The 48,411-nt window shown below is 60.1% G+C and carries 40 protein-coding genes and 8 tRNA genes; 38 read left to right on the top strand and 10 right to left on the bottom strand.

From position 1 onward, the window contains the following. Positions 1-63: 63 nt before the first annotated feature. Positions 64-441 (bottom strand): c-type cytochrome, encoded by a 378-nt coding sequence (locus GNF76_RS26015; RefSeq protein WP_155585930.1) that lies wholly within the window; start codon positions 439-441, stop codon positions 64-66. 235 nt (positions 442-676) lie between these two features. Here GNF76_RS26015 and GNF76_RS26010 point away from each other — a divergent pair, with 235 nt between their 5' ends. Further along, positions 677-910 (top strand): hypothetical protein, encoded by a 234-nt coding sequence (locus GNF76_RS26010; protein ID WP_155585929.1) that lies wholly within the window; start codon positions 677-679, stop codon positions 908-910. A gap of 22 nt (positions 911-932) precedes the next feature. Here the strand turns inward: GNF76_RS26010 and GNF76_RS26005 are convergent, their stop codons facing one another. Continuing rightward, positions 933-1,265: a DUF6124 family protein gene (locus GNF76_RS26005; RefSeq protein ID WP_155585928.1), complete on the bottom strand. Its 333-nt coding sequence runs from the start codon at positions 1,263-1,265 to the stop codon at positions 933-935. Positions 1,266-1,708: 443 nt separating this feature from the next. On the opposite strand from GNF76_RS26005, the gene GNF76_RS26000 reads away from it, so the two are divergent. Further along, positions 1,709-2,665, top strand: coding sequence for an alpha/beta hydrolase (locus tag GNF76_RS26000; RefSeq protein ID WP_155585934.1), 957 nt, complete (start codon positions 1,709-1,711; stop codon positions 2,663-2,665). Between the two features lie 189 nt (positions 2,666-2,854). Here the strand turns inward: GNF76_RS26000 and GNF76_RS25995 are convergent, their stop codons facing one another. From GNF76_RS25995 to GNF76_RS25985, 3 genes are all read right to left on the bottom strand, one after another. Next, complete coding sequence (locus GNF76_RS25995; RefSeq protein ID WP_155585927.1) at positions 2,855-3,013, bottom strand: DUF2986 domain-containing protein; 159 nt, start codon at positions 3,011-3,013, stop codon at positions 2,855-2,857. Between the two features lie 37 nt (positions 3,014-3,050). Next, positions 3,051-3,260 carry a hypothetical protein gene (locus GNF76_RS25990; RefSeq protein WP_155585926.1) on the bottom strand — a complete coding sequence of 70 codons (210 nt, stop codon included), beginning with the start codon at positions 3,258-3,260 and terminating at the stop codon, positions 3,051-3,053. A gap of 411 nt (positions 3,261-3,671) precedes the next feature. Next, positions 3,672-4,868, bottom strand: coding sequence for an amino acid aminotransferase (locus tag GNF76_RS25985; RefSeq protein ID WP_155585925.1), 1,197 nt, complete (start codon positions 4,866-4,868; stop codon positions 3,672-3,674). Between the two features lie 346 nt (positions 4,869-5,214). Between GNF76_RS25985 and uvrB the strand changes: the two genes are divergently transcribed. Further along, complete coding sequence (gene uvrB, locus GNF76_RS25980; protein WP_155585924.1) at positions 5,215-7,230, top strand: excinuclease ABC subunit UvrB; 2,016 nt, start codon at positions 5,215-5,217, stop codon at positions 7,228-7,230. Positions 7,231-7,331: 101 nt separating this feature from the next. Here the strand turns inward: uvrB and GNF76_RS25975 are convergent, their stop codons facing one another. Together GNF76_RS25975 and GNF76_RS25970 are read right to left on the bottom strand one after the other, a co-directional pair. Beyond that, positions 7,332-8,882, bottom strand: a complete 1,551-nt coding sequence (locus GNF76_RS25975; RefSeq protein ID WP_155585923.1) for an MDR family MFS transporter — start codon at positions 8,880-8,882, stop codon at positions 7,332-7,334. Then, positions 8,872-9,918, bottom strand: coding sequence for an HlyD family secretion protein (locus GNF76_RS25970; RefSeq protein WP_155585922.1), 1,047 nt, complete (start codon positions 9,916-9,918; stop codon positions 8,872-8,874). Before GNF76_RS25970 ends, GNF76_RS25975 begins: the two co-directional genes overlap by 11 nt. Before the next feature lie 195 nt (positions 9,919-10,113). Between GNF76_RS25970 and gltX the strand changes: the two genes are divergently transcribed. The 11 genes from gltX to GNF76_RS25915 all read left to right on the top strand — a co-directional run bounded on the left by gltX (position 10,114) and on the right by GNF76_RS25915 (position 17,362). After that, the gene (gene gltX / locus GNF76_RS25965) at positions 10,114-11,595 is read left to right on the top strand and encodes a glutamate--tRNA ligase (protein WP_155585921.1); all 1,482 of its coding nucleotides are present in this window, start codon (positions 10,114-10,116) and stop codon (positions 11,593-11,595) included. A 147-nt stretch (positions 11,596-11,742) separates the two neighbouring features. Next, positions 11,743-11,818: transfer RNA gene (locus GNF76_RS25960), tRNA-Ala, on the top strand. Between the two features lie 79 nt (positions 11,819-11,897). Next, positions 11,898-11,973, top strand: a tRNA-Glu gene (locus GNF76_RS25955). A gap of 50 nt (positions 11,974-12,023) precedes the next feature. After that, positions 12,024-12,099: transfer RNA gene (locus GNF76_RS25950), tRNA-Ala, on the top strand. Positions 12,100-12,177: 78 nt separating this feature from the next. Beyond that, positions 12,178-12,253 (top strand) — tRNA-Glu (locus GNF76_RS25945). Between the two features lie 178 nt (positions 12,254-12,431). Beyond that, positions 12,432-12,971: a TetR/AcrR family transcriptional regulator gene (locus tag GNF76_RS25940; protein WP_155585920.1), complete on the top strand. Its 540-nt coding sequence runs from the start codon at positions 12,432-12,434 to the stop codon at positions 12,969-12,971. A 28-nt stretch (positions 12,972-12,999) separates the two neighbouring features. Beyond that, complete coding sequence (locus GNF76_RS25935) at positions 13,000-13,833, top strand: alpha/beta fold hydrolase (protein WP_155585919.1); 834 nt, start codon at positions 13,000-13,002, stop codon at positions 13,831-13,833. 49 nt (positions 13,834-13,882) lie between these two features. Next, positions 13,883-14,314, top strand: coding sequence for an acyl-CoA thioesterase (locus GNF76_RS25930; RefSeq protein WP_155585918.1), 432 nt, complete (start codon positions 13,883-13,885; stop codon positions 14,312-14,314). Positions 14,315-14,381: 67 nt separating this feature from the next. After that, positions 14,382-15,365, top strand: a complete 984-nt coding sequence (locus GNF76_RS25925) for a tRNA dihydrouridine synthase (protein WP_155585917.1) — start codon at positions 14,382-14,384, stop codon at positions 15,363-15,365. Positions 15,366-15,778: 413 nt separating this feature from the next. Then, the gene (locus GNF76_RS25920) at positions 15,779-16,753 is read left to right on the top strand and encodes a hypothetical protein (protein WP_246212005.1); all 975 of its coding nucleotides are present in this window, start codon (positions 15,779-15,781) and stop codon (positions 16,751-16,753) included. A gap of 279 nt (positions 16,754-17,032) precedes the next feature. Beyond that, complete coding sequence (locus GNF76_RS25915; RefSeq protein ID WP_155585916.1) at positions 17,033-17,362, top strand: hypothetical protein; 330 nt, start codon at positions 17,033-17,035, stop codon at positions 17,360-17,362. A gap of 171 nt (positions 17,363-17,533) precedes the next feature. Here GNF76_RS25915 and GNF76_RS25910 read toward each other — a convergent pair whose 3' ends face one another. Next, positions 17,534-20,812 (bottom strand): PAS domain S-box protein, encoded by a 3,279-nt coding sequence (locus GNF76_RS25910; protein WP_155585915.1) that lies wholly within the window; start codon positions 20,810-20,812, stop codon positions 17,534-17,536. A gap of 63 nt (positions 20,813-20,875) precedes the next feature. Further along, complete coding sequence (locus GNF76_RS25905) at positions 20,876-21,766, bottom strand: LysR family transcriptional regulator (RefSeq protein WP_155585914.1); 891 nt, start codon at positions 21,764-21,766, stop codon at positions 20,876-20,878. 146 nt (positions 21,767-21,912) lie between these two features. Here GNF76_RS25905 and leuC point away from each other — a divergent pair, with 146 nt between their 5' ends. The 23 genes from leuC to GNF76_RS25790 all read left to right on the top strand — a co-directional run bounded on the left by leuC (position 21,913) and on the right by GNF76_RS25790 (position 46,782). Further along, positions 21,913-23,331 carry a 3-isopropylmalate dehydratase large subunit gene (gene leuC, locus GNF76_RS25900; protein WP_155585913.1) on the top strand — a complete coding sequence of 473 codons (1,419 nt, stop codon included), beginning with the start codon at positions 21,913-21,915 and terminating at the stop codon, positions 23,329-23,331. 10 nt (positions 23,332-23,341) lie between these two features. Continuing rightward, positions 23,342-23,986, top strand: a complete 645-nt coding sequence (leuD, locus tag GNF76_RS25895) for a 3-isopropylmalate dehydratase small subunit (protein ID WP_155585912.1) — start codon at positions 23,342-23,344, stop codon at positions 23,984-23,986. A gap of 168 nt (positions 23,987-24,154) precedes the next feature. After that, the gene (locus tag GNF76_RS25890; protein ID WP_155585911.1) at positions 24,155-24,919 is read left to right on the top strand and encodes a class I SAM-dependent methyltransferase; all 765 of its coding nucleotides are present in this window, start codon (positions 24,155-24,157) and stop codon (positions 24,917-24,919) included. A gap of 56 nt (positions 24,920-24,975) precedes the next feature. After that, positions 24,976-26,058, top strand: a complete 1,083-nt coding sequence (gene leuB, locus GNF76_RS25885) for a 3-isopropylmalate dehydrogenase (protein ID WP_155585910.1) — start codon at positions 24,976-24,978, stop codon at positions 26,056-26,058. Positions 26,059-26,122: 64 nt separating this feature from the next. Next, on the top strand, positions 26,123-27,235 hold the full coding sequence (gene asd / locus GNF76_RS25880; protein WP_155585909.1) for an aspartate-semialdehyde dehydrogenase: 1,113 nt from the start codon (positions 26,123-26,125) through the stop codon (positions 27,233-27,235). A gap of 251 nt (positions 27,236-27,486) precedes the next feature. Then, positions 27,487-28,497, top strand: coding sequence for an aspartate-semialdehyde dehydrogenase (locus GNF76_RS25875; RefSeq protein ID WP_155585908.1), 1,011 nt, complete (start codon positions 27,487-27,489; stop codon positions 28,495-28,497). Positions 28,498-28,659: 162 nt separating this feature from the next. Continuing rightward, positions 28,660-31,197, top strand: a complete 2,538-nt coding sequence (locus GNF76_RS25870; RefSeq protein ID WP_155585907.1) for a FimV/HubP family polar landmark protein — start codon at positions 28,660-28,662, stop codon at positions 31,195-31,197. 171 nt (positions 31,198-31,368) lie between these two features. Continuing rightward, positions 31,369-32,193: a tRNA pseudouridine(38-40) synthase TruA gene (gene truA / locus GNF76_RS25865; protein WP_155585932.1), complete on the top strand. Its 825-nt coding sequence runs from the start codon at positions 31,369-31,371 to the stop codon at positions 32,191-32,193. 63 nt (positions 32,194-32,256) lie between these two features. Continuing rightward, positions 32,257-32,889, top strand: a complete 633-nt coding sequence (locus GNF76_RS25860) for a phosphoribosylanthranilate isomerase (protein WP_155585906.1) — start codon at positions 32,257-32,259, stop codon at positions 32,887-32,889. A gap of 244 nt (positions 32,890-33,133) precedes the next feature. Further along, a complete protein-coding gene (gene accD / locus GNF76_RS25855) occupies positions 33,134-34,054 on the top strand; it encodes an acetyl-CoA carboxylase, carboxyltransferase subunit beta (protein WP_155585905.1) in 921 nt (306 codons plus the stop codon). Beyond that, the gene (gene folC / locus GNF76_RS25850) at positions 34,051-35,358 is read left to right on the top strand and encodes a bifunctional tetrahydrofolate synthase/dihydrofolate synthase (RefSeq protein ID WP_155585904.1); all 1,308 of its coding nucleotides are present in this window, start codon (positions 34,051-34,053) and stop codon (positions 35,356-35,358) included. Before accD ends, folC begins: the two co-directional genes overlap by 4 nt. Beyond that, entirely contained in the window at positions 35,342-36,001 is a 660-nt protein-coding gene (locus tag GNF76_RS25845; protein WP_155585903.1) for an SPOR domain-containing protein, read from the top strand. The genes folC and GNF76_RS25845 overlap by 17 nt, the downstream gene beginning before the upstream one ends. A 139-nt stretch (positions 36,002-36,140) precedes the next feature. Continuing rightward, complete coding sequence (locus GNF76_RS25840; RefSeq protein WP_169355444.1) at positions 36,141-36,698, top strand: CvpA family protein; 558 nt, start codon at positions 36,141-36,143, stop codon at positions 36,696-36,698. 41 nt (positions 36,699-36,739) lie between these two features. Then, positions 36,740-38,245: an amidophosphoribosyltransferase gene (gene purF / locus GNF76_RS25835; RefSeq protein ID WP_155585902.1), complete on the top strand. Its 1,506-nt coding sequence runs from the start codon at positions 36,740-36,742 to the stop codon at positions 38,243-38,245. A gap of 66 nt (positions 38,246-38,311) precedes the next feature. After that, positions 38,312-39,523, top strand: coding sequence for an O-succinylhomoserine sulfhydrylase (locus GNF76_RS25830; protein ID WP_155585901.1), 1,212 nt, complete (start codon positions 38,312-38,314; stop codon positions 39,521-39,523). Between the two features lie 11 nt (positions 39,524-39,534). Beyond that, positions 39,535-40,299 carry an SDR family oxidoreductase gene (locus GNF76_RS25825; RefSeq protein ID WP_155585900.1) on the top strand — a complete coding sequence of 255 codons (765 nt, stop codon included), beginning with the start codon at positions 39,535-39,537 and terminating at the stop codon, positions 40,297-40,299. 107 nt (positions 40,300-40,406) lie between these two features. After that, positions 40,407-40,482, top strand: a tRNA-Val gene (locus GNF76_RS25820). A 55-nt stretch (positions 40,483-40,537) separates the two neighbouring features. Next, positions 40,538-40,614, top strand: a tRNA-Asp gene (locus tag GNF76_RS25815). A gap of 104 nt (positions 40,615-40,718) precedes the next feature. Next, positions 40,719-40,795 (top strand) — tRNA-Asp (locus GNF76_RS25810). A 412-nt stretch (positions 40,796-41,207) separates the two neighbouring features. Then, complete coding sequence (locus GNF76_RS25805; RefSeq protein ID WP_155585899.1) at positions 41,208-44,039, top strand: xanthine dehydrogenase family protein molybdopterin-binding subunit; 2,832 nt, start codon at positions 41,208-41,210, stop codon at positions 44,037-44,039. After that, positions 44,032-44,571 carry a (2Fe-2S)-binding protein gene (locus tag GNF76_RS25800; protein WP_123403637.1) on the top strand — a complete coding sequence of 180 codons (540 nt, stop codon included), beginning with the start codon at positions 44,032-44,034 and terminating at the stop codon, positions 44,569-44,571. Before GNF76_RS25805 ends, GNF76_RS25800 begins: the two co-directional genes overlap by 8 nt. 2 nt (positions 44,572-44,573) lie before the next feature. After that, positions 44,574-45,809, top strand: coding sequence for a cytochrome c (locus tag GNF76_RS25795; protein WP_155585898.1), 1,236 nt, complete (start codon positions 44,574-44,576; stop codon positions 45,807-45,809). Between the two features lies 1 nt (position 45,810). Next, a complete protein-coding gene (locus GNF76_RS25790) occupies positions 45,811-46,782 on the top strand; it encodes an XdhC family protein (RefSeq protein ID WP_155585897.1) in 972 nt (323 codons plus the stop codon). A 17-nt stretch (positions 46,783-46,799) separates the two neighbouring features. Here GNF76_RS25790 and GNF76_RS25785 read toward each other — a convergent pair whose 3' ends face one another. Then, positions 46,800-48,083 (bottom strand): NAD(P)/FAD-dependent oxidoreductase, encoded by a 1,284-nt coding sequence (locus tag GNF76_RS25785; RefSeq protein ID WP_155585896.1) that lies wholly within the window; start codon positions 48,081-48,083, stop codon positions 46,800-46,802. Between the two features lie 184 nt (positions 48,084-48,267). Here GNF76_RS25785 and GNF76_RS25780 point away from each other — a divergent pair. Next, positions 48,268-48,344 (top strand) — tRNA-Val (locus GNF76_RS25780). Positions 48,345-48,411: the final 67 nt, after the last annotated feature.

Genomic DNA, 48,411 nt, shown 5'->3' with positions numbered 1-48,411 from the left:
AAATCCGCCCCCTTTTTGCGGAAATGGCCTTTAGATCTCTGTGCCTACCTCTCATCTCAAAAATCATCGATTTTTTGAAATCACACCACCCATGTATTGATTCAAATCGCGCAGATCTTTAATGCTCCATGAGTGCGGCGATAGCTTTACACCATTCTCACGCAAGGTTCTTGGAATCAAGTCTCCATTTGGGCGAAGTATTATCGAAGATACAATCACGCCCGGATAATCATTCAATCGTTTTTTGAAAGTGGATGTTGTTAAATCAGGTGCAGGAGGATTGCTTTTATTGGCCAGTGGTCCTGTTGCTTTGAGATCCATTCCGTGGCACATGCTGCATCGCTGTAGATAGAGATTTTTTCCATTAGCATTATCCGCGAAGGATAGTGATGTTTGAGTCAGCGATAAAATTCCTAGCGAAGCGATGAATAATATTTTCATTGTTTTTATCTTCCTTGATGGGATCAGCGTCGATTGGACGCGATTTGGAGCGCGGGAAAGATATCAGCCATCGCGTTGGCACTCACAGTCATTTCTGATGCTCAACTCGTTTTCCCGGCGCATCCCGGTGACCGCTCTTGGCCGAAACCAGCCCTTTAATCCCCACGCTGGTCTACCATGCCACCCCGGCAGTGGTTTCACGCGCTACCGACTTCAATCCCCCAAGGTATCGCACATGAGCATCGACCAAATCAGCCTTCCCAAAGGCGTAGGCCCGCACGCCATCAAGCTCCTCGACGCCATCACCGGTGCTGACACGAAAGAAGACCTGAACCGCGCAGGCGGCAAAGCCGAGGGTTTTGTGTTGGGCCTGGAAAGCGCCAAGGCCATCAAAAGCCAAATCGCCGAGTCGTTGTATGTGGCTTATGACGACGCGGCGAGTCATCGGTTGGGTGAGTTGAAGGGCTAGTCCCGCAGGACCGCGTTGGGCTTTAGCGGCACGGTGTTTCGCGGTCCATCAGTTTGCCGATCAGCAATACGCTCAATTCGCTCAGTTGGTGAATGGCCAGCGCGACGTCGCGGTCTTTGCCGGTCAGTTCGTCGGACAGGTCGAGCAGCAGGGCGCTGATGGAGGAGGTGGTTTCGTAGCTGTTGGCGATCAGGGTTTCGTTGCTGGCGCCGGCGGTGACGCTAAAAAGGGCGGCTGTCTTTGGAGCTGTCTCGGCATCAGTGCCGGGGCCGAGGTAGTGATTAATGGCGCGCTGGGCAGCCTGGTGGAGTTTCAGGTCCGGGGTGTTTGGAGGGTTCGGCGTTACTTTGAACATGGTGTAATTCCTGAATTGGGCCGACCCCCTTTAGCTACTAAACAAAAAGGGTGGCAGCTGTACGCAGGTTAGTAGACCGGGGAATTACACAAAGCCGGCGCACCCGAAGGTGCCCTACGCACAGCCACCATCAAGCACAGACAGGAACGTCTGATAGATGAAGCTCATGCACGAAGTGTAATTGACCCAAGGGCTACTAAACCCGATCACTGAGTTTTCAGCGACCGAGCAACCTTAGAGACCCCTACCCAAGCGCACAAGCCGGCGGATTCTGACGCAAGCGTAGGCAACGGAGCAAGGTGCTACTGTCTTTCAAAGCGCCTGATTTCTTACCCGGGCGAAGCCGTGTTGAATGTTTCTACCCTGCGCAATCACCGCCAAGAAGGAGTTTCGAATTGGGAACCCACAAGCTCTGGCCCGCCAGCGAACGTGAGTTGGCGCAAATGCAGCGCTTCAACCAGAAGCTCGCCTGGTTGCCGCGTTTTCGAATCCGCAATCGCTTCACGCCCCGTATGATCCAGGCGCTGTTGCGCGCCAGTCAAATGGCCGGCGCGGGCAAGTTGCTCAAGCACGGGCTTGAGGCGCAAAGCCGGTGGGTGAGTGTGGGTGGCGTCTCTGTGCCTGTGCGCATTATCCGGCCGAAAGGCAAAGCCAAAGGCGTGGTGCTGGATATCCACGGCGGTGGGTGGGTGATCGGCAATGCGCAGATGGATGATGACCTTAACGCGGGCATGGTGAAGGCGTGCGATGTGGCGGTGGTCTCGGTGGATTATCGGCTTGCGGTCAGCACGCCGGTTGAAGGCCTGATGGAGGACTGTCTGGTGGCCGCCCGCTGGCTGCTGGGGGATGACTGTCAGGAATTTGCCGGTCTGCCGGTGATTGTCGTAGGGGAGTCGGCCGGGGCGCATCTTGGTGCGGCCACGTTGCTGGCGTTGAAGCAGTGGCCCGGGTTGCTTGAGCGGGTGAGCGGGGCGCTGTTGTATTACGGCGTTTACGATTTGACGGGTACGCCGAGCGTACGTGCGGCGGGGCCTGAAACGCTGCTGTTGGACGGGCCCGGGATGGTTGAGGCGTTGCGGTTGCTCACGCCGGGCCTGAGCGACGAGGAACGCCGGCAGCCGCCGTTGTCGCCGCTGTATGGCGACTTTGCCGGTTTACCGCCTGCGCTGATGTTTGTTGGTGAGTTGGACCCGCTGAGGGACGACACGCTCGATTTGGCTGGGCGGTGGGTGAAGTCGGCATCGGTTGAGGTGTTTCTGTTGCCGTCGGCGGCCCATGGGTTTATTCATTTTCCGACGGCGATGGCCAGCAGTGTGCTTGCTTACAGCCGTGAGTGGATCACGGCGCGTATTGAGGCGCGGAGGGTGGGTCAGCGCTCGGAGGAAGTGCTTTCGTCCTGAGTGGCAGCACTTTCAAGGCCTTTGAAAAACAGCCTTACGGCTCTCCGAACCTGTAGCCGCTGCCGAGGCACGAGGCTGCGATGCGTGTCCGCAGGACCGCCGCCTTGGGGCCGCTACGCAGCCCATCGCAGCCTCATTCTTCGGCAGCGGCTACAGGTTCAGTGCGCGCGCTTAATGGGCCTGTTTTTTTCAAAGATCTTGAAAGGGCTGGTCCTGAGTGGGTTCAGCTTCCAGCTTCAGTCGGTCAGCTTTGCTGATGTATTTATCCTTGCTGGCGGGTGCTAATTTGGCGCTGGCCTTTTTGGCGTGGGCCTTTAAGAGCTGCTTGATTTTTTTGCGGCGGTTCATGGTGTCTGCTCAGCGGGTAACTGTTTGAATGGATGGGTCAGCCGCCGAACTGCAGGGTACCCATGGCCAGCTTGGCGATCAGGGCGCCGGCGCCGAGTTGCACCAGCCACAACGCTAAACCGCCGAGGAAGACGCCGAGGGCGACTTGCAGCACGAGGCTTTTCTGGCGCTTGGCTTGAGGGGCGCGAGGGGTGAAGTGGTCCAGCTCGTCGCGGTCGGCACGCAGGTCCAGGTCGTCGTTTCTCATGGGGTTCTCACAGCAAAGGGCAGTTGGGGTTCAGTCTAGGGGCTATGGGCTCAAAGCTCTATCTCCGCGTAGCGGCTGTCGAGCTTTAGCGAGGCTGCGATGCGGGCACCTGGGTGTATCAGCCCTACCGAGGTGATGCTATCGCAGGCAAGCCAGCTCCCACATTTGATCTGTGCAACGTTGAGCATCGCGGTCAGGCCTACAGCATCTCTATCTCCACGTAGCAGCTGTCGAGCTTTAGCGAGGCTGCGATGCGGGCCGCAGGACCGCCCTCGGGGTCTGCTGCGCAGCCCATCGCAGCCTCGTGCCTCGGCAGCGGCTACAGAGATCAGGCTCCTGCGCAATGTTGAGTATCGCGCATGAAAAAGGGGAAGCCATGTTGGCTTCCCCTTTTTTGCAGCGCGCTCAGGCTTACAGCACTTGAACGATCGCCCTGGTCACGGCACCGATGTTCGCCTGGTTCAGCGCGGCCACGCAGATGCGGCCGGTGTCGAGGGCGTAGATGCCAAACTCGTTGCGCAGGCGGGTGACTTGTTCAACGGTCAGGCCGGAGTAGGAGAACATCCCGCGCTGGCGGCCGACGAAGCTGAAGTCGTGGCCCGCAGCGGCCTTGGCCAGTTCGGCCACCATCTGCTCGCGCATGCCGCGAATGCGCAGGCGCATTTCGGCCAGTTCGGCTTCCCACTGGGCGCGCAGCTCAGGGTTGTTCAGCACCGCTGCCACAACCGCTGCGCCGTGGGTCGGCGGGTTGGAGTAGTTGGTGCGGATCACGCGTTTGACCTGGGACAGGATGCGCGCGCTTTCTTCTTTGGAGTCGGTGACGATGGACAGTGCACCGACGCGCTCGCCGTACAGCGAGAACGACTTGGAGAACGAGCTGGACACAAAGAAGGTCAGGCCCGATTCAGCAAACAGGCGCACTGCAGCGGCGTCTTCGTCGATGCCGTCGCCAAAGCCCTGGTAGGCCATGTCGAGGAACGGCACCAGGTTTTTCGCCTTGACCACGTCCAGCACGTGTTTCCAGTCGGCCGGGCTCAGGTCGACGCCGGTCGGGTTGTGGCAGCAGGCGTGCAGCACAACGATGGACTGCGGCGGCAGGGCGTTGAGGTCTTCCAGCAGGCCGGCACGGTTTACGTCGTGGGTGGCGGCGTCGTAGTAGCGATAGTTCTGCACCGGGAAACCGGCCGCTTCGAACAGGGCGCGGTGGTTTTCCCAGCTTGGGTCGCTGATGGCGACGACAGCGTTGGGCAGCAGTTGCTTGAGGAAGTCGGCACCGATTTTCAGGGCGCCGGTACCGCCGACAGCCTGGGCGGTGATGACGCGGCCGGAGCTGATCAGCGGCGAGTCATTGCCAAACAGCAGCTTTTGCACGGCCTGGTCATAGGCGACGATGCCGTCGATCGGCAAGTAGCCACGGGCGGCGTGTTGCGCCACGCGAATGGCTTCCGCTTCGGCAACGGCACGCAAGAGTGGAATTTTCCCCTCCTCGTTGCAGTAAACGCCCACGCCAAGGTTCACCTTGGTGGTCCGGGTATCGGCGTTGAATGCTTCGTTGAGGCCCAGGATTGGATCGCGTGGTGCCATTTCGACAGCGGAGAACAGGCTCATTTTTGCGGCGGCTCTGAGTGGGGAAAGGAGGGACGTGTCACGCTCCAGCCGATTGCACTAGAGCGGTGCACAAACGGGGAGCTAGTATAGAGGCCATCACCGCTCGCGGCGACAGCCGAAATGGCTTTTCGGCCAAGTTTTTCGGTTTATTTCTCGACCGTTAGTCTTATTGCAACATGGATGCCCCATGGCATGTAGGACGTTTGCCTTGAAACCCGTCACATTCGCCACCACTTCTACAGCTATCATGGTTTTTTTCCTGCCACCTGCACTGAGAAGTCGCGGGTCGCGGTCTTTTTCGTCCCCGCCGTTTTTGACCGGCCCGGGGTGACTTCAGAGGTACGTTATGTCGGATTTCCAGTTAGTCACCCGCTTTGAGCCTGCCGGCGATCAACCGGAAGCCATCCGCCTGATGGTCGAAGGCATCGAGGCCGGGCTGGCCCACCAGACGCTGCTCGGGGTGACCGGCTCAGGCAAGACCTTCAGCATTGCCAACGTCATCGCCCAGATCAATCGCCCGACCCTGGTGCTGGCGCCGAACAAGACCCTGGCCGCGCAGTTGTATGGTGAGTTCAAGGCGTTCTTCCCGAACAACGCGGTGGAGTACTTCGTTTCCTACTACGACTACTACCAGCCGGAAGCCTACGTGCCGTCGTCCGACACGTTTATCGAGAAAGACGCGTCGATCAACGACCACATCGAGCAGATGCGCCTGTCAGCGACCAAGGCGTTGCTGGAGCGCAAGGACGCGATCATCGTCACCACGGTGTCGTGCATCTACGGCTTGGGCAGCCCGGAAACCTATTTGAAGATGGTGTTGCACGTCGACCGTGGCGACAAGCTCGACCAGCGCGCCTTGCTGCGTCGCCTGGCCGACTTGCAATACACCCGCAACGACATGGACTTCGCCCGGGCCACCTTCCGTGTGCGCGGTGATGTGATCGACATCTACCCGGCGGAATCCGACCTCGAAGCGATCCGTATCGAATTGTTTGATGATGAAGTCGAAAGCCTGTCGGCCTTCGACCCATTGACCGGCGAAGTGATCCGCAAGCTGCCGCGCTTCACCTTCTACCCGAAAAGCCACTACGTGACCCCGCGGGAAACTCTGTTGGGCGCGATCGACGGCATCAAGGAAGAATTGGCCGAACGCCTGGAATACCTGCGCTCCAACAACAAGCTGGTGGAAGCCCAGCGCCTGGAACAACGTACCCGCTTCGACCTGGAGATGATCCTCGAGCTGGGTTATTGCAACGGTATCGAAAACTACTCGCGCTACCTCTCGGGCCGCGAATCCGGGCAGGCGCCACCGACCCTGTTCGACTACTTGCCGGCCGACGCCTTGCTGGTGATCGACGAGTCCCACGTCAGCGTGCCGCAGGTCGGCGCGATGTATAAGGGTGACCGGTCGCGTAAAGAAACCCTGGTGGAATACGGTTTCCGCCTGCCGTCGGCGCTGGATAACCGACCGATGCGCTTCGACGAGTTCGAAAATATTAGCCCGCAGACGATTTTTGTCTCGGCCACGCCGGGTAATTACGAAGCGGAGCACGCCGGGCGTGTGGTCGAGCAACTGGTACGCCCGACCGGCCTGGTAGACCCGCAAATTGAAATCCGCCCGGCGTTGACCCAGGTGGATGACCTGCTCTCGGAAATCAGCAAACGCGTGGCGCTGGAGGAGCGGGTGCTGGTTACCACGCTGACCAAGCGCATGTCCGAAGACTTGACCGACTACCTGGCCGACCACGGCGTGCGGGTGCGCTATTTGCACTCGGACATCGACACCGTGGAACGGGTAGAAATCATCCGCGACCTGCGCCTCGGCACGTTCGACGTGCTGGTGGGGATCAACCTGCTGCGCGAAGGCCTGGACATGCCGGAAGTGTCGCTGGTGGCGATTCTCGATGCCGACAAGGAAGGCTTCCTGCGCTCCGAACGTTCGTTGATCCAGACCATTGGCCGCGCCGCCCGTAACCTCAATGGCCGGGCGATTCTGTATGCCGACCGGATCACCGGTTCCATGGAGCGGGCGATTGGCGAGACCGAGCGCCGTCGTGACAAGCAGATTGCGTTCAACCTGGCCAATGGCATCACGCCCAAGGGTGTGTTCAAGGACGTCGCCGACATCATGGAAGGCGCCACCGTGCCGGGCTCGCGCAGCAAGAAGCGCAAGGGCATGGCCAAGGCAGCCGAGGAGAACGCCAAGTACGAGAACGAACTGCGCTCGCCGAGTGAGATCACCAAGCGGATTCGTCAGTTGGAAGAGAAGATGTACCAGTTGGCGCGGGATCTTGAGTTTGAGGCGGCGGCGCAGATGCGCGATGAGATTGGCAAGTTGCGTGAGCGGCTGTTGGCTGTTTGATTGGCAGTGACTGTTGGGGCCTCATCGCAGGCAAGCCAGCTCCCACATTGGAATGCGGTCACGTGTGGGAGCTGGCTTGCCTGCGATGGCCGCACCTCGGTCTAATGCGCCTCCCCAGCCTTAACCCCCGCCGGCAACGCCTTGGTCAACAAGATCGCCACCATACTGACCCCCAGCGCCAACCCCACAAAGTGAAACGCATCGTTATACGCCATGATCTGCGCCTGCTGATGCGCAATCTCACTCAGCTTGCCCAACGCCGCCGTCTCATTGCCAAACTTCTCGGTCAACGTCGCCATCCGCTCCGCCACCTGCGGATTGCTCGGCACAATCGCCTCGCGCAGGTAATCAAAGTAGGTCTTGGTTCGCGCATCCAGCAAGGTCGCCAGCAGCGCAATCCCGATCGCGCCGCCCAGGTTGCGCAGGATGTTGAACAGGCTTGAAGCCGACCCCGCGTCCTGCGGCAGGATGTACGCGGTGGCAATCAACGAGATCGTCACCATGATCAACGGTTGCCCCAGGGCGCGGATGATCTGGATCTGGTTGAACTGGCTGCCGGCAAAGTCCGGGTTGAGCACTCCCGAGGAAAAACTCGCCAGGCCAAACAGCCCGAAGCCCAACGTGCACAGCCATTTTGGCGATACGTATTTCATCAGCTTGGGCACCAGCGGAATCAGGAACAGCTGGGGAACGCCCATCCACATGATCACTTCGCCGATCTGCAGGGCGTTGTAGTTCTGGATCTGCGCCAGGTACAGCGGCAACAGGTAGATCGAGCCATACAACCCCACGCCCATCCCCAGGCTGGAGATGCTCGACAGGCCAAAGTTGCGGTTGGCGAGGATGCGCAGGTTGATCAGCGGGTTGGGCTTGGACATCTGCACGATCACAAAGGTGATCAGGCTCAACAGGGCGACGGTGCCCAGGCTGACAATCAGGCTCGACTCCAGCCAGTCCTTGCGATGGCCTTCCTCAAGAAACACCTGCAAACACCCAAGGCCTACGGCCATGGTGACGATGCCGAGGTAGTCGGTGCTTTTCAGCAGTTCCCAGTGGGAGTCTTTTTTCTCCAGGCCATACAGCAACCCGGCGATCATGAGCAGGCCGGGCGGTATGTTGATGTAGAAGATGTATTCCCAGCCCCAGTTTTCGGTGAGCCAGCCGCCGATGGTCGGGCCGATGGAAGGGGCGAAGGTGGCCGTCATGGCGAACATCGCCATGCCCTTGGCGCGGTGATGTTCCGGCAGTTTGATCAGGGTCAGGGTGAAGGCAAGGGGGATCAGCGCGCCGCCGGTAAAGCCCTGAAGGGCGCGGAACACGATCATGCTTTCCAGGCTCCAGGCCATGGAGCACATCAAGGAGGCGACCAGGAACCCCGCCGAGACCCACACCGCCAGCCGCCGTGCCGACAGCAACTGCACCAGCCAGGCGGTGAGGGGGATCATGATGATTTCCGCCACCAGGTACGAGGTGGAAATCCACGAGCCTTCTTCCAGGGTGGCCGACAGCGCGCCCTGGATGTCCTTGAGGGACGAGTTGGTGATCTGGATGTCGAGCACGGCCATGAAGGCGCCGAGCATCACGCTCATCACCGCGATCCAGTCGCGCCGGGTCGGTTCGCCGACAGGGCGCAGCAGTTGATCACCGGCCATCGTTTGGGTCTTTGATGTTCACTTTGACGGTCACCGACATGCCGGGACGGATTTTGCCGTGCAGCGGGTTGTCGGCGGCAAAGGTCAGTTTCACCGGAATCCGTTGTACGACTTTGGTGAAGTTGCCGGTGGCATTGTCTGGCGGTAACAGGCTGAACTGCGCGCCGGAAGCGGCAAACAGGCTGTCGACCCGCGCCTCGATCGGTGTGTCGCCGTAGGCGTCGAAGGTCAGTTCGGCCTTTTGCCCGGCCTGCATGTGGCCGATCTGGGTTTCCTTGAAGTTGGCCTGGATCCAGATGTCCTGGTCCGGGACGATCGATAACAGGTAGGCGCCGGCCTGCACGTATTGGCCATTGCGCGCGGCGCGTTGGCCGATCAGGCCACTGATGGGCGCATGGATTTCGCTGCGGGTCAGGTTCAGCTCGGCCTGGGCCAGGTCGGCGCGGGCGTTGGCGATCTGTGCATCGAGGCGCTTGATTTCGGCACTCAGGGCATTGACCTGCTGGCGCTGGCCTTGCACGTCGGCCTGGGCCTTGGCGACCTGGGAGCGGGCGATATGGTTGTCGGCAGACAGGGTGGTGACCCGTTCTTCCGAGACATAGCCGGGCTTGCGCAGGGTTTGGGCGCGAGACAGGTCGATCTGCGCGCGGCCCAGGCTGGCCTGGCTGGACGACACCTGGGCTTCACCGGCAGCGATCAGGCTGGCTTGCTGAGTCAGCTTGCTCTGGGCCTGCAAGCGTTCGGCTTCGCGGGTGGCAAGGGCGGCGTTGGCGCGGTCGACGGCGAGGTGAAAGTCGTCACCTTCGAGCCTGACCAGCAACTGGCCTTTTTCGACGTGCTCGTTATCGCCCACTTTCACCTCGACGATCCGCGCGCCGAGCTGGCTGGACACACGGGTGATCTCGCCCTGGACGTAGGCGTTGTCGGTGCTTTCATAAAAGCGGCCCTTGAAGAACCACTGGGCGAAGAAACCCGCGGCGACCAGGGCCACGATAAACAGGAAGATAAACAGGCGGCGTTTGAGTGGGGCAGGCATGAGGGCGATGTCGGTAACAAAAGGTAATGGAATATAGCCAGTCAATGTTCTGGCCAATAGCCGTTCTGGGCTTTAGACCGAAGCTTGGCCTATATGCCCTTTGTTAGCCTTCGTACGCTGGAGCCCGAGTGCCTGGGGCTGTTACCATTCGCCCCTTGTTTCAATTTCAGTTTTATTGCCCATTCGAGACCCGCCATGACCACCGTCCGCACGCGCATCGCGCCATCGCCCACTGGGGATCCCCACGTTGGCACTGCCTACATCGCCTTGTTCAACTACTGCTTTGCCAAGCAGCATGGCGGTGAATTTATCCTGCGGATTGAAGACACCGATCAACTGCGTTCGACCCGTGAGTCTGAACAGCAGATTTTCGATGCCTTGCGCTGGCTGGGCATCACCTGGGCTGAAGGCCCGGACGTCGGCGGCCCGCATGGCCCGTACCGGCAGAGTGAGCGCAGCGAGATCTACAAAAAGTACACCCAGCAGTTGGTCGACATGGGCCATGCCTTCCCGTGCTTCTGCACCGCCGAAGAACTGGACCAGATGCGCGCCGAGCAAATGGCCCGGGGCGAAACCCCGCGCTATGACGGCCGTGCACTGCTGCTGTCCAAGGAAGAAGTCGCCAGCCGCCTGGCCGCTGGCGAGCCGCATGTGATCCGCATGAAGGTGCCGAGCGAAGGCGTCTGCGTGGTACCGGACATGCTGCGTGGCGATGTCGAGATCCCGTGGGATCGCATGGACATGCAAGTGCTGATGAAGACCGACGGCCTGCCGACGTACTTCCTGGCCAACGTGGTCGACGACCACCTGATGGGCATCACCCACGTACTGCGTGGCGAAGAGTGGCTGCCATCGGCCCCGAAGCTGATCCTGCTCTACGAGTACTTTGGCTGGGAGCAGCCGCAGCTGTGCTACATGCCGCTGCTGCGTAACCCGGACAAGAGCAAGCTGTCCAAGCGCAAGAACCCGACCTCGGTCACCTTCTACGAGCGCATGGGCTTCATGCCGGAAGCGATGCTCAACTATCTGGGCCGCATGGGCTGGTCGATGCCGGACGAGCGCGAGAAGTTCTCGCTGCAGGAAATGGTTGATAACTTCGACCTGTCCCGCGTGTCCCTGGGTGGGCCGATCTTCGACGTCGAGAAACTGTCCTGGCTCAACGGCCAGTGGCTGCGCGACTTGCCGGTAGAGGAGTTCGCCAGTCGTGTGCAGCAATGGGCGTTGAACCCCGAGTACATGATGAAGATTGCACCGCACGTGCAGGGCAGGGTGGAAACCTTCAGCCAGATCGCACCGTTGGCCGGGTTCTTCTTTGCCGGTGGCGTGAACCCGGATGCCAAGCTGTTCGAGTCCAAGAAGCTTTCGGGCGATCAGGTTCGTCAGTTGATGCAGTTGATCCTGTGGAAGCTCGAAAGCCTGCGTCAGTGGGAGAAGGATGCGATCACCGCGACGATCCAGGCGGTGGTTGAATCCCTCGAGCTGAAACTGCGCGATGCCATGCCATTGATGTTTGCCGCGATCACCGGGCAAGCCAGCTCGGTGTCGGTGCTGGATGCGATGGAAATTCTCGGTCCGGACCTGACCCGTTTCCGCCTGCGCCAAGCCCTTGATTTGCTTGGTGGTGTGTCGAAGAAAGAAAACAAGGAATGGGAAAAGCTGCTGGGCGCTATCGCCTGAGTAAGCAGTTGTAACGATTAAACCCCGGTTTTCCGGGGTTTAGTCGGTAAGTGATTGTTATGTCGGCAAAAAATTTTGGAAATTGTTGAAAAAAAATTTGACAGCTTTCCAATACGCCCTTAAGATTCGCCCCGTCCTCACCGACGAGGGGCTATAGCTCAGCTGGGAGAGCGCTTGCATGGCATGCAAGAGGTCAACGGTTCGATCCCGTTTAGCTCCACCAATTTACAGGTTCAAGGTCTGGCCACACCGTCCTTGAATTCGATCAGACTCAGCCTGATCACGTTGTATAGAAGGTTTGTGTCCCCTTCGTCTAGTGGCCTAGGACACCGCCCTTTCACGGCGGTAACAGGGGTTCGAGTCCCCTAGGGGACGCCAGTTTCAACAAGCAGCTCGAAAGGTCTGCTGCGCCGCGAGGCGAAAAATCCGGGGCTATAGCTCAGCTGGGAGAGCGCTTGCATGGCATGCAAGAGGTCAACGGTTCGATCCCGTTTAGCTCCACCAATTTACACGTTCAAGGTCTGGCCACACCGTCCTTGAACTGATCAGACTCAGCCTGATCATGTTGTATAGAAGGTTTGTGTCCCCTTCGTCTAGTGGCCTAGGACACCGCCCTTTCACGGCGGTAACAGGGGTTCGAGTCCCCTAGGGGACGCCACGATTACCCGCTCTGCGGGATTTTTAAGGGTCATTCAATTATTGAATGGCCCTTTTGTTTGTCTGGCGTTTGCCGATTTCCTCTCTCCCTGATAATTCTTCTGACCAATGGTCAACTCAATGACTTGCTAAATATTATTATGGGAATAATATTTTACTCGTAATATTCGGAGGCAGCGATGAACGATAAAAAAGCGCAAACCCGTGAACGCATTCTTCAGGCCGCCAGTGCCGCGCTGGTCCAGCGTGGCCCGGCCGAGCCCAGCGTCGGCGAAGTCATGGGCGCGGCGGGGCTGACCGTGGGCGGTTTCTATGCCCATTTCGAAAGCAAGGACGCGTTGATGCTGGAGGCCTTCAATCAATTGCTGGCCCAGCGTCGTGCGTCCATCGACGACATGGACGCCGAGCTGACGGGTGAAGAACGACGTGCCCTGGTGGCAGCGTTCTACCTGTCACGCAAACACCGGGACTCTACGGCCCAGGCCTGCCCGATTCCTGCCACGGTGGGGGAGATGGGCCGCTTGCCGGACGACTTCCGCCGGGTGCTCAACGAGCACGTTGAACTAATGGCGGCCCAGTTGGCCGCCAGTCCTGAAGACACCGACAAAGCCTTGGCTGACATGGCGTTGATGGTCGGTGGCTTGGCGTTGGCCCGCGCCCTTGGGCCGGGAGAGTTGTCGGATCGCATGTTGCGCGCGGCCAAGTCGGCAGTGCGCTGAGGACGGCCTTGGGCCTTGGGAGTGAGTGATGAGCGCACTTAAATGGATTCGTGGCGTCAATGGCACCTTGGGTCGCCTGGCACCCCAAACGGTGGCCAACAAGATGCGCCGGGCGTTTATGACGCCTCGTAACCATCCTCCCCGTGATTGGGAGCTGCCGCTGCTGGCGCAATCGGAGCGTATGACCTTGCGTTTCGGCTTGTCGGCGCTGCGCTGGGGCCAAGGCCCTGCGGTGTTGTTGATGCACGGCTGGGAAGGGCGCCCGACGCAGTTTGCCAGCCTGATCACCGCGCTGGTGGGCGCCGGTTACTCAGTGATTGCCCTGGAAGGCCCGGCGCACGGCCGCTCGCCCGGGCGTGAAGCGCATGTGCTGCTGTTTGCCCGGGCCATGCTGGAAGCCGCTGCCGAATTGCCGCCCTTGCATGCCGTAGTCGGTCACTCCATGGGCGGCGCCAGCGCGATGCTGGCTGTCCAGTTGGGGCTGCGCACCGAGTCGCTGGTGAGCATTGCTGCGCCGTCGCGTTTTCTCGATGTGTTGCGTGGGTTTGCCGGCGTGGTCGGCTTGCCGGCTCGGGCGCGTTCGGCGTTTATCCAGCAAGTCGAGTTCTCCTTGGGGATGCCGCTCAAGCATCTGGATGTGGCCCATTATCAAATGAACATGCCGGGCTTGATCGTGCACGCCGAAGACGACACGTTTGTTCCGGTCAAGGCTTCACAGATGATCCATGAGGCGTGGTTTGACAGCCGCCTGATGCGCCTGGAGCAGGGTGGCCACCAGAAGGTATTGGCCGATCCGCGAGTCATCGAGGGCGTGCTGGCGTTGCTGGCCGGTTCTCGCCTGCCGGAGCGGCAAACCGCCTGAGCCATGGGTTACACTGCTGCCGCCGACATTAATCGACCGGGAGCAAAGCATGGGCTGGGATTTGGCATCGCCGTTTATCATCGATCTGCAGGTAGCGCCTGAGGATATTGACGGCCTGGGCCACGCCAACAACGCGGTGTATGTATCCTGGCTGGAACGTTGCGCCTGGCGTCACTCCCAGCGTCTGGGGTTGGACCTGGCCGAATACCGACGCCTGGATCGCGCCATGGCCGTGGTGCGCCATGAGATCGACTACCTGGCGGCGGGTTATGAGGGCGACGAACTGCAACTGGCGACGTGGATTGTCGACTGGGATCAACGCTTGAAAATGACCCGCCGTTTTCAACTGGTTCGCCCGAGTGACGGTGCCACCTTGTTGCGGGCGCAAACCACCTTTGTGTGCATCGAGCTGTCCAGCGGCAAGCCCAAGCGCATGCCCGCGGAGTTTATCGACGGCTACGGCCCGGCATTGCCTATCTGACGCAGGGGTTAACGGTTGCTGTGGGAAACCCAGTAAACTGCGCCACGTTTTTTGTTGAGTGTTTTCCATGCAAATTGCTTTGGCGCCCATGGAGGGGTTGGTCGACAACATCCTGCGGGACGTGCTGACCCAGGTGGGCGGTATTGATTGGTGCGTGACCGAGTTCATCCGGGTCAACGACCGCCTGCTGACGCCTGCCTACTTCCACAAGCTCGCCCCGGAATTGCTGCACGGTGCCAAGACCGCTGCTGGCGTGCCGCTGCGTGTGCAATTGTTGGGTTCTGATCCGGTGTGCCTGGCGGAAAACGCCGCGCTGGCCTGTGAGCTGGGCAGCGAGGTCATCGACCTGAACTTCGGTTGCCCGGCCAAGACCGTCAACAAATCCCGAGGCGGTGCGGTGCTGCTCAAGGAGCCGGAGCTGCTCAACCAGATCGTCGAACACGTACGCCGTGCGGTGCCGGCGCATATCCCGGTCACCGCCAAAATGCGCCTGGGCTTCGACAGCCCGGACGGTGCGCTGGTCTGCGCCACGGCGCTGGCCGAAGGTGGCGCCGCACATATTGTGGTTCATGCTCGAACCAAGACCGATGGCTACAAACCGCCGGCCCATTGGGAGTGGATCCCGCGGGTGCAGGATGTGGTCAAGGTGCCGGTGTTCGCCAACGGTGATATCTGGAGTGTCGAGGATTGGCGGCGTTGCCGCGAAATCAGCGGTGTCGAAGACATCATGCTCGGTCGCGGCCTGGTGGCTCGCCCCGACCTGGCCCGGCAGATTGCTGCGGCGCGTGCTGGCGAAGAAGTCGTGGAGATGACCTGGGCGCAGATGCAGCCGATGCTTCAGGAGTTCTGGACGCAATCGGTCGCGCAGTTGACGGAGCGTCAGGCCCCGGGCCGTTTAAAGCAGTGGCTGGCGATGTTGACGCGTAACTACCCACAAGCGGTGGAGCTGTTTACCGCGCTGCGCCGGGAAACCGATCTGGAGCAGGTCAGCCGTTTGCTGGGGATGGCGCATCCCGGTCAATGGAGTGCAAAGCCAGCTTTGCAGCATTGAGCTATTACGCATAACGTTCAAGCAATCACGAAGGGCGCCACTGGCGCCCTTTTTTGTGGCTGCGTTTCGGGTACGTCAAGTGTGGCAAGACGCAACAGGGAATCTTCGGTTGTTCTTATCTGATGCCTGAGTTTCACCCGACCTTCAGGGGGCAGGTCGAGCCCTTTAGCGCGCGGGTTTTGTCCGGGTTTTATCGCCCAGATAAATCCTACGTGCCATCAGATTATGCCTCTGGTGATAGTACGAGTTTTGAGGTTTGGCAGCTTGCGGTTACTTGAGCTGCTGGAACCTGTCGGTCTTGGCGGCCACTGACGAAGAACATTAAGCACAGATGATAAGGGGAGTTTTTCAGACGTTCCCTACAGCTTTAAGTTGCTTGATGTTTTTCTTAATTGTTCGTTGAGGAGAGACATATGCATGTTGCAAATATGTTAAGAGCGGTTGATGCGAGAGGGGGAGAGTGGGACGAGGGGGTGGAAAGAAAGGCCACTGAAGTGAAAGTGAAAAGTGCGCCGGTCGAGCCATCGAACAGCTATAGGAATACGGCTGTTAACGATTTTGGTAATGCTACTGCAAGTAATGGTTTCAAAGAGATGGTTGATACGATTCAGGCTGTATTCAACCTGGTCGGCATGGCGGTGAGTTTTTTCAGGAGTTTTTTCTCTTCTACACCCAAGCCGACAATGGTTTGCCCAACTAAACCTTCATCGGTTACGCCCAGGCCATATCCAGCCAATCCATTTCCGGATGCGTATCCAGTTAATCCATTTCCGGTTAACCCATCTCCAGTTAATCCATTTCCAGTTCCGCTTAGGCCAACGCCCGGAAAAAAGCCGGATGATATATGGGGCGGTTTCAGGCAGGGGCCGGATGGCAACTGTGTCACGGTGTCAGCAATCAAGGCGGCGATGATGAAGTTTGGCCAGAAACCCACCGATATATTTAAAGAGGTTAAAAAAACGGGAGACGGGTATGCCGTGATAATGAGGGATGGGGTTGAAGTCAAATTCAGCCAGGCAGAGTTACAAATGGGATCCAGGGGGTCGCAATTTATTGGACCGAACAGGGAAATGCTTGAGGACGCCCGCTTTCTGTTTACCGCCAGCGCCAAGCGAGCGCAGATGGAAAACAATGATGGCACTGCTGCACGCAGCTTCAATCAAGCGATCAAAACACTGAACGACGGCGAGTATTCTCGCGAAGGTCTGCTGCGGCTGGGTTTGAAAAACCATATAAAGACCGTTCCTTTATCGGCTTTGCTCAACGGCATGATCGGTACGATCGAAAGGCGTGGGCATTCCGTTGCCGTGATTGAAGGCGTCGAGGAACTATGGGGGAAACGAGGAGGCAAGCCTTATCAGCCAGGAACCATAACAGGGCTCGTGTGATAGCGTTTTTGTTGCATCGGGTGGTGACTTTCATGCGTAAGGTCGCATAGAAAAGCATAAAGCCGACGTGGCGCAACGCCATGGCTTTTGGGGACAGGTTCCGGTCTTTCCTCGACGGCATGAATGGAGTCCTCTGGGTGTGGCCTGATGTGTCGGTTGTTCAGCTAAACCTTGTGTGGCACCTGTGTAGAAAAGGTTCCGATTTTTTTCGCGGGGTAGGACTGGCAGCGATGCTGCAGTGTTCGGCCCTTTAATGATGAGTAGTGTGGGAGTTATACCGTGATCAATTCTTATCGTCTCAGTGATATTTTTTTAAGCAGTGAAAACTATAACGCTCAAAAGACGGCTGTTGAGTTCAAAGCCAATGCGCCGATTCACTTTATACCGAGAGCACAGCTTTCAATAACGCCACCCTCCATTCCCATTGCGGCGCCGACAGTCACAGTGGCGCCAACACCTGCTCCCGCTCCCGCCGAATCACTTGGCATCATGGGGGAAATTAACAAGTTTATCGATCGGGCAATCGAAACGATCTCTTATTTTGCAAGCAGCCTGAAAAAGTTCGTGATGGGCTTGAATTTATTCAAGGACTGGTTTGTGAAAGTTTGAGTTTTGGTATTTTGATTCGCGATCAGGGCAAATAAACGGGAGAAAGTGTAATTGTCAAAAGGAATTGTGGGGTTATTTCGGTCGTCGATAAATAATACAAAGCCCTCGGCCGATGCCTTGGACCTGGCAGCCACATTGCCCCGGCAAAGTGGCTGCCTTTATTTTCCAGGCTCATTCCAATAACCGTTTTAACCCCTCCAGCGGCAGGGGCCTGCTGTGCAAATACCCTTGATACAAATGGCAGCCCAACCCTTGCAGGAACGCTAACTGCTCAGGCGTTTCCACCCCCTCGGCAATCACCTCAAGGTTCAAGCTTCGAGCCATCGCTACAATCGCCCGGATGATCTCGGCGTCGTTAGGATCATGCGTCGCATCGCGTACAAACGACTGATCGATTTTCAGTGCATTCACCGGCAAGCGTTTGAGGTAAGTCAGCGACGAGTAACCTGTACCAAAATCGTCCATGGCAAAACTCACACCGAGTTTTTTCAGGCGGCGCATCTTGCTGATGGTGTCGTCGAGGTTCTGGATCACAATGCCCTCGGTGATTTCCAGTTTCAGCAGAGAGAACGGCAACTGAAACCGTCTCAGGCTGCGTTCCACCCGTTCTACAAAGTCGTTCTGGCGAAACTGTCGAGGGCTGATATTGACGCACAGGCTGAAATTCAGCGGGTCCACCAAGCCTTCGGCAATCAGATGTGCGAACGCTGCGCACGCCTCGTCGAGAATCCACGTGCCGACCTCCAGGATCAGTCCGCTGTCCTCCAGGACCTTGATAAATTCGGCCGGCGATTGCGCACCCAGCTGCGGATGCTGCCAGCGCACCAGGGCTTCGGCGCCGACGATGCGATTGCCTCGGGCGTCCACTTGCGGTTGGTAATGCACGCTGAATTCCCCGCGGGATAGGGCCAGGCGCAGGTCGGTCTCCATGCGCAGCCGTTCGCTGGCGGTTTTCTGCATACTGTTGTGGAACATCTGGGTGGTATTGCGCCCGGAGTCCTTGGCCCGATAGAGGGCAATGTCGGCGCGCTTGAGCAAGTCAGTGGGTGTAGAGCCGTGATCGGGAATCAGTGCGACGCCAATGCTTGGCGTGACCTGCAAGCGGTGGCCATCAAGAAACATCGGCTCTGACAACAGCTCGCGCAAGGTGTCGGCTAACGTCTGAACCTGGCTGCCGACCTCTGCACGCGAACCCTCCAGGCCGCTGAGCAAAACCACAAACTCATCGCCCCCCAGGCGCGCCACGGTGTCTTCCATGCGCACACTGGCCTCCAGGCGCGCGGTGACGATTTTCAGCACCGTATCGCCTACCGGGTGGCCGAGGGAGTCGTTGATGTGCTTGAAGTGATCCAGATCGAGAAACAGCAGGGCGCCCCGCAGGTTATGGCGTTTGAGCAGGGCGATCTGCTGGCTCAGGCGGTCCATCAGCAATGCGCGGTTGGGCAGGTTAGTCAGTGGGTCGTGATAGGCCAGGTGGCGTATCTGTGCCTGGGCGTTTTTCAACAGGCTGACGTCCCGGGCGGTCAGCAGCAGGCACGGGGTTTCATTGAGGGTGATCGGCTCGACTGACACCTCGACCGCCATCACCTCCCCGCGCTTGTTGTGCCAGAGCATTTCCAGGTGATGAATGCGGCCCTTGATCTGCAATTCGGCCAGCAGCGCCGCACGTTGGTTCTCGTCGGCCCAGATGCCGATCTGGTACAGCGTCAGGCCAATGGCTTCTTCGGCGCGATAGCCGGTCAAGCGACAGAATCCGTCGTTGACCTCCACGTAGCGCCCGGTATCGCGTTCGGTGATGGACACCGCGTCAGGGCTGGAATGGAAGGCCTTGGCGAACTTCTCTTCGCTGGCCTTGAGTGCCGCTTCCGAGCGCTGCTGCTGAGTGATATCGCGCAAGGTGGTGACGATACAAGGGTGCTCACCCACCTTGATCAGGCGGCTGGAAATCACGCAGGTCAGGCTTTGGCCATTCTTGTGATGGACAGTGATCGCCACATTATTCAATGCCTGGTCGCGGATAACCTGCTCGATGCGTTGCAGGCGCTGGCTGGATTCATCCCACAGGCCGAGTTGTTCCGCGTTACTGTTGATGACCTCGGCGGCGGTCCAGCCGAAGGTCAGGGTGAAGGCCGGGTTGATCTCGATGAACTGGCCGGTTTCCAGGCGCGTCACGCAGATCGGATCGGGGCTGGCCTGGAACAGGCTGGCAAATTTTTCCTCGGACGCGCTCAGGCGTTGTTCGCGCTCCACCTGGTCGGTGATGTCGAGCAGAGTGCCAGCCATGCGCAGCGGTGCGCCTTGCTCATCGCGATAGAGGCGCGCGCGGCTTTCCAGGTAGCGGGTGCTGCCATCCTCCAGTTGCACTCGGTACGTCAGCTGATAGTTGCCCGCCGGACCCTCTCGCAGCGTGCGATAGGCATGGCGCATGCTTTCGCGCTCTTGATGGGGCATGCCTTCAAAAAAGGCGTCGAAGGACTCGTGAAACGGTTGAGGTTCCAGCCCGTGCAATTGGGCGGCCCGTGCCGAACCATAGAGCAGGCCGCTGGGGATATGCCAGTCCCAGGTGCCCAGTTGCGCCGAGTCGAGCGCCAGGTCCAGGCGCTCCTGGCTGTCTTTGAGGGCTTGTTCGGCGTTCTTGCGTTCCGTGGTGTCGAGGAACGTGCTGATCAGGTAGGCCTCGCCGTCCATCTCGACTTTTTGCGCACTGAGGGTGCCGTCGTGAATCTGCCCGTTGCTGGCGCGGAACTGCACCTCCATGCTGATGGGCTCGCCCTTGCGCTGGGTGGCCTTGACCAGCAAGGCACGTTGTTCCGGGTGCACCCACAGGCCCAGGTCCAGGGTGCTGCGGCCAATGGCATCGGCCACCGGCCAGCCGAACAGGCTTTCGAAATACTGGTTGGCTTCGCTGATCTGGCCATCGGCCTGGCGGGTCAGCAGCACCATGTTCGGACACAGGTGAAACAGCGTGGCGAAGCGCTTTTCGGAGTGGCTGAGGGCCTGTTCCCGTTCGCGCTGGTGGGTGATCTCGCGGATTACCCCGATCATTCGTCGGCGACCGGTCTTGTCCGGTAGTAGGCTGCCATTGATTTCCAGCCAGTGCAGGCTGCCATCGGGCCATTGAATGCGATGGTGCATCGCCTGTGCGAAGGGTTCTCCCGCCAGCACGGCATGAAAGGCCCGGATCACCTTGGCGCGGTCCTCGACCGCCAGCAGGTCGAGGTATTCCAGGTCCTTGGGCAGTGGCTGCCTGGGGTCGAAACCGAACAGTGCCTGTGTGCCCCGTGACCAACTGATTCGCCCGCTGTCGATTTCCCAAGACCAGGCACCCAGGCGCGCAGCATTGAGTGCGGCCAATAATTGTGGGGCACTTTCCCAACTCTGCTCCGCCTCCTGCGGGTTGAGCGCATGAATGCGAGGCAGCGGTGGGGTGCGGTCAGCGGGGTTGCGCATTGTCAAAGGGCCTTGGCTCAATGGGCGTTCGGCGTGGTTTTCAGGCGTTGTGGCCGCACGGTTTCAGGCCGGCACCCCTGCCGGATCGACCTGTGCATCCAATAGGCTCATGAAAGCCCGCGCAGCGTTCGACAGCGTCCTTTCGGTGTGCACGATATAGCCTAGCTGGCGACTGAGCTGTATGCCCGGCAAAGCAATGCGCGCTACCTGATCGTCGAGCATGGTGCGCGGCAACACACTCCAGGCCAGGCCGATGGAGACCATCATCTTGATGGTTTCCAGGTAGTTGGTGCTCATGGCGATATTCGGCGTCAGGCCCTGGGCCTCGAACAGGCGCTGCACAATATGGTGGGTAAACGTATTGCCGCCTGGAAACACCGCCGGATGCTGGGCGATATCGGCCAGGCTGACCGTGCCGTTATGGGTCAGGCTGTGTTCCGGGGCCACCACGAAGTCCAGCGGGTCGTCCCACACGGGCGTTGCTCGAACCAGCGTGTGAGGTTCCGGCGCCAGGGTAATGACCGCCACTTCGGCGCGGCCATGGAGGATTTCTTCGTAGGCCACTTCTGAATCGAGAAACTGAATGTCCAGGGCGACGTTCGGGTATTCCCGTGTGAAGGTGCGCAGTACGGGCGGCAGGCGGTGCAGGCCGATGTGATGGCTGGTGGCCAGAGTCAGGCGTCCGCTGACTTCGCCCGTGAGGTTGGTCAAGGCGCGGCGGGTGTCGTCCAGTACGTTGAGAATCTGATAGGCCCGGGGCAGCAGGGCGCGCCCAGCTTCGGTCAGGCCCACTTCACGGCCCAGGCGATCGAATAGCCGCACCTTCAATTGTTGTTCCAGGCCGGCGATGCGCTTGCTGATGGCGGGTTGCGTCAGGTGCAGCCGCTCACCGGCGCCAGAGAAGCTGCCGGTCTCGGCGATGGCAATAAAAGCATTGAGATTGGCCAGGTCCATGGTCGTATTCCAGTTGGTTATCCAAAGCATGAAAAATATGAATTTGAGTTATTTAATGTAACGCCATAGCATCAGCCTCACAAGCCAAGGGGTTATTGAATGGCCCAGGGCATAGAAAATAGTAAGACGCTGATGAGGACCGACTGATGGCCGGCAAAACGCTTTACGACAAGCTCTGGGATTCCCATGAAGTGAAACGGCGCGATGATGGGTCGTCGCTGATCTATATCGACCGTCACATCATCCATGAAGTGACCTCGCCCCAAGCGTTCGAAGGCCTGCGCCTGGCCGGGCGCAAGCCTTGGCGTGTCGACTCGATCATCGCCACCCCCGACCACAACGTGCCGACCACCCCTGAGCGCAAGGGTGGCATCGAGGCCATTGTCGACACCGTGTCGCGCCTTCAGGTGCAGACCCTCGACGACTACTGCGACGAATATGGCATCACCGAATTCAAGATGAACGATGTGCGCCAGGGCATCGTCCACGTGATCGGCCCGGAGCAGGGCGCGACCTTGCCGGGCATGACCGTGGTCTGCGGTGACTCCCACACCTCGACCCACGGTGCCTTCGGCGCCTTGGCTCACGGTATCGGCACTTCCGAGGTGGAGCATGTGTTTGCCACCCAGTGCCTGGTCGCCAAGAAAATGAAGAACATGCTGGTATTGGTCGAGGGGCAATTGCCTTTTGGCGTGACCGCCAAGGACATCGTCCTCGCCGTGATCGGCAAGATCGGCACCGCCGGTGGTAACGGCCACGCCATCGAATTCGCCGGCAGCGCGATTCGTGATCTGTCCATCGAAGGCCGCATGACCATCTGCAACATGTCCATCGAAGCCGGTGCGCGCGTGGGCATGGTGGCGGCGGATGAAAAGACCATTGCCTACGTCAAGGGCCGTCCGTTCGCGCCAACCGGCGCCGATTGGGACGCTGCGGTCGAAGCCTGGAAGGACCTGGTGTCCGATGCCGACGCGGTGTTCGACACGGTGGTCAAGCTCGACGCCACCCAGATCAAACCACAGGTCAGTTGGGGCACGTCGCCGGAAATGGTCCTCGCCGTTGATCAGAACGTGCCGGACCCGGCCAAGGAAACCGACCTGGTCAAGCGCGGTTCCATTGAGCGCGCCTTGAAGTACATGGGTTTGAAAGCCAACCAGGCGATCACCGACATTCAGTTGGATCGCGTGTTTATCGGCTCCTGCACCAACTCGCGGATCGAAGACCTGCGCGCTGCGGCGGTGATCGCCAAAGGCCGCAAAGTCGCCTCGACCATCAAGCAAGCAATCGTGGTCCCGGGTTCGGGCCTGGTCAAAGCCCAGGCCGAGGCCGAAGGCCTGGACAAGATCTTCCTCGAAGCCGGATTTGAATGGCGTGAGCCGGGCTGCTCCATGTGCCTGGCCATGAACCCGGACCGCTTGGAGTCGGGTGAGCATTGCGCGTCCACCTCCAACCGTAACTTCGAAGGGCGTCAGGGCGCCGGTGGCCGTACCCACCTGGTGAGCCCGGCCATGGCCGCTGCGGCTGCCGTCAACGGTCGTTTCATCGACGTTCGCGAATTGATCTGAGGAATACCCGATGAGAGCTTTTACCCAACACACCGGTTTGGTCGCACCGTTGGACCGTGCCAACGTCGACACCGACCAGATCATTCCCAAGCAATTCCTCAAGTCGATCAAGCGCACCGGCTTCGGCCCCAACCTGTTCGACGAGTGGCGCTACCTGGACGTGGGCTATGCCTACCAGGACAACTCCAAGCGCCCGTTGAACAAGGACTTTGTGCTCAATGCCGAGCGTTACCAAGGTGCCAGCGTGTTGCTGGCCCGCGAAAACTTCGGCTGCGGCTCCAGCCGTGAGCACGCACCGTGGGCCCTGGAAGAATATGGCTTTCGCAGCATCATCGCGCCGAGCTACGCCGACATCTTCTTCAACAACAGCTTCAAGAACGGCTTGCTGCCGATCATCTTGAGCGATGCCGAAGTGGATGAACTGTTCCAGCAAGTAGAGGCCAATCCGGGCTACGAGCTGACCGTTGACCTCGCCGCGCAGACCGTGACCCGGCCCGATGGCAAGGTGTATCACTTTGAGCTGGATGCCTTTCGCAAGCACTGCCTGATCAACGGCCTGGACGATATCGGCCTGACCTTGCAGGACGGCGATGCGATTGCCGCGTTTGAAACCAGGCACCGGGCCAGTCAGCCGTGGTTGTTTCGAGATGCTTGATTTGATGTAGGCAGGACTGGCCCCTTCGCGAGCAAGTCGAATCGTCGCTCCCACATTTGATTGCATTTCAACTGAAGAAACTCGGTCGAATGTGGGAGCGGCGGTGCGACGATTCGACTTGCTCGCGAAGACGGCCTTACAAACAGCACAAAACCCAAGGATGTCACCATGACCAGCACCGCCCACACCCAAGTCGTGCAAAAACAATTCGGCGAACAGGCCTCGGCCTACCTGAGCAGCGCTGTCCACGCTCAAGGCACCGAATTCGCGCTGCTACAGGCCGAACTGGCCGGGCAGGGCGCTGCACGACTGCTGGATTTAGGTTGCGGTGCCGGTCATGTCAGCTTCCATGTGGCGCCGCTGGTGAAGGAAGTGGTGGCCTACGACCTGTCGCAGCAGATGCTGGATGTCGTTGCAGCCGCGGCAGTAGATCGTGGCCTGGCCAACATCAGCACCGTACACGGCGCCGCCGAGCGCCTGCCGTTTGCCGATGGCGAGTTCGACTTTGTGTTCAGCCGCTATTCGGCGCACCACTGGAGCGACCTCGGCCTGGCCCTGCGGGAAGTGCGTCGGGTGCTCAAGCCGGGCGGTGTGGCGGCCTTTGTGGACGTCTTGTCACCGGGCAGCCCGCTGTTGGACACTTACCTGCAAACCGTCGAAGTACTGCGTGATACCAGCCATGTGCGTGATTATTCCGCCGGCGAGTGGATGCGCCAGATCAGCGAAGCCGGTCTGCATGTGCGCAACAGCAGCCGCCAGCGGCTGCGCCTGGAGTACACCTCGTGGGTTGAGCGCATGCGCACCCCGCCAGTGTTGCGCGCCGCAATCCTTGAATTGCAGCAGGCGATGGGCCAGGAAGTCCGCGATTATTTCGAGATTCAAGCCGACGGCACCTTTAGCACCGACGTGCTGGTGGTCTGGGCCGAGCGTTAATCAATAATTTTTCCCGACCTGCCTGCGGGCGGGTCGCCCGATGAAACGAGGAAAGCATGAGCAAGCAGATTCTGATTCTCCCAGGCGACGGTATTGGTCCGGAAATCATGGCCGAAGCGGTCAAGGTCCTGGCATTGGCCAACGACAAATACAGCCTGGGCTTCGAATTGAGCCACGACGTGATCGGCGGCGCCGCCATCGACAAGCACGGCGTGCCCCTGGCTGACGAAACCCTGGACCGCGCCCGCGCTGCCGACGCCGTGCTGCTGGGCGCTGTAGGTGGCCCGAAATGGGACAAGATCGAACGTGACATCCGCCCTGAGCGCGGCCTGCTGAAAATTCGGGCGCAACTGGGCCTGTTCGGCAACCTGCGCCCGGCAATCCTGTACCCGCAACTGGCCGATGCTTCCAGCCTCAAACCGGAAATCGTGGCCGGTCTGGACATCCTGATCGTCCGTGAGCTGACCGGCGGTATCTACTTCGGCTCGCCACGGGGCGTGCGCGAGTTGGAGAATGGCGAGCGCCAGGCTTACGACACCCTGCCGTACAGCGAGAGCGAAATCCGCCGCATCGCCCGTGTCGGTTTTGACATGGCCCGTGTGCGTGGCAAGAAGGTGTGCTCGGTAGACAAGGCCAACGTCCTGGCTTCCAGCCAACTGTGGCGTGAAATCGTCGAACAAGTGGCCCTGGACTACCCGGACGTCGAGCTGAGCCACATGTACGTCGACAACGCCGCCATGCAGCTGGTGCGTGCACCGAAGCAGTTCGACGTGATCGTCACCGACAACCTGTTCGGCGACATCCTGTCCGACCAGGCGTCGATGCTCACCGGTTCCATCGGCATGCTGCCGTCGGCGTCCCTGGATGCCAACAACAAGGGCATGTACGAGCCATGCCACGGTTCGGCGCCGGACATCGCGGGGCAGGGCATTGCCAACCCGCTGGCGACCATTTTGTCGGTGTCGATGATGCTGCGTTACAGCTTCAACCTGACCGACGCGGCGGACGCGATCGAGAAGGCGGTGAGCCTGGTCCTCGACCAGGGCCTGCGCACCGGCGACATCTGGTCGCAGGGTTGCACCAAGGTTGGGACGCAAGAAATGGGCGACGCAGTAGTCGCCGCGTTGCGGAATCTGTAATCTCTCGGGCCCGCTTGCAGTTGTTGCTGCAAGGCGGCCCACTTTTTAACAAGGTGTAGTTGCGATGAAACGTGTAGGTCTGATCGGTTGGCGCGGTATGGTCGGTTCCGTGCTCATGCAGCGGATGCTGGAAGAGCAGGATTTCGATCTTATTGAGCCGGTGTTTTTCACCACTTCCAACGTTGGTGGCCAAGGGCCGTCTGTGGGCAAGGACATTGCTCCGCTCAAGGACGCCTACAACATTGAAGAGCTGAAAACCCTCGACGTGATCCTGACCTGCCAGGGCGGCGACTACACCAGCGAAGTCTTCCCCAAGCTGCGCGAAGCCGGCTGGCAGGGTTACTGGATCGACGCTGCCTCCAGCCTGCGTATGCAGGATGACGCGGTCATCGTCCTCGACCCGGTGAACCGCAAGGTCATCGACCAGCAGCTCGACGCCGGCACCAAGAACTACATCGGCGGCAACTGTACCGTCAGCTTGATGCTGATGGGCCTGGGTGGCTTGTTCGAAGCCGGCCTGGTGGAGTGGATGAGCGCGATGACGTATCAGGCGGCCTCCGGTGCCGGCGCGCAGAACATGCGTGAACTGATCAAGCAGATGGGCGCGACCCACGCTGCGGTCGCCGATCAACTGGCCGATCCGGCCAGCGCCATTCTGGACATCGACCGCCGTGTGGCCGAAGCCATGCGCAGCGAAGCCTACCCGACCGAGAACTTCGGCGTGCCATTGGCCGGTAGCCTGATCCCGTGGATCGACAAGGAACTGCCGAACGGCCAGAGCCGCGAAGAGTGGAAGGCCCAGGCCGAGACCAACAAGATCCTCGGTCGTTTCAAAAGCCCGATCCCGGTGGACGGCATTTGCGTGCGCATCGGCGCCATGCGTTGCCACAGCCAGGCGCTGACCATCAAGCTCAACAAAGACGTGCCGATTGCCGATATCGAAGGGCTGATCAGCCAGCACAACCCGTGGGTCAAGCTGGTGCCGAACAACCGCGACATCAGCATGCAGGAGCTGAGCCCGACCAAGGTCACCGGCACCCTGAATGTACCGGTCGGCCGTCTGCGCAAGCTGAACATGGGCACCCAGTACGTGGGTGCGTTCACGGTTGGCGACCAGTTGCTGTGGGGCGCGGCCGAACCGCTGCGCCGCATGTTGCGGATCCTGCTGGAACGTTGATCGTGTAAGGCTTCGGAGAAACCCGCGCTCTGGTGACAGGCGCGGGTTTTTTATTGTTCTTGAGGACCTCATCGCGGGCAAGCCCGGCTCCCACATTGACCGAGTTGTACCTGAAGAAATGCGATCCAGTGTGGGAGCCGGGCTTGCCCGCGATGAGGCCATCAGCCGCGCCTGACACCCAAGGCCAATTGCCTCACCCCCAGTCACCCGGTAAAGTGCCGCTCCCCCCCGTATCACCCGAGGTATCCCCCATGACCCAGACCTTTGATATTGCCGTGATCGGCGCCACCGGCACGGTTGGCGAAACCCTGGTGCAGGTGCTCGAAGAGCTGGAGTTCCCGGTAGGCACGCTTCACTTGTTGGCCAGCAGTGAGTCGGCCGGGCATTCGGTGCCGTTTCGTGGCAAGAATGTACGGGTGCGGGAAGTCGACGAATTTGATTTCAGCAAGGTGCAACTGGCGTTTTTCGCCGCCGGCCCGGCCGTTACCTTGAGCTTCGCCCCGCGGGCCACTGCCGCCGGTTGTGGGTTGATCGACCTGTCTGGCGCGTTGCCGGCCGATCAGGCGCCCCAGGTGGTGCCGGAAGCCAACCCCCATGTATTGAGCACCCTGAAGAAGCCGTTTCAACTGAGCAGTCCAAGCCCATCGGCCACGGCATTGGCGGTGGTGTTGGCGCCGTTGCGCGGCTTGCTGGATATCCAGCGTGTCAGTGTGACCGCCAACCTGGCCGTTTCGGCCCAGGGGCGCGAGGCGGTGAGCGAGCTGGCCCGGCAAACCGCCGAACTGCTGAATGTGCGCCCGCTGGAGCCGAAGTTCTTTGATCGGCAGATGGCGTTCAACTTGTTGGCCCAAGTCGGTACCCCCGACGCCCAGGGGCATACTTCCCTGGAAAAGCGCCTGGTGCACGAGTTGCGTGCGGTCCTGGGTATGCCTTTGCTGAAAATTTCCGTCACCTGCGTTCAAGCCCCGGTGTTTTTCGGCGATAGCTTGAGTGTGTCGTTGCAACTGGGCGCTGCGGTCAATCTGGAGGCGGTCAATCAAGCGTTGGAGGCGGCTCCAGGTGTCGAGCTGGTGGAGGCGGGTGATTACCCTACCGCCGTGGGCGATGCAGTTGGCCAGGATGTGGTTTATGTGGGGCGGGTTCGTGCAGGTGTTGATGATCCTGCGGAACTAAATCTGTGGCTGGCGTCAGATAACGTACGCAAAGGTGCCGCGCTCAACGCCGTGCAACTGGCGCAGTTGTTGATAAAAGACCTTGTGTAAAAGATACTTGGCGTCAATTTGTAGATTGATTCTAGCCAGGCGCTATGCTTGGCCCTGTGCAGAAAAAAATGCGCGCCGGTGATCGATCGGCGTGCCATGCCTGATGGCAGCGGTATCCAACCTTCTCGCTGGGCGGGGAGTGTTCAAACTAAGGATGAGGCTATGGTTCAAGTTCGCAAACTGGTGTTAGCAATAGCGGCCGCCTCGGCGCTGTCCTCCGGTATGGCGCAAGCGCTGCAGCTTGGGGAAATGACCCTCAAGTCGAAGCTGAACCAGCCGCTGTCGGTGGAGATCGAACTGCTGGATGTCGGCGGCCTGAGCGCTTCCGAGATCGTTCCCAGCCTGGCTTCCTCCCAGGCCTTTGTGGATGCCGGCGTTGATCGCCAGGCTTTTCTCGATGACCTGACCTTTACCCCGGTACTCAATCCCAGCGGTCGCAGCGTGGTGCGCGTCACCTCCAGCAAGCCGTTGCCTGATTCCTACGTGCGCTTCCTGCTGCAGGTGCAATGGCCTAACGGTCGATTGATGCGCGACTACAGCGTGCTGCTCGACCCGGCCAAGTTTGAGCAAACCCCCTCGGCGGCTGATGCTCCTGCACCGCGACTGAGTGCGCCTGCGACTTCTGCTTCCGCTCCAGCAGTCAGCAAGCCCGCCGAACACACCACGACGTCCCACGACACGTTGTGGGAAATCGCCGCAAAAAACCGTCATGGCGCATCGGTCCAGCAAACCATGTTGGCTATCCAGGCACTGAACCCGGATGCGTTTATCGACGGTAATATCAACCGACTGAAGACCGGCCAGGTCTTGCGTCTGCCGGACTCGGTACAGAGCACCAGCCTGCCGCAATCCCAGGCGATCGCTGAAGTGACCGCGCAGAATACGGCCTGGCGCCAGGGGCGCCGCAGCGGCAACCCGGTTGCGGGGAAATCGCAACTGGATGCCACCAAGCGCACTCAGGCAGGTAATGCACCGTCCCAGACGCGTACCCAGGACAACTTGAGCCTGGTGTCGGCCGAGTCTGCCAAGGCCGGGGTGAAAGGTGCCGCCGGTGATAGCAAGGCGTTGAACAACAAGCTGGCGGTCACTCAGGAGAGTCTGGATTCGACCCGCCGTGAGAATGAAGAGCTGAAAAGCCGCATGGCTGACCTGCAAAGCCAGTTGGACAAGCTGCAACGGCTGATCGAGCTCAAGAATAATCAACTGGCCAAATTACAAGGTGAAGGCGGTGTTCCGGCGCAACCTGTTGCCACGATGCCTGCTGAATTGGCTGCACAACCGGCAACGCCGGGCGCCGCTCCTGCCGCCGAGGCAACGCCAGTCGAACCTCCCAAGGCTGACACGGCTCCGACTGCCGAAGGCAAGTTCAACGACCTGCTGACCAACCCCATCGTGCTGGGTGTGGTCGGTGGTGCGGCCGGTTTGCTGGTGCTGTTGCTCCTGCTGCTGTGGGCCCGTCATCGTAACGCTCGCCTGGAGCAGGAAAAGCACCTGCGCATGGCGCGAGCGCTGGCCGAAGAGCCGGCGTTCTCCCCGAGCGCTGAGCATGATTTGCCGTCCGATAGTTTCGAAGGCCTTGAAGTCCCGCCGCCGAGCGTCAAGCTGGCTCCAGCTCCAGCTCCAGCTCCAGTCGTGGCGCCGGTCATTGCTCCAGTGATCGAGCCAGCGGTGGCACCGGTTGTCGCCGAGCGTCCGGCCGATGCCCTGGCGCAAGCCCAATCCCATATCGATCGTGGTCATTTGAACCAGGCCGCTGAAGTCCTCGAAGAAGCCATCAAGCAAGAGCCCGCGCGCAGCGACCTGCGGCTCAAATTGATGGAGGTCTACGGCCAACAGGGTGACAAGGATGGGTTCGTCACCCAGGAGCGGCAACTGGTCGCTAATGGTGAAAATCACGCACAGGTCGAGCAACTGAAAGGCCGTTTCCCGACCATGGCCGTGCTGGCCGCCGGGGTTAGTGCTGCCGTCGCGGCGGCGGCGCTGGATGCGCAATACGTCAAGGACCTGCTCAAGGATGAACCTGCGCCACCTGCGGCAGCACCTGAGGCGGACGCTTTTGACACGGATTTCGATCTCAGCCTGGACGATCTTGAAGCCGCCTCTCCAGCGGTGGTTAACCCGGCGTCGGATGACCTGAGTTTTGAGTCGGTCTTGCAGCAACAGACCGAGGCCAAGGCCAGCCAGGAAGACTTGTCGGATTTTGACCTGGACCTGCAGCTTGATCCTCCGTCCTCTCAGGCCGATGACGACTTTATGTCGGGCCTTGAAGAACAAATGAAGGACCTGCCGCCGGTCGAGCCGCCAACCCTGACGCCTGCCGCGCTGGATGATCTGGACTTGCCGGAAGATTTCGACCTGTCCCTGGCCGACGAGCCGGACGCGTCCGAGGCATCCAAGCCGAACGCGTTCTCCTCGGAACTTGATGACGTCAACGCCGAGTTGGGGCGTCTGTCCCAGAGCCTTGAGCATCCGCCGATCGAGCCGACATTCACGGCCGAAGATGCAGCGGTCGGTCACGATGAGCCGGATTTCGATTTCCTCTCCGGTACCGACGAAGTGGCCACCAAGCTGGACTTGGCCCAGGCCTATATCGACATGGGTGACGCTGATGGCGCTCGGGATATCCTGGGAGAGGTGCTCAGCGAGGGGGATGCTGGTCAAAAGAGTGAAGCCAAGGAAATGCTCAGCCGGTTGGCTTGATAAGATCACTTGGACTAAGAACGGCGGCCTTCGGGCTGCCGTTTTGCTTTCCGGGGGCGAAGAAAAGTCCCCCGCACATGGCATCCAGCTCCCGTCGCCTTATAATGGCCGCCTTTGCGCAACTCATCAGGCTCTCAGCTCTTGGCAAATATAGATAACGCGGCCGCCGAAATGGCGGCCGCAGGCTTTTTCAGAATCGCGCTGGGCGTGGAATACAAAGGCTCGCGTTATCGCGGCTGGCAGCGTCAGGCGTCCGGCGTGCCGACGGTGCAGGAAACCCTTGAGAAGGCCCTGTCGAAAGTCGCCGACTCGCCGGTTTCGCTGATGTGTGCCGGGCGTACCGACGCCGGTGTGCATGCCTGTGGGCAAGTGGTGCACTTCGATACCCAGGCCGAGCGCTCGATGAAGGCTTGGGTCATGGGCGCCAATATCAACTTGCCCCACGACGTCAGCGTCAGTTGGGCCAAGGTCATGCCTGCGGACTTTCATGCGCGGTTCAAGGCCATCGCCCGGCGTTACCGCTATGTGATCTACAACGATCAGATTCGTCCGGCCCACCTGAATGAAGAAATCACCTGGAATCACCGTCCGCTGGACGCCGAACGCATGGCGCAAGCAGCCCAGCATTTGGTGGGAATCCATGATTTCAGCGCGTTTCGAGCCGGCCAGTGCCAGGCCAAGTCGCCGATCAAGGAAGTCCATCACCTGCGGGTGACCCGTCACGGCAAGATGATCGTCCTCGATATTCGCGCCGGGGCGTTCCTGCACCATATGGTGCGTAATATCGCTGGCGTGCTGATGACCATTGGTACCGGCGAGCGCCCGGTGGAATGGGCCAGGGAAGTGCTGGAGAGTCGGGTGCGTCGCACCGGCGGGGTGACCGCGCATCCGTTTGGCCTGTATCTGGTGGATGTGGAGTACCGGGACGAGTTCGAACTGCCGGAACGGTTCATCGGGCCGCACTTCCTCACAGGTTTCAGCGAACTTGGCGGCTGACGCCCGGAAAAGCATTTGTTACCATCCGGGACTTTCTCGGATAACCCCTGAGGTTCCAACGATATGCCAGCCGTTCGCAGCAAGATTTGTGGGATTACCCGCATAGAAGACGCGCTGGCGGCGGTCGCGGCGGGGGCGGATGCCATCGGTTTTGTGTTTTACGCCAAAAGCCCGCGGGCGGTGAATGTGCTGCAGGCGCGGGCGATCATTGCCGCCTTGCCGCCGTTTGTGACCACTGTGGGGCTGTTCGTCAACGCCAGCCGTTGCGAACTCAATGAAACCCTCGATGCCGTGCAGCTGGATATGCTGCAGTTCCATGGTGACGAGACGCCGGATGATTGTGAGGGCTACCACCGTCCTTACATCAAGGCGCTGCGGGTCAAGGCCGGTGATGATATTGCGGCCGGTTGTACGGCATTCGCCGGGGCCAGCGGGATTCTGCTGGATACCTACGTGGAAGGCATTCCCGGCGGTACGGGCGAGGCGTTTGACTGGTCGTTGATTCCCGAAGGGTTGAGCAAGCCGATCATCCTTGCCGGCGGGCTGTCTCCTGATAACGTCGCGCAGGCGATTGCCCGCGTTCGGCCGTATGCCGTGGACGTCAGTGGCGGGGTAGAGCAGAGCAAGGGCATCAAGGATCACGCGAAGATTCGTGCATTCATGCAGGCGGTTCGCAACAGCAGTGGCGCGATGTGACGGCGGGCAATCTGCCGCCGTCCATAACTACCACTGTGTAAAACAGCTCGGCGCCGCCTGCGGGAGGCCCGGGAATGAAGTGGCAACGCTGCGCAGGCAGGTTGTCTGGAAGGCTGAGGACAGATGCAGGGAATGGCCGGTCGAACGTCTGACCCCGTCCTGGATCTGTCATCGCCACATATGAATTTAGCTCAAGGGCATACGCGGGGCTGTGTTCAAGCCACCGGTACTGGAGAAAGAAAGCATGAGCAACTGGTTAGTAGACAAACTGATCCCCTCGATCATGCGTTCCGAGGTGAAGAAAAGCTCGGTCCCTGAAGGTCTTTGGCACAAATGCCCGTCTTGCGACGCGGTGCTGTACCGCCCGGAGCTGGAAAAGACCCTGGATGTTTGCCCCAAGTGCAACCACCACATGCGTATTGGCGCCCGTGCCCGCATTGATATCTTCCTCGATGCCGATGGTCGTGCCGAGCTGGGGGCCGACCTGGAGCCAGTCGACCGCCTGAAGTTCCGTGACGGCAAGAAGTACAAGGATCGCCTGACCGCTGCCCAGAAGCAGACCGGTGAAAAGGACGCGCTGATTTCCGTCAGCGGTACGCTGCTGGGCATGCCTGTCGTGGTGTCTGCATTTGAGTTTTCCTTTATGGGGGGGTCCATGGGGGCCATCGTCGGCGAACGCTTCGTGCGTGCGGCCAACTACGCCCTGGAAAACCGCTGCCCGATGATCTGTTTCGCCGCTTCCGGTGGTGCGCGGATGCAGGAAGCCCTGATCTCCCTGATGCAAATGGCCAAGACCTCGGCGGTATTGGCGCGTCTGCGTGAAGAAGGTATCCCGTTCATCTCCGTGTTGACCGACCCGGTCTACGGTGGCGTTTCGGCCAGCCTGGCGATGCTGGGTGACGTGATTGTCGGTGAGCCCAAGGCCCTGATCGGCTTTGCCGGCCCGCGCGTGATCGAGCAGACCGTTCGCGAAAAACTGCCGGAAGGTTTCCAGCGCAGCGAATTCCTCCTGGAGCATGGCGCGATCGACATGATCATCGCCCGTTCCGAATTGCGTCCACGCCTGGGTAACCTGCTGGCGCAAATGATGGGGCTGCCGACGCCGGAATACGTGCCTGCTCCCGTCGAGCTGATCGTCGTGCCTCCGGTGCCTGCAAACCTATGACCCAACGTACCCTGGGCGAATGGCTCGCCTACCTTGAGCAGTTGCATCCGTCCGCCATCGACATGGGCCTGGAGCGCTCGCAACAGGTAGCGGCCCGCCTTGGGTTGGGCAGGCCGGCGCCGCGGGTGATCACGGTGACGGGCACCAACGGCAAGGGTTCTACCTGCGCCTTTGTCGCGGCGTTGCTGCAAACTCAGGGGTTGAAAGTCGGCGTCTACAGTTCGCCGCATTTGCTGCGCTACAACGAGCGGGTGCAACTCAATGGCGCCGAAGCCACTGATGAGCAGCTTTGCGAAGCCTTCGCCGCACTCGATGCCGGGCGTGGCGAGATTTCCCTGACCTACTTTGAAATGGGCACACTGGCAGCGCTCTGGCTGTTCGAGCGTGCACAGTTGGACGTGGTGGTGCTGGAGGTCGGTCTCGGCGGGCGCCTGGATACGGTCAACGTGGTGGATGCCGACCTGGCGCTGGTTACCAGTATTGGTGTGGATCACGTGGACTATCTCGGTGATACCCGTGAATCCGTGGCCTATGAAAAGGCCGGGATCTTCCGTCAGGGCAAGCCTGCGCTGTGCGGCGACCTCGACCCGCCGCATACCTTGCTGGACAAGGTGTTGGAGCTGGATTGCCCATTCTTCCTGCGGGGTCGTGAGTTCAATCTCGAGATTGGCAACCCGTATTGGCAATGGCGCGGGCTTGACGCTCGTGGCCAAGCGGTTGAACTGCGCGACTTGCCGCTGCTCAACCTGCCGATGGAAAACGCCGCGCTCGCGCTGCAAGCCTACCTGTTGCTGGATTTACCCTGGAATGCCGAGCAGATTGCCGCTACCTTGCAGGGTACCCGTGTGGTTGGGCGTCTGGATCGGCGTGCGTTCCAGTGGGATGGCAAGCGCCTGAACCTGATGCTGGATGTGGGGCATAACCCTCATGCGGCTGAATATCTGGCCCAGCGCCTGCTGCGTACGCCGCCTGTCGGTCGTCGCCTGGCGGTGTTCGGGTTGTTGTCCGATAAGGATCTGGACGGGGTTGTTGCGCCGTTGCTGGGTAATGTTCAGGCCTGGGCTGTTGCGCCGCTGGATACACCTCGCAGTCGTCCGGCCGCCGAGTTGCAGGTTGCATTGCAGAACCTTGGTGCCCAGGTGACGTCCTATGCCAGTGTGACCGAAGCGCTGGAGGCTCAGTGCGCGGTGGCGACGCCCGAGGATGAGATTCTGTTGTTCGGATCATTTTATTGTGTTGCCGAGGCGCTTGAATGGTTGGCCCGGCGCTCCACGGAGGAAGCTGCACATGGCATTACTGGATAGCGCGTACAAGCAGCGAATGGTGGGGGCCCTGGTGCTGGTGGCACTGGCAGTGATTTTCCTGCCCATGCTGTTTTCCCGTCAGGATGAGCAGCGTCAGGTGGTCGTCGAGGCGCCGGCGGCGCCTCAAGCACCTGTGATGCCTCAGGTTCAGGTTGAGCCCGTGGTGGTTCCCGAGCCGCAAGCGCTGCCTCAGGAACCTGTGCCTACTGACGAAGAGCTGGCCGAGCAGCAAGCACCGTCAATGCCGGTGCAGCCGAGCGTGCCGGTGGTGAAGCCTGCTCCGGCGGCACCTGCGGTTGCGGCCAAGCCTGCTGCGCCGGCACCTGCACCCAAACCGGTGGTTCCGCAGCCGGCGGCACCTGGCAAGCCGGATGTCGGGCAGAGTCGTATTGATCCCAATGGCTTGCCGATCAGTTGGTCGGTCCAGCTCGCGAGCCTGGCCAACCGTGAAAGCGCCGAAAGCCTGCAGAAAACCCTGCGCAGCCAGGGTTACAACGCCTATATCCGTAGTGCCGATGGCAAGAATCGGGTATTTGTCGGGCCGCTGATCGAGCGGGCCGAGGCTGACCGCTTGCGGGACCTGCTGGGTCGCCAGCAGAACCTCAAGGGGTTTGTGGTGCGGTTCCAGCCGGAGAAGGGTTGAAAACAAGGCGGGAAGGGCAACCTTCCCGCCTTATTCTTTTCTGCTATGCCATTGATTTCAAATGCACTGCTAATCGCCGCTTACCGATAGCCCGGCGCTCTGCTAAAATGCGCCGCCTTATCCGTCTGTAGGCTGCACTGTGCCATTTACCTGGGTTGACTGGGCGATCGTTGCAATCGTCGCCATCTCTGCTTTGATCAGTCTAAGCCGCGGCTTCGTAAAAGAAGCCCTGTCGTTGCTGACTTGGATCGTCGCAGGGGTCGTAGCCTGGATGTTCGGTGGTTCATTGGCTGTTTACCTCGCCGGGTACATCGAAACACCTTCGGCTCGCGTCATCGCGGGCTGCGCCATCATGTTCATCGCCACGCTGCTGGTGGGAGCAATGGTCAATTATCTTATCGGCGAATTGATACGCGTCACCGGCCTCTCCGGGACCGATCGATTTCTCGGCATGGCCTTCGGCGCCGCACGTGGTGCGTTGCTGGTGGTTGTGGCGGTCGGGCTATTGAGCCTGGGGCCGGTACAGCAGGATTCGTGGTGGCAGGAGTCGAGTCTCGTGCCAAAATTTCTATTGGTTGCAGACTGGTCCAAGAACCTCATATTGGGGTGGAGCAGTCAGTGGCTGGCCAGCGGAATCAGCGTACCCGCTGATCTTCCGTTCAAGGAGCACCTCTTGCCGGCCAAAACGCCGCAGTAAGTTGTGTTCAGTCAAGATTCATTAAGTAGGGGTTGCGTCGCATGTGTGGCATCGTCGGTATCGTCGGTAAGTCGAACGTCAATCAGGCGCTGTATGACGCGCTAACCGTGCTCCAGCACCGCGGCCAGGATGCTGCCGGTATTGTGACCAGCCACGACGGCCGGTTATTCCTGCGCAAGGATAATGGCCTGGTACGTGACGTGTTCCATCAGCGTCACATGCAGCGCCTGGTCGGCCACATGGGCATTGGCCATGTGCGCTACCCGACGGCAGGCAGCTCGACCTCGGCCGAAGCTCAACCGTTTTACGTCAACTCGCCGTACGGCATCACCCTGGCGCATAACGGTAACCTGACCAACGTTGAGCAACTGGCCAAGGAGATTTACGAATCTGACCTGCGCCACGTCAACACCAACTCGGACTCCGAAGTCCTGCTCAACGTGTTCGCTCACGAACTGGCCCAGCGCGGCAAGCTGCAGCCTACCGAAGAAGACGTGTTCGCCGCGGTCACTGACGTTCATAACCGTTGCGTCGGTGGTTATGCTGTTGTGGCGATGATCACCGGCTACGGCATCGTTGGCTTTCGCGACCCGCACGGCATTCGTCCGATCGTTTTCGGCCAGCGCCATACCGACGAAGGCGTTGAATACATGATCGCCTCCGAAAGCGTGTCCCTGGACGTGCTGGGCTTCACCTTGATCCGTGACCTGGCGCCGGGCGAAGCGGTGTACATCACTGAAGACGGCAAGCTGCACACCCGTCAGTGTGCCCTTAACCCGAAACTCACCCCGTGCATCTTCGAACACGTCTACCTGGCGCGTCCGGATTCGATCATCGACGGCGTTTCGGTGTACAAGGCGCGCCTGCGCATGGGCGAGAAGCTGGCCGAGAAGATTCTGCGCGAGCGTCCTGAGCACGATATCGACGTAGTCATCCCGATTCCGGATACCAGCCGCACCGCTGCCCTGGAGCTGGCCAACCACTTGGGCGTCAAGTTCCGCGAAGGCTTCGTCAAGAACCGTTACATCGGTCGCACCTTCATCATGCCGGGCCAGGCGGCTCGCAAGAAGTCGGTACGCCAGAAGCTCAACGCCATTGAGCTGGAGTTTCGTGGCAAGAACGTGATGCTGGTGGATGACTCCATCGTGCGCGGCACCACGTGCAAGCAGATCATCCAGATGGCTCGCGAAGCTGGGGCGAAGAACGTGTACTTCTGCTCTGCTGCGCCAGCGGTGCGTTACCCGAACGTCTACGGCATCGACATGCCGAGTGCTCACGAACTGATCGCCCACAATCGTTCCACCCAGGACGTTGCGGACCTGATCGGCGCCGATTGGCTGATCTATCAGGACCTGCCGGACTTGATCGAAGCGGTCGGCGGCGGCAAGATCAAGATCGAGCAGTTCGACTGCGCCGTATTCGACGGCAAGTACGTGACCGGGGATGTTGACGAGGCCTACCTGAACAAGATCGAGCAGGCGCGCAACGACTCCTCGAAGATCAAGACCCAGGCGGTCAGCGCGATCATCGATCTGTACAACAACTGAGTAAACACCGGCCCTGAGGGGCCGGTTTTGTATCTTTGATAAAGCATTGAGTTGAGGAGTGGCAGCATGAGTCAGGAATGGGATGCCGGTCGGTTGGACAGCGACCTCGATGGCGTAGCTTTCGATACCCTGGCTGTGCGCGCTGGCCAGCACCGCACGCCGGAAGGTGAGCACGGCGAGCCGATGTTCTTCACGTCCAGCTACGTTTTCCGTACCGCAGCCGATGCTGCTGCACGCTTTGCCGGTGAAGTGCCGGGCAACGTCTATTCGCGCTACACCAACCCCACTGTGCGTGCGTTCGAAGAGCGTATCGCGGCGCTGGAGGGGGCAGAGCAAGCCGTTGCTACTGCAACGGGCATGGCTGCCATCCTGGCGGTGGTCATGAGCCTGTGCAGCGCCGGCGACCACGTGCTGGTGTCCCGCAGTGTGTTTGGTTCGACCATCAGCCTGTTCGAGAAGTACTTCAAGCGTTTTGGCATTGAAGTGGACTACGTGCCGCTGGCGGAGCTATCCGGTTGGGATGCGGCGATCAAGCCCAATACCAAGCTGCTGTTTGTCGAGTCACCGTCCAATCCGCTGGCTGAATTGGTGGACATCGCCGCGCTGGCTGAAGTCGCCCACGCCAAGGGCGCAATGCTGGTGGTGGACAACTGCTTCTGCACCCCGGCACTGCAGCAGCCGCTGAAGCTGGGCGCGGACATCGTCGTGCATTCGGCTACCAAGTTCATTGACGGCCAAGGCCGTTGCATGGGCGGTGTGGTTGCGGGTGCCAGCGAGCAGATGAAGGAAGTGGTGGGCTTCTTGCGCACGGCTGGCCCGACCCTGAGCCCATTCAACGCCTGGATCTTCCTCAAGGGCCTGGAAACCCTCAGCCTGCGGATGAAGGCCCATTGTGCCAACGCCCAGGCGCTGGCCGAATGGCTGGAGCAGCAGGACGGTATCGAGAAGGTCCATTACGCCGGTCTCAAGAGCCACCCGCAACATGCGTTGGCCCAGCGCCAGCAGCGCGGCTTTGGTGCGGTGGTGAGTTTTGAGGTCAAGGGCGGCAAAGAGGGCGCCTGGCGCTTTATCGATGCGACCCGGCTGATCTCCATCACCGCCAACCTGGGGGACAGCAAAACCACCATCACCCACCCAAGCACCACCTCTCACGGGCGCCTGGCGCCGCAGGAGCGGGAAGCGGCGGGGATTCGTGACAGCCTGATTCGCATCGCGGTCGGCCTGGAAGATGTCGCTGACTTGCAGGCAGACCTGGCCCGCGGGCTGGCAGCCTTGTGATCGAGTGGTCCATGGAAGCGGCAGGAGCAAGTAACGGTCGGGTTGCGTTGGTGACCGGCGCAGCGCGAGGTATTGGCCTAGGCATTGCTGCCTGGTTGGTCAGTGAAGGCTGGCAGGTGGTGTTGACGGATCTGGACCGTGAGCGCGGCTCCAAGGTTTCCAAGGTGCTGGGGGAGAATGCCTGGTTTATCACCATGGATGTGGCCGACGAGAAGCAGGTGGCCCTAGGGGTTGCCGAAGTGCTCGGCCAGTTCGGGCGCCTGGATGCATTGGTGTGCAATGCGGCGGTGGCTGATCCGCGCAACATTACTCTGGAAAGCCTGGACCTTGCGTACTGGAACCGGGTCATGGCGGTCAACCTCAGTGGGCCGATGCTGCTGGCCAAGCATTGTGCGCCGTACCTGCGAGCCCATGGCGGTGCCATTGTCAATCTGGCATCGACCCGGGCCCGCCAGTCGGAGCCGGACACCGAAGCCTATGCGGCGAGCAAGGGCGGTTTATTGGCCCTGACTCACGCGCTGGCCATCAGCCTGGGGCCTGAGGTGCGGGTCAATGCGGTCAGCCCTGGCTGGATTGATGCCCGTGACCCTGCTGCGCGCCGTGCCGAGCCGCTGACGGACGCCGATCATGCTCAGCATCCGGCAGGCAGGGTAGGGACCGTGGAGGACGTGGCGGCGATGGTGGCGTGGTTGTTGTCGCGCAATGCCGGGTTTGTTACGGGGCAGGAGTTTGTGGTGGACGGCGGGATGAGCAAGAAGATGATTTACAGTGAGTAAGGGCGGCGACGTTCTTGACGCTATTTTGTCTTTTTCAGAAAAACTTCAAGCGGGCTATTGACTTAGGTCCGCCACCTGCGTAAATTTCGCGGCCTCAACGAAGCAAAGGGTGATTAGCTCAGCTGGGAGAGCATCTGCCTTACAAGCAGAGGGTCGGCGGTTCGATCCCGTCATCACCCACCACTTCTTGAGAGTTTTGCCTTAGGGCAAGACGCAACGTTAAAGGTTGCACCGACGCGCAGCGGTAGTTCAGTCGGTTAGAATACCGGCCTGTCACGCCGGGGGTCGCGGGTTCGAGTCCCGTCCGCTGCGCCATATTTCCAGGTCTGATGTTTCAGATTTGAGATTGAACAGCTTAGGTTGATCAATCAGATGTTTGAAGGCGGTTGAAGGTGACACTTCAGCAGCTTGAGCGATACGCAGCGGTAGTTCAGTCGGTTAGAATACCGGCCTGTCACGCCGGGGGTCGCGGGTTCGAGTCCCGTCCGCTGCGCCATATCTGTTCCAGGGCCCACTGAACGCCCTGAGACGCCAAGGAAAGCCACTGGCTTGATTGGATCGATAGCAAAGACCCTGGTCGAAAGACCGGGGTTTTTTGTGTCTGCGATTTGGTGTTTCTCTCCTTTCCATGCGGCCTGTCTGGCGGCTGTCGACTACGCTCAATTTCTATTCAGGCTCTTCACGTGCGGTGTATCAGCGGCTGTCGGGTCGTGCCCGTTGGTTTGTGTGTTGCTGGGTGGCTTTTGTAACAAGTGGTTTCGTGCGCTGACAGAAACCTATAAAATTAACCTCTTGGTCAGCTTTTGGCTGTTGCCTCCTTGCCTCTCCCAAAAAAAGCCTCTGCAAGACCCGAATATCTTAAAAACATAACCATAAGGGCGGACTCATAACCGTCTGGAGGATGATCCATGTCCAACCGTGATATATCCCGACGCTCGTTCCTCCAGGGCAGCGTTGTGGCGGGGGTGAGCGTGACGCTCACCCCGCTCAGCAGCCAGGCGCTGGCGGCCTTGATGGAAAACAGCGTCACCGTGCCGTCCGAGCAATGGCTCGGCAACAACGGCAAGGCGCGTATGCGTAACGATGCGTTGTCCAAGGTCTGCGGCAGCAAGGTCTTTGCCCGCGACATCCGTTCCAGGGACATGCCAGGCTGGCCCCAGCAGCAGGGCCACGCCATGCTGCTGAAAATCACCAAGGCCGATCGCATCTATGCAGGCTACGACCTGTCGTGGCTCGGCGCGGACTTGCAGCCTGACCGCATCGTCACCGCCGCCGACCTGGACAAGGACGGCATCGTCTTCCCGGAAGAGCACGCGCCTGATCCGCTGCTGCCGGAAGGCAAGGTACCGATGTTCATCGGTCACCCGGTGGCGATCCTGATCTGGAACGATTTCGAGCGCTTCCGCCAGGCCAAGGCCAAGCTCAAATTCAATGACAAGGCGATTCGTTACGGTGCCCAGGTGCCGTTCTACGAAGCTGACCCCTATGGCAGTTTCCGCTACGTGCGCGTCGGCGGTGCGACCTCGGCGGACGAAGATGAATTTGCCAGCCTCAAGGATTCGATCCTGTTCCCGATGCTGCGCAACCGTCGCCCGGTGTGGAATTCCCAACCCAACCTGCACGGCAATCTGACCGAGCGCGGATTGTTCTACGCAGACCGCATGAAGCAGCAAATCGACTCGCCGCCAGACAATTGGCTGGTGTTCGACGAACGCTACAAAACCCCGTCGATTGAACCGGCCGCCATGGAGCCGGATAACGGCAACGGCTGGTACGACCCGGCAACCAAGACCCTGCACTTTGTCGTCGCCACCCAGTGCCCGCTGGAGGCCGCCACCGAAACCGCAAAGATGATCGCGCCGTCGCGTTTCGGCCTGGCCAACCTGAACATGCACCCGGGCTACACCGTCGGTTACGGCTCCAAAGACCACAACATCTTCGTCTACTATGCCGCCCTGGCCGCGTTGTACGGCGCCGGTGTGCCGGTGCGTTTGGCCAATGATCGCTACGAGCAATTCCAGAGTGGGATCAAGCGTCACGCGTTCGACATTCGCTACCAATTGGCGGTGGACAAGACCGATCACAGTTTCAAGATTTTCCGCGCCGAGATGAGTGCCGACGGCGGCGGGCGGATCAACTACAGCCCTTCGGTGGCGGCGGTTGGCGCTACGGCGGCGCAGTCGATCTATTACATGCCGCAGAACGACTTGCAGGTTACGGCTTACTATTCCCGCGCCGTTGAAGCCGGGTCTATGCGCGGTTATGGCACCCTGCAAAGCATGGCGTCCACCGAGATGATGGTCGACGAAATTGCCGCGCGCCTGGGCATTGATGCGATCGACCTGCGCAAGAAAAACGCCATGGTCTCGGGGACGAAAAACACCCAGGGCGCTATCCCGGCGGGTGCGTTGCGCCTGCATGAGATTCTCGACAAGGCCGCCGTCCACGACGTGTGGAAGAACCGCGAGGCGATCAAGCAGCAGCGCGAAGCCGCAGATCCGGACAACTGGTATGGCGTCGGTTTCGCCATTTGCCAGAAAGACTTCGGCACCGGTTCAGAAGCGCCGATGGCCAGCATCGAGTTCACCGCTGAAGGGCACGTGACCCTGCGCCACATCGGTATCGAAATCGGCACCGGCATGTCCACCTCCCAAGCCTTGGTGGTGGCTGATTTCATCGGTATCCCGGCCACTGAAGTGAAGACCGGTGAAACCGAATGGAAAGAGTTGCAACTGATCACCGGCGGCAACCCGTACATCATGAGCCAGGCCGAACAGGACGGTTTTCTGCGTAACCCGCGCTGGGTCGGCAAGCTCGCTTCGGCTTCGTCAGCAACCAACTCCGCCTACTACTTCAGCCATGCCACCCGTGAGGCGTCTCGCGTGCTGTTCAACCACGGCTTGTGGCCGGCGGCGTTGCAGATCTGGGGCCAAGGCCCTTACGGCGGCCAGGCCAACCCGTACGTGGTACGCCGCGAAGATGCGCATTGGGTCGACGGCAAGCTCACCGCCAACGGCATGCAGCCGCTGAGCTTTGAGCGACTGGCGAAACATGCCCACGAAAAAGGCCTGGTGACCGGCGCGACCGTGCACGGCTTCAACCGCTGGAGCTGGGCCGAGGCTGACTTCAGCATCGACGGCGTGCGCGAACGTCTGCCGCTGGATGGCCTGGCGGTGAAGTACGGCGACGGTGCACCGAATGCGAAAAAGGCGCAGATGACCAGCGCCGGTTTCCATCTGCTGGACCGTCAGAACGTCCACTACCCGGACACCCAGTTGAACAACGCGGCAGTGACTTACTACAGCCCGGTTGCGACGCTGGTGGAATTGAAAGTGAACAAGGGCTCGGCCGAAGTGCAAGTGCTCAACCATCACTCGTGGGTCGAGTGTGGTCGGGTGCTGGTGGAGGAACTGGTCAAGGGTCAGCTCGAAGGCGGGATCGCCATGGGCATCGGTCATGCATTGATGGAAGAGATGCCGCTGTACGAAGGCGGGCCGGGGGAGGGTGACTGGAACTTCAACCGTTACCGCCTGCCGATGGCCCGACACGTTGCGGTCTGGAATCAGACGGCGGAAATCCTGCCGCCGTTGTCGCCGAGCGATCCGTCCAAGGGGATTGCCGAAGTGGTGATGATCCCGATCGTCGGCGCCATCGGTAATGCCGTGGCCCACGCCATTGGCAAGCGTGTCCGCGACCTGCCTATCACTTCTGCGCGCATCAAGGAGGCCCTCAATGGCTAACCGTCCGTTTCAACTGACCCTCAACGGTCAATCCGTCGGCCCGGTGGACATCCCTGATGACCTGCCGATGATCGACTACCTGCACGAATACAAAAACCTTACCGGCTCGCGTCTCGGCTGCGGGCAAGGCATCTGCCATGCCTGTGTGGTGATCGTCGATAACCCGGACGGTACCAGCGAAGAAGTGCGCACCTGCATCACTGGCGCGCATTACTTCGAAGGCAAGAAAGTACGGACCATCGAAGGCCACGCGACCCGCGATGAGCAGGGCAAGGTCACTGAACTGAACCCGATCCAGCAGCGTTTCGTCGATGAGTTCGCGTTCCAGTGCAGCTACTGCGCGCCAGGTTTCGTGAACGCTGCGACGGTGTTGGTGGAGAAGCTTCAGCGTCAGCCCATCGTTAAAAGCCAGCTGGAAAAAGTCATCGAGGACAGTCTCGGTCACCACATCTGCCGTTGCACTGGCTACGTGCGTTACTACAGTGCGACCCGTAACGTGCTGACCGATCTCGGCCTGGTCAAGGAGGGTTAAGCATGAAGTATCTACTTTCCCGCCTGGCGTTGGCGGTTGGCTTGGCTGCGCCGGTGTTGCTCGCTCACGCGGAGGATCAGGTCAAACGTGGCGAGTACCTCGCCCGCGCCGCCGACTGCATGGCTTGCCATACCGCACCGGGTGGCGCGCCGTATGCAGGTGGCCTGCCGATTGTCTCGCCGTTCGGCACGATCTACGGCACCAATATCACGCCGAGCAAAGAGCACGGCATCGGTCTGTACAGCGATGAGGAATTCTTCGCCGCGCTGACCGAAGGCAAGCGCCGGGATGGTGCGAACCTGTATCCGGCGATGCCCTATACCTCGTATCACCTGATGCCGCGTGAGGATTCGGACGCGATTCATGCGTACCTGAAAACCGTCGCGCCCATCGAGCGTGCGGCGCCCGTCACCAGCCTGAGCTTTCCGTTCAACGTGCGCCTGGGCTTGATGGGTTGGAACATGCTCTACGGCAAGGACGTGAAACTGGCGCCCACCGAGGGTAAAAGCGAAGCCTTCAAGCGCGGCCAGTACATGGTCGAGGTGCTTGGCCACTGCGGTGAGTGCCACACCCCGCGCGGTTTGCCCGGCGCGATGCAGCAGGACAAACGCCTGACGGGCGGCCTGCTCAACGGCTATCTGGCGCCGAGTTTGCTGGCCAACGACCTGGCGGCTCGCGGCTGGAATCATCAGGACTTGAGTTCGTTCCTCAAGCACGGCATGAGTGCTCAAGGCACGATGTTCAACGAGATGTTCCCGGTGTTCCATAACAGCACTCAAGGCCTCAATGATCCGGACCTGGCTGCCATGGCGACGTTCCTGCTCGGTGATCAGCCACCAGCAGCTAAGGTGCTGGCCGAGGTGCCGCTGGATAAGATGGGCGCCAGCGCCCAGCGCGGTCGTCAGGATTACCTGAACGTCTGTGCCGGTTGCCATGCGCCGGGCGGCGAGGGCAAGCCACACATCGCGGTGGCCATGCGCGGTAACACCACGTTGCGCCTCGACGATCCGCGAAATCTGCTGCGGGTGATTGAGGATGGGATCGGCGAACAGGCCTTTGTCGGATTCGAGCGCATGCAGCCGATGCCGGGGTTTGCGGACAAGCTCAGTCCCGAGCAACTGACCGACCTGCTCAACTACCTGCGGCAAGGTTGGGGTGGGCAGTCGGGCGAGCTGGCGCTCAGCGATGTGCAAAAGCTGCAAGCTGACGCGCCGCTGCTCGAGCACAAGGCGCACTGATATGCAGCATCTCGATCTGCAAGTGATGCGTCGGGCGCTGGAGTGGTCGCTGGCCGGGCACTGTGTTTGGCTGTGTACCGTGCTGGCGACCTACGGCTCGGCGCCTCGCGCGCCGGGTTCGCTGTTGGCGGTGAACGCTGAAGGGCAGTGGATCGGCTCGCTGTCCGGTGGCTGTGTCGAGGAGGACTTTCTGGCGCGGGTCGCGGAGGGCGCGTTTCTGGAGGCGGTCAACGTGGTTCGCTATGGCGAGGGCGATGACCCGCGTTCCCGGGTGAGTTTGCCCTGTGGCGGCATACTTGATGTGCTCGTGGAGCGGCTGGAGGCTGATTGCGCGGTTCAGGCCCACCTGCGGGAGCTTGAGTCCGCGTTGCTGGGGCAGCGCCGGTTGATTCGCGAGATTGATTTGGCCAGTGGTGCGCGCAGCCTGTTCACTGATGCGCAGCAGGGTGGACGTATAGAGCGCGAGATCGATCGGGTACGCGTGCGGGTCGGGGCGGCGCAGCGTCTGTTGTTGGCCGGATACTCCAGTGTCGCCCAGGCCTGTGCGGAGTTTGCCGTAGGCTTGGGTTTCGAGGTGATACTGTGCGATCCCCGCGATGAGGTGCTGGAAGGTGTGGTGCTGAACAACGTGGAGATTCGTCGTCAGTTGCCGTCTGTGTTCATCGAAGCTGGCGGCTGTCACCGTGATACGGCGGTGGTGGCGCTCACCCACGATCCGCGCATCGATGACCTGGCGATGATGGAGGCGGTGCGCACTGAAGCGTTTTACATCGGCGTGATGGGGTCGATGCAGACATCACAAAAGCGCTTTGAGCGGTTGCGCAGGATCGGTGGCTTGAGTGATGTGCAATTGGCGCGGATCCACGCGCCAATCGGTCTGAACCTAGGCAGTAAGACGCCAGCGGAGATTGCCCTTGCGGTACTGGCCGATATCTTGCGGATTCGTAGCGGCGTCACACGCGACCAGCTCTGACGCCGCGTAGAGATCGGTCAAAACCCGAGCTTATCCCGCAATCCGTAGTACCAGGCGCCCAGTGCCGCAAATGGCGTGCGCAGCATTTGCCCGCCGGGGAATGGGTAATGTGGCAGGTCGGCAAAGGCATCAAAACGCTCGGCCTGGCCACGCAGGGCTTCTGCCAGGACCTTGCCCGCCAGATGGGTGTAGGTCACGCCGTGGCCGCTGCAGCCCTGGGAGTAATAGATGTTGTCGCCCAGTCGACCCACTTGTGGCAGGCGTGACAGGGTCAGCAGGAAGTTGCCGGTCCAGGCGTAATCGATCTTCACGTCTTTGAGTTGCGGGAAGGCCTTGAGCATTTTCGGGCGGATGATCGCCTCGATATTTGCCGGATCCCGTGCACCGTACACCACGCCGCCGCCGAAGATCAGACGCTTGTCGCTGGTGAGGCGGTAGTAGTCCAGCAAGTAGTTGCAGTCTTCGACGCAGTAATCCTGAGGCAACAGTGTCTTGGCCAGTTCATCACCCAATGGTGCGGTGGTGATGACTTGCGTCCCACAGGGCATCGACTTGGCCGCCAGTTCCGGCACGAGATTCCCCAGGTAGGCATTGCCCGCCACAATAATGAACTTGGCCCTGACCTTGCCCTGGGCCGTATGCACTACCGGATTGGCGCCGCGTTCAATCCGTATCGCGGCCGATTGCTCATAGATCGTGCCGCCGAGGGACTCCACCGCCGCCGCTTCACCCAGTGCCAGGTTGAGTGGATGAATGTGCCCACCACTCATGTCCAGCAGGCCGCCCACATAGTTGTCGCAGGCGACCACTTCGCGAATGCGTCGTTCGTCCAGCAGTTCCAGTTGGGTGTGGCCGTAGCGCTCCCACAGGCGCTTTTGAGATTCCAGGTGGCCCATGTGCTTGCTATTCAGCGCGGCGAATACACCGCCGTCTTTCAGGTCGCACTGGATCTGGTACTTGGCCACCCGCTCACGAATAATCCTGCCGCCTTCAAAGGCCATCTGTCCCAGCAACTGTGCTTGCTGGGGACCGACGCTGCGCTCGATCACATCGATATCGCGGCTGTAGCTGTTGACGATCTGGCCGCCATTGCGGCCCGAGGCGCCAAAACCCACCTTGGCAGCTTCCAGCACCGTCACGCGAAACCCGTTCTCCAGCAGGAACAGGGCGCTGGAAAGGCCGGTATAGCCGGCACCAATCACGCACACATCGGTTTCGACTTCACCTTGCAGCGCAGGGCGGGGCGTAACCGCATTCGCGGATGCGGCGTAGTACGACTGGGGGTAGGGGGTGTTCGCCATCCTGGAACCTCTGTTTTATATTTTTTACGAGTGCGCCGATCCTACCTGAGTTGAAAATCCGCTGCCAGCCACCTGGAAAATATGGTTGCGTGGGCCAAAAATAAAAAATTCGCATATTCATAGGGTTAGCTGCAAAAAAGGTGTTGACACCCCTCGGGAATTCCGTAGAATGCCGCCTCACAGCAGGCACGTAGCTCAGTTGGTTAGAGCACCACCTTGACATGGTGGGGGTCGTTGGTTCGAGTCCAATCGCGCCTACCAAACAAAATCCGCTCTGCTGGGCGGTCTGGAAGGGCTCACCGAAAGGTGGGCCCTTTTTTGTTGTCTT

It is taken from the genome of Pseudomonas spelaei (assembly GCF_009724245.1).
In the GTDB taxonomy this organism is placed as follows: domain Bacteria; phylum Pseudomonadota; class Gammaproteobacteria; order Pseudomonadales; family Pseudomonadaceae; genus Aquipseudomonas; species Aquipseudomonas spelaei.
This window is presented reverse-complemented; position numbering and strand designations above follow the sequence as displayed.

What these genes read in the sequence shown, in the direction of transcription:
- GNF76_RS25785 (WP_155585896.1), bottom strand. Translation starts at nt 48,083, where the DNA reads ATGGCGAACACCCCCTACCCCCAGTCGTACTACGCCGCATCCGCGAAT.
- GNF76_RS25970 (WP_155585922.1), bottom strand. Translation starts at nt 9,918, where the DNA reads ATGCCTGCCCCACTCAAACGCCGCCTGTTTATCTTCCTGTTTATCGTG.
- GNF76_RS25975 (WP_155585923.1), bottom strand. Translation starts at nt 8,882, where the DNA reads ATGGCCGGTGATCAACTGCTGCGCCCTGTCGGCGAACCGACCCGGCGC.
- accD (WP_155585905.1), top strand. Translation starts at nt 33,134, where the DNA reads ATGAGCAACTGGTTAGTAGACAAACTGATCCCCTCGATCATGCGTTCC.
- GNF76_RS25875 (WP_155585908.1), top strand. Translation starts at nt 27,487, where the DNA reads ATGACCCAGACCTTTGATATTGCCGTGATCGGCGCCACCGGCACGGTT.
- GNF76_RS25860 (WP_155585906.1), top strand. Translation starts at nt 32,257, where the DNA reads ATGCCAGCCGTTCGCAGCAAGATTTGTGGGATTACCCGCATAGAAGAC.
- GNF76_RS25830 (WP_155585901.1), top strand. Translation starts at nt 38,312, where the DNA reads ATGAGTCAGGAATGGGATGCCGGTCGGTTGGACAGCGACCTCGATGGC.
- GNF76_RS26005 (WP_155585928.1), bottom strand. Translation starts at nt 1,265, where the DNA reads ATGTTCAAAGTAACGCCGAACCCTCCAAACACCCCGGACCTGAAACTC.
- GNF76_RS25800 (WP_123403637.1), top strand. Translation starts at nt 44,032, where the DNA reads ATGGCTAACCGTCCGTTTCAACTGACCCTCAACGGTCAATCCGTCGGC.
- GNF76_RS25935 (WP_155585919.1), top strand. Translation starts at nt 13,000, where the DNA reads ATGAGCGCACTTAAATGGATTCGTGGCGTCAATGGCACCTTGGGTCGC.
- GNF76_RS25790 (WP_155585897.1), top strand. Translation starts at nt 45,811, where the DNA reads ATGCAGCATCTCGATCTGCAAGTGATGCGTCGGGCGCTGGAGTGGTCG.
- asd (WP_155585909.1), top strand. Translation starts at nt 26,123, where the DNA reads ATGAAACGTGTAGGTCTGATCGGTTGGCGCGGTATGGTCGGTTCCGTG.
- GNF76_RS26000 (WP_155585934.1), top strand. Translation starts at nt 1,709, where the DNA reads ATGCAGCGCTTCAACCAGAAGCTCGCCTGGTTGCCGCGTTTTCGAATC.
- leuB (WP_155585910.1), top strand. Translation starts at nt 24,976, where the DNA reads ATGAGCAAGCAGATTCTGATTCTCCCAGGCGACGGTATTGGTCCGGAA.
- GNF76_RS25940 (WP_155585920.1), top strand. Translation starts at nt 12,432, where the DNA reads ATGAACGATAAAAAAGCGCAAACCCGTGAACGCATTCTTCAGGCCGCC.
- GNF76_RS25930 (WP_155585918.1), top strand. Translation starts at nt 13,883, where the DNA reads ATGGGCTGGGATTTGGCATCGCCGTTTATCATCGATCTGCAGGTAGCG.
- GNF76_RS25920 (WP_246212005.1), top strand. Translation starts at nt 15,779, where the DNA reads ATGCATGTTGCAAATATGTTAAGAGCGGTTGATGCGAGAGGGGGAGAG.
- GNF76_RS25985 (WP_155585925.1), bottom strand. Translation starts at nt 4,868, where the DNA reads ATGAGCCTGTTCTCCGCTGTCGAAATGGCACCACGCGATCCAATCCTG.
- GNF76_RS26010 (WP_155585929.1), top strand. Translation starts at nt 677, where the DNA reads ATGAGCATCGACCAAATCAGCCTTCCCAAAGGCGTAGGCCCGCACGCC.
- uvrB (WP_155585924.1), top strand. Translation starts at nt 5,215, where the DNA reads ATGTCGGATTTCCAGTTAGTCACCCGCTTTGAGCCTGCCGGCGATCAA.
- leuC (WP_155585913.1), top strand. Translation starts at nt 21,913, where the DNA reads ATGGCCGGCAAAACGCTTTACGACAAGCTCTGGGATTCCCATGAAGTG.
- purF (WP_155585902.1), top strand. Translation starts at nt 36,740, where the DNA reads ATGTGTGGCATCGTCGGTATCGTCGGTAAGTCGAACGTCAATCAGGCG.
- GNF76_RS25845 (WP_155585903.1), top strand. Translation starts at nt 35,342, where the DNA reads ATGGCATTACTGGATAGCGCGTACAAGCAGCGAATGGTGGGGGCCCTG.
- GNF76_RS25925 (WP_155585917.1), top strand. Translation starts at nt 14,382, where the DNA reads ATGCAAATTGCTTTGGCGCCCATGGAGGGGTTGGTCGACAACATCCTG.
- GNF76_RS25890 (WP_155585911.1), top strand. Translation starts at nt 24,155, where the DNA reads ATGACCAGCACCGCCCACACCCAAGTCGTGCAAAAACAATTCGGCGAA.
- GNF76_RS25805 (WP_155585899.1), top strand. Translation starts at nt 41,208, where the DNA reads ATGTCCAACCGTGATATATCCCGACGCTCGTTCCTCCAGGGCAGCGTT.
- GNF76_RS25990 (WP_155585926.1), bottom strand. Translation starts at nt 3,260, where the DNA reads ATGAGAAACGACGACCTGGACCTGCGTGCCGACCGCGACGAGCTGGAC.
- GNF76_RS25825 (WP_155585900.1), top strand. Translation starts at nt 39,535, where the DNA reads ATGGAAGCGGCAGGAGCAAGTAACGGTCGGGTTGCGTTGGTGACCGGC.
- GNF76_RS25870 (WP_155585907.1), top strand. Translation starts at nt 28,660, where the DNA reads ATGGTTCAAGTTCGCAAACTGGTGTTAGCAATAGCGGCCGCCTCGGCG.
- GNF76_RS25995 (WP_155585927.1), bottom strand. Translation starts at nt 3,013, where the DNA reads ATGAACCGCCGCAAAAAAATCAAGCAGCTCTTAAAGGCCCACGCCAAA.
- GNF76_RS25910 (WP_155585915.1), bottom strand. Translation starts at nt 20,812, where the DNA reads ATGCGCAACCCCGCTGACCGCACCCCACCGCTGCCTCGCATTCATGCG.
- GNF76_RS25905 (WP_155585914.1), bottom strand. Translation starts at nt 21,766, where the DNA reads ATGGACCTGGCCAATCTCAATGCTTTTATTGCCATCGCCGAGACCGGC.
- GNF76_RS25795 (WP_155585898.1), top strand. Translation starts at nt 44,574, where the DNA reads ATGAAGTATCTACTTTCCCGCCTGGCGTTGGCGGTTGGCTTGGCTGCG.
- folC (WP_155585904.1), top strand. Translation starts at nt 34,051, where the DNA reads ATGACCCAACGTACCCTGGGCGAATGGCTCGCCTACCTTGAGCAGTTG.
- leuD (WP_155585912.1), top strand. Translation starts at nt 23,342, where the DNA reads ATGAGAGCTTTTACCCAACACACCGGTTTGGTCGCACCGTTGGACCGT.
- GNF76_RS26015 (WP_155585930.1), bottom strand. Translation starts at nt 441, where the DNA reads ATGAAAATATTATTCATCGCTTCGCTAGGAATTTTATCGCTGACTCAA.
- gltX (WP_155585921.1), top strand. Translation starts at nt 10,114, where the DNA reads ATGACCACCGTCCGCACGCGCATCGCGCCATCGCCCACTGGGGATCCC.
- truA (WP_155585932.1), top strand. Translation starts at nt 31,369, where the DNA reads ATGGCGGCCGCAGGCTTTTTCAGAATCGCGCTGGGCGTGGAATACAAA.